The organism is Chitinophaga fulva (assembly GCF_012927205.1).
In the GTDB taxonomy this organism is placed as follows: Bacteria; Bacteroidota; Bacteroidia; order Chitinophagales; family Chitinophagaceae; genus Chitinophaga; species Chitinophaga fulva.
In genome coordinates, this window is sequence record NZ_JABBGC010000003.1 from 346,029 (window position 1) to 403,699 (window position 57,671).

Genomic DNA, 57,671 nt, shown 5'->3' on the forward strand with positions numbered 1-57,671 from the left:
AGAGAGATGGTACAGAAATCGTGACCAATGGGCGCACCTAACCGGGCCGCGGCCGCCTGGAAAGCGCTGATGCCCGGAATAGAGGACAGCGCTATATCCTGTCGGTTTTGCTTCGACGCATATTCATACACTAAGGACGCCATGGCATATACCCCCGCATCACCAGAACTGATCACTGCCACATGCTTTCCGGCTGTACAGCTTTCCACCGCCAGCACCGCACGGGCTTCCTCCTCCGACAACTCCTTGCCAATGCACTGTGCGCCAGGCTTTAAAAGATGCTCCACAAACCGGAAATAGTAATGATAGCCAATTATTATATCTGCATCCGCGAGTGCCTGCCGGGCTATGGGGAGCAAATAACCGGCATCACCCGGGCCAATACCAATCACACTTAGGCGCATATGTTACTTTTTAAAATGATCAATGAGAAATAGGGAAGCACATGACCTTCCAATGCGGAAATGTCCGTAAACAGCTGCTGGTCAGGCGTCCCCAGCTTCTCACTGTACAACATGGTTACCTTGCCTATTGCCACAAATGGCTGTATATATTGCATGGCCGCCCTCACCTTGATGAGTACGACGGTTTCAAATTGCTGTAAATATTGTTGCAGATCGGCTTCACTTTTTAAAAGCGGTATGATGGCGATCTTTTCGCGGAGCAAAGCCAGTGGCGCCTGATGAGCCGCAGTAGCCAACAGGAAGGAAGGTACGCCTGCAATGATTTCCAGCGGCAGCTGGTGTACATGGATTTGTTGTAGGATGTATACAAAGGTGCTGTAAAAGGAAACATCTCCCTCGCTTACAAAACAAACCTGCGCACCTGTTTCCACCAGGGCTTTCATCTCAAAGAAACATTTCGTATAGACCTCGAGATTATAGGCACGGTCTGTTTTCATATCGAGGATGACCGGCACCATTCGTTTATCTCCCAAATCATAATAATCTAAAATGGAGCGCGCATAACTCCGAACGCCCTCTTCCTGAAAAGAGGCCGGGTAGAAGATCACATCACATGCCTTCAATACCTTTAAACCCTTTACAGTAATCAATTCCGGATCGCCCGGACCTAAAGAAACCGCATATATTTTACCAGTAGTGCTCAAATCCCCAATACTTTTTTTACGGTAGAGAAAACTCCTTTTTTATCGCCCGGCTTTTCTTCTTCTTCGAAGAGAATACCTTTTACATTGAGATGATGACCGATTTGTTCTTTGCCCTGATCGGCTTCAAATCCTACGATTTGGGTACGGTATTTACAGAGCTGGCAGTTCATATTCGGATCGCCTTTTTCTGCTTCCGCAATGCGTATCCCGATGGCCTGTAACAGCCATTCATGGCTGCCCAGCGGCTCTGTAGCAATATATTCTTTACCAGGCGACAACACTTGTTGCGCAGCTACCTGCTCATAAATTCTTTTGAGTAATACGCCCGTAAAAAGGAAGATGGGTAGCACGACCACTCTTTTAAACGGTAGTTTTTCCATCAGTGGAAAAGCGTCTTGCAACAAGGGCTTCGTAACGCCTATATAGGCTGTAGTAGCGAATCCGAATCCCATGCCTTCCCAGAGCATGCGGGTTAATTTGGCCACATCGGAGTTGGCATCCGGATCATTGGTACCCCGCCCTACGACCAGCAGGCAGCTTTCCGCACGCGGAAATGCAGGCACTGTTGCTTCTGCTTTCTCTACCAGCCAGCGCGTGAGTTGCAGCAGCGGTCCTGTAATACCCAGATGGCTCGCCATCGTGATGGTGAGATCCGGATATTGTTGTTGCAGGGAATTCATTTCAAAAGGGATATCATTTTTCGCGTGGCCACCTGCAAAAAGGATGGCCGGCAAAGCGATGATATGTCGTACTCCCTGCTGGTACATGCGTTCTACCGCAGCGGCATACACTGGATGTGCAAACTCCAGGAAGCCGTAGTCCACTATCCTGTCGGGATAGCGCTGTTGTAATTTTTCTACCAGGATTTTAAAGTGCGTAACGCCCTCCTTATCCCTGCTGCCATGTCCACAAATCAGAATACCTTGTTTCATACCATTCGTTTTAAAGCAAGTCCGCGTATTTACCAATGATAAACACCACTGGCATCGGCAAGGGACGCGACGTGAGCGCCGCCTCTATCTCACTTAATGTAGCCGTCACTGTTTGTTGTGTTGGGGCGGACACCTGTGATACCGCCGTCACGTAAATGGTTTCGGCGCCGGCGGCCACCTGTAATTTGGCTATTACTTTAGGCAGGTTACTGAGGCCCATGTACATCACCAGCGAGGTGCCGGTACGCAGCATGTTGGCCAGTGCCTCCAGTTGTTCAAAGTCGTAGTTGGCCGTATGGCCTGTGCAAAAAAGTACCGCCTTGCTGCGATTACGTTCGGTGAGCGGTACCTGGCAAAGACTTGCGGCGGCAATACCGGCTGTTAGTCCGGGTACGACCTCAAATGCGATGTTATGTTCCTGCAGGTAGCGCACTTCCTCTGCCGCACGGCCATAAATAAACGGGTCACCGGATTTGAGCCGGACTACCTTTTTGCCGTTGGCCGCATGTTCCGCCATCAGCTCGTGAATATGTTGCTGGCGTTCCACCGGGTCGATGGCATCCCCATATTTTTTACCGGTGTAAATAAGTTCAGCATCTTTACGACAAAGTGCCAGGATATCCGCTGATACCAGGTTATCGTGCAGCACTACGTCGGCTTGCCCGATACAGCGTACTGCCCTTACCGTTAACAGGTCAGCCGCTCCGGGACCTGCGCCCACGATCTGCACGGGGTGTATGTTATGGCTTTGTGTTAGTTTATCATGCATATTAAAACCGTACTGTCATGCTTGCCCTGAGCGCGAAAGGCGTACCTGGGGTGATGTGAAAGTCCATCTCCGGTGCAGCCTCGCCCTTCAGTTGCGATTCGTCATAAAACTGAGCCTCCGCCCATTTCCTGTTAGTCAGGTTTTCTGCAGAGAGTCCCCATTCATAGCGTTTGTAGCTATATCTTACCACTGCGTCGAGGATCAGGTAGTCCCTGGATTTTACGCTGTTATCTTCGATGGCTGGCCTTTCACCCATATAACGATAACGCAGGCTGGCGCTGATACCATTGTGGGATTGGTAAGTCAGGCCACCGGTACTGGTAAAGACGGGTGCAAAAGGAATGTAGTTTTCGTTTTTCACTTCATCCATCAGCCGTGGTCGTGCGAAGTTGAGGTTCACATCGGCCCACAACGGATCAGCCATGTGATAGCGTAAAGCTGCGTCCACACCCGTTCTGGTGGTGCGGCCCAAATTCTCAAAGCTACCATCATCGGCAATAAATTTGTATTCTGCGTCACATTGCAGCCACCATATGGTAGCCGTCACCAATGCTTTGTTGCCCAGCTTGAAGTTGGTACCTACGTCGGCGCCATAAGAGCGGGGCACGGCGGCTGACTGTCCATGTTGCACAGCTACATTGGCGTAGTTGGAGTGGAATCCTGTGGCTGTTTTAGCGAAGAACGTCCATGATGGCGATACATCATAGTAAGCGCTGAACTTGGGACTCAGGCGATTGGCGGTTTTATTCCCACTGGTATTTTTTATCAGATAATCATGGAGATCGAAGGTAAAGAAGTCATCACGGAGGCCCAGGCTGAAACTCAGGCCATTGGTCAATCGCAGCGTTTCACTGATATAGGCGGAGTAGTTACCAACGATGGCGCGGCTGGAATCTTCGTTAGACAAAAACATTCTTTCTCTTACGTGATCGCGGCCTAAGTTAACGAAGTCGATGCGGGCGCCGATGCCTGCTTCCGTCAGCAGTGTGGCGTTGCCCCATTTACCCGTATGACTAAAGGTATTTTTATACCCTGCCATATTTCTTCTCTCCCATTGTTTTATTTCATCACCGTTAACGGGATCATTTTTATAAAACGTAAAATTTGACCATAGGTCAAAGTTATTTCTTACATAGTACACCTGCTGCTTCATGGTAGAACGCCCGCTGATATGGGTTTCCAGCATCAGGTTTGCATTGATGCGGGTGGTTTTACCCCCTTCGCTCGGATCGATGGCACCAAAGCGTGGCAATGACCCATTTGTAATGGCGCGTTGCGGTACTTGTCCGGACGCGTGCCAGCTACTGGTAAAGCCAGAGCCGATAATGGAGAGTGTATTTTTTGTATTAATGGCTACATTGTAACGTGCCAGGAAATTAAAGCGGTTAAAGTACTGCGGGTTATCGAAATAGCTGTCGGTGTAAGTGTAGTCCGCGATGACATAAGCGTTTTGCTTTTCCTGGTTTACCACATTCACCAGGCCCGCTACCCTCGCGCTGTTGAAGCTGCCAGCTTCTACCTTTACAAACTGGCTGGTTGGTTTAAAGAGCGTGGAATACACAGCAGCACCAGCGTTGGTAAAGTCGCCCTGACTGGCTTCATACGGCCCTTTGTAATAGGCCGCGTTGCCGATGGCTTCCGGAATGAGGAAGTGCATGTCTGCATAGCCTTGTCCATGTGCGTGGTTGGGCAGGTTGACAGGGATCCCGTCTACGAAAATACCGAAGTCAGTGCCGTGGTCGTTGTCGATGCCACGCACTAAGATCTGTTCTGCCTTACCTCCGCCTGCGTGTTGCGCGATGAAGAGGCCGGGAACCGTGCGAAGGAGGTCCTGCGCGGATTTTACCGGTAGCAGCTGGAGATCTATTTTAGAAAGCAGATGGCCGCCCTTGTCCGCATTGGCAGAAACATCTACCCCTTTCAGGTTAAATATTTTTTTCCTGGTGGTGTCAGTCGTTTGTTGCGCCCAGGCGGTCAGGGACAGACATGACAATGCCACGGTATAAAAGTGTTTCATTCAAGCTGATGATGGTTGATAAAAGTATTAATCCTGGAAAAACACGGCATTGCCCACGGGTTTGCCGATTACGAAGTGGCAGTCTACCAGGTTGGCAGTAAATTCCGCTTTCATGTCTTTGTACCAGGTACCATCAGGATGAATGAATACAACAGGACCATGCTCGCACTGGCCGGTGCAGCGGGTACGGATGGTGTGTACCTCGTCGTGGAGATTATTGGCGGCGATAGCGGCGCGTAATGAAACGGTGGTATCTTCAGCTCCTTTGTTGAGGCAGGAGTTGCCATTACACATAAACGCGATGCGTTTAACTTTTAAGAGATCTTTGCCCATGAAAATTAATCGAGTTAATAAGCCCGTTAACGATTAAAAAATGCCGGCGGCGAGGATGGAATGCAAAAGGTGAGAAATCACCATCGAAGAGGTGGACTTCTATCCTGTTGCTCCTGGTCCCGGAAGCCGGATATTACGATTATGAGGCAGGTCTTCTGGCTTGTTCTGTATGTCGGCGCCTTCCCGTCGGATAATAGACAGTGGCATTTATGCCGACAACATTTTTGTGAACTTACAGCAGCGGGTACTGCTCCGGAATTTGCGCCTGGCGGGCATCACCGGATTCCCTTTTAAGCATTGTGATGACAACAATGCACCTGATAACGGGGCGAAGATAAGGAATTATCTATTCAAGAGACAGAAGCGTAGGTTTTTATTTTTAGGGCCGGAGTGAGGGCATAAATGACAGAATTAAGGGAACAAAGAAAATAACTTTCACAAAAGAAATACCTTTGTCGTCCATGCAACCACAATTCCTGATAGCGGCGCCACATAGCGGCGCAGGTAAGACAACCGTTACACTGGCGGTGCTGCGGGCCTTGCAGCGCAAAGGTTTGCGGGTGCAGCCCTTCAAATGCGGTCCGGATTATATAGATCCCAAGCTCCATAGTATAGCAGCGGGCCGGCCAAGCATCAACCTGGACAGGTACATGATGTCTGACGATCATGTCCGCAACACTTACGCGCAGTACAGTGCCCAGGCCGATGTAAGTGTGACAGAAGGCGTAATGGGCTTATTTGACGGCGCAGTAAAGATGGAAGGCAGCAGTGCCGAACTGGCCAGGTTCCTGGACATACCCGTGATACTGGTGGTGAATGCCAAGGCCATGGCTTATTCCGCAGCAGCCTTATTGTATGGCTATAAAAACTTCTCCCCCGGCCTGCGTATTGCCGGTGTAATATTCAATTTCGTAAGCACCGCCTCTCATTACCGCTTCCTCCAGGAAGCTGCCGCAGATGTGGGTTTGACAGCATTAGGTTATCTTCCTGAAAATATCTCCATAAAAATTCCTTCCAGACATCTGGGACTACATATCTCTGCAGACCATGATTATGATCAGATCATCAACGACGCCGCCGATCATCTCTCTCAATATATAGACCTGGATAAACTGATGGAGCTGACCTGTGTGCCACGTAAGGTGTATACTACCGAAAACAGACCTGTCGGACGTTTGCGGATAGCGGTGGCACAAGATGAAGCGTTCAACTTTATCTATCCACAAAATATAAAAGCCTTATCGTCATTAGGGGAGATTACTTACTTCAGTCCCTTGCAGGACCGTGAACTTCCTGCTGCCGATGTGTTATATTTACCGGGAGGCTATCCTGAGCTGCATCTGCCGCAACTGGCCGCCAATACCGCATTGCGTGCCGCTATCAAGTCGTTCAAAGGGAAGATACTTGCCGAATGTGGAGGTATGATGTACCTCGGTGCTGCAATACACGATGAAAGCGGGCAGCCCTATGAGATGTGCGACGTGCTGCCCATGTCCACTACCATGCAGCAGAAAAAGCTGGCGTTGGGCTATAGAAAAGTGGAGTTGGATAACATTACCCTGCGGGGACATGAATTTCATTATTCTACTTTTGTGAACACCCCGGCACTAACAGATACGCCCATCCGCGTATCTAATGCGCGCGGCGAAGTGATTGTCACACCTGTATTTTATGATGATCGCATTTTTGCCAGCTACCTGCATTTTTATTTTGGCGACAATCTTCCCGCCCTTAGAAAAATTCTTTCTTTATAGTATTTAATAATACCCCTCTTTAAAAACAACAGCTTCCTTCATTTTCCGTTTCTCCCATTGCAGTATTTCCAGCTCGGGTTGTGTATAAAATCCGTTAGTATACCCCACACATAAATAAGCGACCAGCTTATTGTCAGACGGTGCATGTAATATCCGCTTTACCTTTTCGGCATCCAGGATGCTCACCCAACCTACGCCTATATTCAGGGCGCGGGCCATGAGCCACATATTCTGCACCGCGCATACCACACTATACAAACCTGCTTCCGGCATCGCCGTTTGCCCCAGCACCGGTTTATCGGACGGCTTATAGAACACGGCAATATTCAGCGGCGCCTCCATAATGCCTTCCAGCTTAAGGCGTATATATTCCGGTTGTTTTTCTTCGCTGAACTGTGGCAGGGCTTTGGCATTTTCTTCGTGAAACGAATTTCTGACCTGCTGTTTAACGGCTTGGTCCCGGATCAGCACAAACTCCCATGGTTGCGAGAACCCCACTGAAGGAGCGTTCAGGGCTGCCATCAGCAGCTGGTCTATTACTGCATCCTCCAGTGGTGTAGGCAGAAAACGATTTCCTCTTACATCTCTTCTATGAAGAATGATTTCCTGTAGTACCGAAACTGTTGCTTCATCGAAATATTTGCCTTCCATGAAATAAAGATGTTTGTGGCGCAAATATAGCGTTGTTTATTGCTGCCAGCACAATTTGTATGCGGAGTCCCAATAACTAACCTATATTTGCCGCTTACAAACAGTAGTATATGTCAGTACCAAACGAACTGGAATTCATTGCTCACAAATGGTTCGAAGCCTTCAATGAACATGACCTGGAAAAATTATTATCCCTGTACCACGATAATGCGGTGCATTACAGTCCGAAGTTGAAAATCCGGCAGCCAGCTACGGGCGGCCTTATCAAAGGCAAGCAGGCACTCCGTACCTGGTGGCAGGATTCTTTTGAGCGATATCCTCACCTGCAATATACCTTGCATACGTTAACCGCCAACCAGGACCGGGTATTTATGGAATATCTCCGTCAGGTGCCCGGCGAAGAGGATCTGCTGGTAGGAGAAGTACTGGAGATAAAAGACGGTATCATTACTTCTTCCAGGGTATATCACGGGTAGGTGGTTAAGGAATATTGGGGGCTCCCGGCAGAAAAAATAAACAAAAACACAAAACGCCACGCCATATGAATAGGAGGATAAATAAATTTGGAGAATAGCAGTTGAAAATACCATCAGTATTATCCAACCATCAGTTACCATCACTCATACAATACATTTATTTACAACATAGTACACAAACATCCTTGTCTTATCCTTTTAGTATCCTTCACCTATCCTTTACTCATCCTTCTCCTGACAATGTATCTCCCCAGCTACAAACCAGTACTATCTTCACATTCCTAATAATTCTCCAACGCGGAACATTTTTTCTCCGGCTTCGTATATGGATTGGCGAATGAATTCGTCAACTTTGAACTGTTAACTGCTGAATGTTACGGGAGCGTACGACCCGACGCTGTTCAGCGATCTTTTCAACTTAAAATGTTTTTTATGGCAAAAGCTATCGACAACGTGATCCTTTATGGAGCACACGGCACCATCGCCAAACAGCTGGTAGTCCGTCAACGTTTTGGTCAATCCATTTTAAGCAAACGCCCTACCCGTAGTAAGGGGAAAGCCACAGAAGCACAACAGGCTGTCAGGGACCGTTTCCTCAGCGCCTCCCTGTATGCCAAATCCGTGATGGCCAATCCGGTGCTGCTGGACATGTACCGCGCCGCAGCGAAAAACGGGCTATCGGCTTATAACGTAGCCATGCTGGACGCGCTCAGGCCTCCGGAGATCAAGGATGTGAATACGGCCGCCTATACAGGCAAAACCGGTGAAACGTTCCTGATACGGGCCATCGATGAGTTCAAGGTAAAGGCTGTCACAGTGTCCATATACAGCGCAGACAACCAGCTGGTGGAGACAGGCGCCGCTGTACTGCAGGTTAACGGTCTTGACTGGCTATACACCGCCACCAAAGACCTGAACACACTGACCGGTACCAAAATAAAAGCAGAAGCTTCCGACCTGCCGGGTAATACCGCCGTGAAAGAGATGGTACTGTAGTCGATTTTAGATCATCCCCGGGACATTCCTTATGTTCCCGGGGATTTTTTATTTATTATAGTTGGCAGGTGTGGAACCTGTAAAACTCTTGAACGCGCGGATAAAACCTGATACAGTATCATATCCTACCTCGTAAGCCACATCCCGGATATTGGTCTGCTGCGACAACAAACATTTAGCACGCTCCATCCTGGCCTGTAACAGCCATTCATGCATACTAACGCCAAAATACAAACGAAAACCTTCCGTCAGCTTTCGGGGATGCAGATGGACCTGTTTTGCCACTTCTTCCAGTGGTATCTGCTGATGCAGATTGTTCACCAGTTTGTCGCTAACCTCCTGCAGGGATTGTAAATCATCCGGTGAGAAATGGAACTTGGTGGTGACCAGCTTTTGCGCGTCGCTCAGCGTATCCAGGTACAACAGCAACAAATCATATATCCGGGCACGCAGGAAGATATCTCTTTTTGCGTCGTCCAGTTTACAGGCATGTATGCTCTCCAGGACAGCTTTTACCTTCGGCGTGATAGCCGCTGCGTTTTGTTGCAGCCCTCTCCTGCTGTTTTGCAGTACGTTGTTCAGTACCTGCTGTACCGGTTCATCGTCTGCTCCTTCAATGTGTTCCGTCTGCAGGTTTACCTGGAAGATGACCGTTTCGCCGGCAGGGATATCTGCCAGGTAAGTACCGGCCGGAATGTAATACAGGTGATACAGGCCGCTCTGTATCTGCGTTTTACCGGCACCGTTAAGCACGAAGCTCAGCTCTCCCTGTAAGGCGTAGCTTAATGTGATCATCGGCTCGTGGATGACCACCTGCAAACGTATTGGCTGCGCCATCCTGAAGATGTGCCGGTAAATGGTGTACGTAGTTGCTTCTGCGTGTTGCTGGTGTATTTCTCCGAAAGATCCCTGAATGGTTGTTGTTTCTGCAAATGATAGAAGATCTGGTTTTTCATCTGATGGTGTACATATAGCAACAGTAGTGTACTTTTGCAGGTTTTTCGGTAATATGAATTCCATGAAGTCTGGGTTGTTAACGTGATCGAGAGGGCAATTCATATGACAGCTACAATACTAATCTACGTATTTTTTGCGAAACTCACTGCGGCATATCTGCATCATATTTGAAATTATTTATTTATCTTCAGCTGCATAAAATTTTAATCCATGGGAAAATTTGTTATTACCAAGAGTGACAACGGAGAATTCCGTTTTAAGCTGAATGCCGGTAACGGAGAAACCATCCTCGTCAGCGAAGGCTACAACGCCAAAGCAGGCTGTGAAAACGGTATCGCATCTGTGAAAACCAACTCCCAGCACGATGAACGGTTCGAGAAGAAAACTTCTTCCAACGAGAAACATTATTTTAACCTGAAAGCTACCAATGGCCAGGTAATCGGCACCAGCCAGATGTACGCCAGTGAATCTGGGCGCGACAATGGTATCGCTTCTGTAAAGACTAACGCGCCTACGGCGACGATAGACGATCAGACTGTGTAAGCAGAATTTTTTGCTCATGGCCGGGGAAGTTCCGGCCATGGGTTTTATTCCATAATAGATTGAATTTTCATCTTTGCCGCAAAAGCGTCAATTACCGCCAACACATGATCCCTGTCTTGGGCAGGCAGCTTCTCCAGCTTACTGAGATATGCTGCCAATACAGGCGAAACACTCCTCTCCTTCTCTTCATCGTTTTGGATATCTCTAATCAGATAATCCAACGTACATTCCAACACTTCTGCAATTTTTGCTGCCACTTCGATGGATGGTTTTATGGCGTCCCGTTCATATTTCCCGACCATATCGCCGGTAGTACCAATGGCGACTCCCAACTGTGCCTGGGTCAGTTTTTTTTCCCGTCTTACCAATGTGACTCTTTGTCCGAATGTCATTAGGGTTAGTGTTTTAAGTACTAAAAATAGGACTTTAAAGTAAAACCTTGAACAGCCATAAATCTAATATACGCATGCATTTGGGCTTTTGACTGAAGCAAACAACATGCTTATCTGAATCATATACGCCTTTTTAGACTTATTATTTTGACACAATAATGACCTAAACAAGCATAATACAGCTTATTGAACTTGTTTAAATAAGTCCAATAAGGTATATTTACATCAGATAATCATTTAAAAACTACCTTATGCAATATAAAAACAGAGTAGCCAAAATTCACGCTAAGGGGACCCTCAACACGTACGTCCCCTGGCTAAATCTATCCGGCGCATGGTTGGAGAAAGCCGGTTTTGACGTCGGTGATAACATCGCCATTGCCGTACGTAAGAACGCTATCAAAATCACTGTAGCGCTAAAAGCCCCTAAGCAACAGGAACACGACGAGTACTTTGAACCCCAATGGGATTAATAAAAGTACTGTAACCCCAACCAACCTACGCCTGCATCTAAAGGCGAACAGCATTCATCTTACCCCGCCACGGACAACAACCAGGCCTCCCGGCCAGAAAGCAACTAATTGTTAACCTTTAATTGTTGTTTTATGTTAGTTTATACTGATACCTCAGTAATAGGCGGGTGTTTTGATAAAGAATTCAAAGAACCTAGTCTTGCTCTTTTTGATGAATTTAAAACCGGCACTAAAAAGCTACTCCTGTCAGATCTGGTAAAAATGGAACTTGGTGCAGCCAACGAACAGGTAAATGCAAAAGTGAACGAAGTGCCGGCACGTTTCAAAGTGGAAATCAAACATACGCTCAAAGCAGGAACATTGGCAGCAGCTTATATATCCCAGGGCGCAATAAGCGACAAATGCTACAACGATGCCTTGCATATTGCACTCGCCACCGTTCACCAGGCAGATGTATTGGCCAGCTGGAATTTTAAGCACATTGTAAATTTAGATCGTATTAAATTGTATAATTTCGTTAATTTACAGTTAGGATACCGATCACTAAAAATCAAGACACCAAGTGCAATCTTAAAAACCATACAGCCATGAAAAAAAGTCAATACTACGATGTAGTAGTACAAACCAGAAAAGCCAAGGAATGGCGGGATAATACCTCCCCATCACTGAGAGACCTGAATACATTTAGCCAGCGACTACGCCTATCCCTATAACCCACCTCGCAGTACAGCATATTTCATACCGCTGTACTCCTTCCCATTACTACTTCCACCGTTTTTATTTTGCTATCAGAGATTGTTACATAACAATCCATGCACGGACCATGTCCTTACCTGCTGAATCCAGGTGGTTGTCCCTGTCCTATGATATTAAACGGGTTCTAGCTAAGACTGGCTGGTACCTCAAGTTTGACCTTTAAACGCTGTAATCATGAAAAAAACTAAAAAATACGACGCCGTAGCTGAAGTACGGAAGATCAGAGACAAAATGAGCCGCAAATACAGGAACAATCCTGATTTGTTACTGAAGGACCTGAAAAAGGCTTCAGAGGAATTTGATCGAATGCAGGAAGCGTTGAAGAAACGTTAATACAGGGAAAGCTCTTTCCTTATAATGACGGCGTTGGCAGGCATCTTGTGCCTGTCGACGCCATACCCGTCATAAGGACAAATGGACTTTTCTTTTTGAGATTATCCTCTTATCGAAATCAGAACTCCACGAAAAATCTTAAAACTTGTCGATTATGAAAAAAGCTAAGAAATATGATGCTCTAGCCGAGGTCCGGAAAGTCCGTGATGAATTAAGCGTGAAATACAGGAATAACCCCGAACTACTGTTTCGGGATTTGAAGGCAGCAAGAGAACGTTTTCATGCTGAAGCAGAGGCCTGCGCTGCAGCCAAACAACAGCTCTCAATCAGGGCTAATTAATTAGTTAAAGTCATGCGGCTATGAAAAACTATAATCACATATTAAGTATCAAATATCCGAACACCACTAACCTGAATAGCTATAGCCAGCGACTACGTACCCTAAATTAACCCACCTTTGGTATAGTATATTTTCTTCATCTGTATTATTCCCATAATCATTACTCCGCCGTTTCATTTTTAATTGCGGCGATTGTTGTCACCGTGGGCACGACCGTCGGCACTTCGTCATGTATCGACCTGCTAAATCAGGCAAGGAAGCCCTCCCTTGTGGATATTTGCCTATAGCATGCTGGTCGATTAAAACCTACGCTCCCGTTAAACCTTTAAACTTAATAATCATGAAAAAAACTAAAAAAATATGATGCAGTGGCCGAAGTAAGAAAAATCAGAGATCGGCTGGGGCCTAAATACTGGAATGATCGTGAATTTATGCGAGCAGACTTAAAAATGGCTTGGGAAGAGTTTCATCAGAAGGAGATAGAGCGGAAGAAACAGCAACAGTATGCTTCTCGCTTGACACCACACCTCCAGCGCTGGCCTGCGTTGTTTTCCTGAATGGATTATTGAAGTAGGAAGGCAGCCCGATTGCAATAGTCCACTATCCGAGTCAAACCCTTCCAAGCATTATCAGTTGGTGATCTAATAGCGACAATTCGCCTATAATGCTCTGGATCTTCTATACAGTGGCCGCCTGTTACTACCTGGTCTTCTAGAGTTTTAGAATGAGACCTTTTCTTTTTCCATCATTTTATGGCAAAAGTAGACACAAATCGCTTCCTAATGTTCTGATTTTCAGCAAAAATCGATACCCTTCCGCTTACAACATACTTAGTATGTTTGGAACAAATGTCTATAATAACTCCCTAATCTGTTAACATGCCCACCAATGGGAAATAACATAATTCAATAGTTTTATCATGTGCATCCCAAAACGTGGGTAAAGAAAATCAGGAAGTAAACTATCCTTGATGAAAGTGCAAAAAAATTTTGATTAACAACCTATTTACATTCGACCAACTCCCAACTGCGTATTATCCGTATTGATATCATTTTGATTGAATGAATATCAAAATAATACCGTTTTATTGCTACTATCTGATAATCGCGTCTAAAAATATGGCCGGGTAAATCCATATATATTATTCCCCTAATACAACTTTTGAGGTGGAAATAGATATTGTTATGAAAAACCCGCCAAATCTTATTTTTTAATTCAGAATATACCAAAACCTGCTAAAATGAACTTTTTAAAGAGATTATGTAGTCCCTACCAATTAAACGAAGTCTTTACACCAAACACCGTAGCAAAATTAACTTATGTCAAGAGGCAGATACTAGAAGATGATCTAACTAAATACATAGGCTTACCAGGAAAACAAATTGTGGTTTATGGACATTCTGGAAGTGGCAAAACTACCTTAATTCTGAATATACTAAAGAATGCTAAAATCAATTATATCAAAACGCATTGCGAAAGTGCAACCACTTTTGATGATCTTTTACTTCAAGCATTTGACAAACTAAACAGATTTTACATTACGGAAAAAACGACTAACTATCAATATTCTATTAGTTCCGATTTAAAAGCCGAGTATAAGACTTTGAGTGCAAAGATTTCTGAAAGTAATACCAATTCGAAAGGGGAAAAATCAGTCAGACTTGTTCCACAACAATTAACTCCTGAGAAACTGGCCCAATTCCTTGGCGAAGTAGAAAGTGTTTGGTTGATCGAGGACTTCCATAAAGTAAATGAGGTGGAAAAGAGACGAATAGCCGATGTTATAAAAATATTTATTGATGCGGCTAACGATTCTCCTAAAGTTAAAATTATTTGTATAGGTGCCGTAGGCACTGCCAGAGAATTAATTGAGCTCGATAACAATCTTAGAAATAGAATTGCTGAAATGTCAGTTCCTTTACTTAAAGATGAAGAAATAAAAAACTTAATAAAGAAAGGAGATGGACTACTCCATATAAAAATGCCTGATGGATTAATTGAGAAAATTGTTTATTACAGTAATAACCTCGGCTCACTAGCTCATCAAATTTGTTATGACATCTGCTACCATGATGGAATAATTAAGTCAAGGATTTTTATGAAAGAAATTCACGAGGAATATTTCCGATCCGCGGTAGAATCTTATGTTCGAAAAAATTCAGACACGTTTTCAAAATTGTACGATATGATTCTTTCCCAAGAAGGAGGATGGAATATACTCCAGACTTTTGATTATACGGAAAAAGAACACCTATCTATTATAGAACTAACCAAAGGCGTAAATTATAATAAGAGGTTAAACTGGGAAACTTCTAAAGTTGAAGCTTTACTGCAAAAACTCGCAACCTCAGAGTTCGAAGAAGTAATTCGATACGACAGAATCACTAGAAACTATTCGATATCGTCACCATTTTTCAAAGCGTTCCTAAAAATGAAATTTGCGCTTAAAAGAGCAGAAGATAAAGAAGTTCAAAGAAGGAGGCACAGGAAGCGGAAAAATATGATGAACTTACAGGAAACCGGGCTAGTAATTAATGCTCAATTTTTTGAGACCTATTATCAATATCTAGACTCATATCTGACCAGAAAACTTACGATTATCGAAAAAGATTCAGAATTGTAGACTTCATTAAAATTAATAGCGCATTCCCACAATGTTAAGTCTTGATAACCTTCAGGACGTTAAGACTATTGATGTAATCCTTTATACAACAAAATACACAAATGAAAAAACTGTTCAGCCAAATTGACAAAAAGAAATTCAAACCGAGGTACTTTATTGTTATGGGAAAGTATAAAGATAGCAATGCTTGGGCCCCTATGACATTTGATAATGAAAGCCAATCCTTTTGCTGGGCTAATCCCTCTGATGCATACCATTCAGATGAAAGCGTTGAGTTATACGACCGTCCTACCGCTATTTATCTACTAGGAGAAACTATCCACAAAAAAGACGGTCATTCTGGATTTGACTATCGACTACTTCCAGTGTATACCGGTTTTGAGATAGCACCTAAACTTTACATGATTATGGAGGATCGAAGAGACGACAAGCCCCTTGTCCCATTATGCAAAGGTGAATATGCTCCTCTTACTTGGGCCAATACCGGCAAAAGTGATCTTCCCTTACCGGAACTTTTCGATTTATATTCCGCCCATCGAATGGTGGCCATGCAAAAAAAATGGGAGATTGAAAATAACGTACATCCAGAGGAATACCTGAACATAATTATTGTTCCAATGCAGTATAACCCAACTGATTCAATATCGGAGGATTACTTGAACCAGCTGAGTAAACACTTGTTGATAGCGCAACTCTAACTAGTCCTGAACATGTATTCTGATGATTTTGATTAAGTTGTGTGAGGCTCCTAAAAATCCAGTGATCCCTCTGGGATTACAGAGAGGGTAAATAGCTTTATCCAAGTTTTACTTATCCTTATTTTTATAAGTTTATTTTCAATACTTTATAACACCACTCAATTTTCTAAACTCCTACCTTTATAACGATTAACATCAAGATCACACCAGAGGAAGCAGGGAAGAAAATTAGGGAGACATAGGGAAAAACGCGGTGAAATGGGTAGCACTGCCGTTGTGCGAAAGGCTACCTATATAGCATAAAGGAGCTGCGTTTGCACCTCCTTTACCTCTTCGGATTTGATGCCATTTAAAATTCCTCTTACATCTTACTCCTACTTTATGAAATTTAGATTACCAAGCTACCATAAAAATCAAAGCATCACTGTTGCTTAATAAGCTAATTATCTTAAATTCACAAACACATATAAATAATAAACATATCTATATTTCGTCTTACTATGATTAAAATTAGGCTTCCTCAAAAATTCCAAGACAAACTTTCAGAAGTACAAGAATTAGAAGGTATTGTCATGTCAACAATATCAGAATTCGGAGATATTTTAATCGATAATAAGCTATTCTTTTTTGAAGAATATACAGACCATGGAGTACGACATATAGAAAATGTCCTTGAGTCATCATCAAATCTAATAACTGAAAAAACCTTTTCAACTATCTTATCAGCTTCGGACATTGCTTGTTATGTTCTCTCAGTTGTGTTGCATGACATAGCAATGCACATCTCATTAGATGGTTTTAATCAATTATTAAACGGAGAGTTTGATAAGGTACGTATATCAGAATTCGACAAATTAACATGGAAAGAGCTATGGGATGAATATCTAAATGAAACAAAAAAATTTAGTGGGAAACAATTGAATTTAATTTTCGGAGACCAAAATCTAATTGTAAGAAAACCTCCTTTATTGAATATTGGTGAAATAAACGGCAATGATAAAAAATTAATTGGAGAATTCATTAGAAGGCATCACACAAGACTTGCACACGAGATTGCATTAGTTGGTTTCCCAGGCAGAAAAGGCACATTGCATTTTGCTAATGGCCTAGATGATTTGCTTAAACAATTAGTTGGCGTAATTGCCAGAAGTCACGGCTTAGATTTAAGACGATGTATCGATTATGTTGAAGTGGAATATGGAAAAAATACCAGACGCCACATTAATGGAATCCATTTAGTTTTTTTGATGATTCTACTCCGACTGTCAGACTATTTACAAATTGATAAAAGTAGGGCTTCTACTACCCTATTGAAAGTCAAAACTTTCTCAAGCCCATTTTCTGAATTTGAACATAAAGCCCATCTTTCCATCAACTATATTGATGATAAATATCAAAATGATCCTGAAAGAATTTTTGTCAATGCTTCGCCCACAGAAAGTAGTATGTATTTAAAAATAAAAAAATTAATCCAAGATATTCAATATGAATTTGATATATCTTGGGCTGTTCTAGGTGAGATATACGGGGAAATTGAAAATAAACCAGAAATTAAGTATCGTCGAATCACCTCTAATCTCGAGGATCAAACTTTTTATTCTAAACAGCAATATGTAGCCGATAAATTCTATTTTAAGGCAAATGATGAAGTTGTAAAACTTTTAATCGCTCCACTGTATGGGAATGATTCAAAATATGGAGTTAGAGAATTGCTGCAGAATGCCGTTGACGCGTGTAAAGAAAGAGAAATTATAGAAAATCTAAACCAAGATTCTAAATACCAAGGCGAAATTGAAGTCAATGTATACAAAGATGAAAATGACGATGCTTTTTTTAGCATTACAGATAATGGAACTGGAATGTCAATTGATATTATAAAAGATTATTTTCTAACTGCCGGTGCATCATATAGGAAGAGTTTTGATTGGCAAAAAACATTTATTGATTCAACAGGCAACTCTAACGTAAATAGAAGTGGGCAGTTCGGAGTAGGAGTACTCGCAGCTTTTCTCATCGGCAAATCCATTTATGTCGAAACCAAAAGTATCAAAAGTATAACTGGATATAAATTTTATGCAGATTTAGCTTCAGATCAAATTAATATAATAAAAGATGACAGTATAAAAAGTGGAACAAAAATAATAATAAAAATAGATGATGACAAGCGTTATCAATTTGCTCCGCGTACCATCAAAACTAGTGACAACAAAATATACGATTGGACAGAGTGGTATATGCTACCTAAACCCCAAATCAAATATTTTTTTCTTGGACAAGAAATCTCTCCTACGGCTAAACTGGGTCCAGATGAAGAAAATCCAGCAGAAGAATGGCGAACTTTAAATTCCGTGGGCTACAACAAAATTTTATGGGCTTATGATGAATCGTATGAGGAAAGGAAGTTTATATGTAATGGGATTCTAGTCAACGAAGTTTTTGACATTTTCGATGAGACCAAGTATTTAGACTTATCCCCTTTTAAGGATCCCCTTATCAGTGTGTTTGACAATAACGGAATACTACCCTTAACCTTGGACAGAGAGAATTTATCTGACTATGTATCCTTTCGTGAGGACTTGAAGGAAGACATATGTAAAGATTTTCTTGCGCATGTATTGTTATTTACACCAGGTTGTCAGGCAAAAGAATCCACCATTCAGCTTGGCACACAACTCTTCAATTACCCTGGCGCCGTGTATGATGAAATAGATCATTACTTTATTTCTAAAAAAGGATTTTTGCTCAAAACCGATTATTCTATTCGGAAGTCCGGACTATCAACATTAATAGAGTTAAAATCAACCAATTTACACGAAAAATTCAATGAAGTTGAGCTAGATATAAAAGATGCTTTTTTTGAATATAGCATTATTAAGTCAGAATCCCAGTACAATTTTAACTCTGAATTTTGGCATTTGAAATATTCAGAAGAAAATGGTCGCAAAATTACCAGGCCGTTAGATGTAAGGGTATTCTTAGGAAAAAAGAAATTTAATGATTTATTTAATACCAATAAAAAGAGGATACCAACCTGGGCCAAAAAAGAAAGTCAATTAGAATTTGAAAAGCATAATATCGTTTGTTTAAAATTCCAGAATCCGAACGAAAGCTTAATTACTGAACACTTTCTAAAAAAGTATCAGAATGAAATAAAACTAATTAAGGAATATTCAATGCCTGAAAGGAATTTTCCAGATGACGTCATTGATAACTTAATAGAGAAATATTTAGGGGATAATGTTGTAATACCTTATTCGCTTAAAGAGCGAATAAAGCTGTATCCTTTAGCATTTAAGGAATTAGAATACTATATGAGAAAACACATGAACAATCACACTTTCTAGCGAAAAACCAAGGTAAAATAGCCAATACAACCATTCAAAAGGTTGGATAAAATACACAAAGGAGGTGCAGTTGCACCTCCTTTCCAAAGAAATTTAATGGTCAATAATGGCTAATACCATAGATTTCTATATTAGTAAAATATAAGCGTGCCCATCGGCCTTTTCCATTTCATTTCCGAAGGGAGTGTCCCCTTCAATTTACAAAGTTGCAGGTGCAAGCACCTTTTTTTACAGAAACAAAAAAAGGGAGAGTTGTTAAGTCATCTTCGGCGTATACGCTTCTTTCCCATGACTTCCCAAATGGTGTACACTTCTTCTAAATTTTTGCATCCCTATAATAACAACAGAAGAGTGATTAATTCATATAAAGTGGCAGTTTTCAAACAGGGTGTTTTCAAATTTTTTTTCCTAATAGTATCTAATCTCTCAACAACGTTGAAGTAAGTATGATTATTTGTAACTTGGTATTAGTTGATTGATTAGCCATTAAAAAGGATGGAAAGAATATAATGCTTATAAAATCGGAACTCGACTAAACACCCAACTAAAAAACAAAACCCCGCGCCATGCGCGAGGTTTCTAAAACTCCAGTGATCCCGCTGGGACTCGAACCCAGGGCCCATACATTAAAAGTGTATTGCTCTACCAACTGAGCTACGGAATCATTCCCTTTTCTGAAGGGAGTGCAAAAATAGGAATATTTTATTTTTAAACAAGTTTTTGTCAAAAAAAATCTGAAGAACCGCGTCAAATATACTACCAGACAGCATTTACAGCCAATAACAGCAGCACAATTCTGTATCACACCTATAATAAAATGCTGTTACTATGAACTTCTCTCCTATTTTTGCAGTGCAAAAATATACCCATGAAAACTTTCTTTCAGAACAAGACAGTCGTTATTACCGGCGGATCGTCGGGGATTGGTAAGGCTTTGGTGGCGGAGATGTTGCAGCAGAACGCTAATGTGGCCGTATGCGGCCGCAAGCTGCCGGCGCTGGAAGCATTGCGCAATGAGCTGGGCAATCCGAAGGGACTGTTCATCTTTACTGCTGATGTTAGTAAAGAAGACGACTGTAAAGCGTTCATTGAGGCGGTGAATGCGCAGTTCGGCCGTATCGACGTGTTGATCAACAACGCGGGTATATCTATGCGGGCGCTGTTCCGTGATTTGGATTTGAGTGTGTTGAAATCGCTGATGGACATCAATTTCTGGGGAACGGTTTATTGCACCAAGTATGCGTTCCCGGCTATCCTGGCCTCGAAAGGCACTATCGTGGGGGTATCTTCCATTGCCGGCTACCGCGGCCTTCCGGGACGTACGGGTTATTCTGCCTCTAAGTTCGCCATGCAGGGTTTCCTCGAAGCACTGCGGACAGAGAATCTACATACAGGCGTCAACGTGATGTGGGTATGCCCTGGCTTCACGTCATCGAATATACGGAATACAGCGCTCAATCCGCAGGGACAGGCGCAAAGTGAAACACCGCTCAACGAGGACAAACTGATGAGCGCTGAAGCGGTGGCCACTGCCGTTGCCAAAGCGATCGCCAAACGCAAACGCACGCTGGTACTGACCGGACAGGGCAAGCTCACCGTATTCCTCAGCAGGGTAATACCTGGTATCCTGGACAAACTCGTCTATAACCACTTTAAGAAAGAACCCAATTCCCCGTTACAGTAAAAATCAAATTTTCTGCTTAAAATAGGCGCCATCGGTATTTTTACCTTTATTTGCAATGAGATTGCATTTAAAACCCCATGGCATCTTTTTTGGAAGGAAAGCGGACATTTAAATATGCCATTCAGATGTGATACCGGTAACTGTTAGCAAGGAAGGGCGTTGAAATGTGAATTTAGAGCGGATTTAGAATTTCTGGCATGTCCATTATAACATTAACATCAGACATAGGGATGCAGGATTACCTGGTAGGTGCCATCAAAGGGCAGCTCTGGCATTACTGCCCGGAATGTCATGTTACGGACATCACTCACCATATCAGCCCGTTCAATCTCCCACAGGCCACTTACATCTGTAAAAGCGCTTTTGCCTGGTTTCCGCTCGGCACGTTTCACTTTGTACTGATCAATTTATTCGACCGCCGCCCGGACCATGTCCTGGTAGCAGAACATAACGGCCAATATATCGGTTGCGCTGATAACGGCCTGCTGACCATGATCGCCGGAGGCATGCCGGAAAAGGTGGTGAAAATCCCCCTCCCTTCCAATGCGCCTAAAACCACGTTCACCATGATCCAGCTGCTGGCCATGGCTGCGCGTGAACTAAGCAGAGGTAAAGCGCTCGGTGAAATTGCCCCCCTCACGCAAAGCATCCAGGTGAAACATAACCTGCAGCCCCTGGTGGGAGACGACTTCATCGAAGGCCAGATTATCCATATCGACAGCTTCGAAAACGTAGTGGTCAATATTACCTACGAGCAGTTCAATGCGCAACGCAGGAACCGCCGATTCCAGATATTCTTCCGCCGCAATGAAGTGATCAACCAGATCAGCGAATCCTACGCTGATGTGCCTGAAGGCCAGAAACTGGCCCTCTTTAACGCTGCCGGCTACCTCGAAATAGCCATCAACAAAGGAAATGCCGCCGGCCTCTTCGGCCTGCAGGGCTTCCGCAGGGACCAACTTACCCAGCCCACCGGCTTCCAGCAACTTTCATTTTACCAAACTGTCAGAATAATTTTTCAATGATCAACAGACTCGTTAAGATGGAGTTTGCACCCGACAAGGTAGACTCCTTCCGGGAACTGTTTTCCCGTCAACAAAATCTTATCCGGCACTTCCCCGGATGCCTCCACCTCGAATTATGGGAACATCCGGCCTCCGGAAACACCTTCTTTACCTTCAGCAAATGGGAGTCCGAAGCCGCACTGGAAACCTACCGGCAGTCAGATCTCTTCCGGGAAACATGGGCGGCCACCAAAGTGCTTTTCAACGCAAAACCAGCAGCATGGACCGTTACAGAGGCTTTCAAAGCCTGAACGCCCGCCCAGCGGACCGGGAATTCTAATGGTATTTTAATTCCCCCCAAACCAGCTACTATTCAAGCGGATAGCTAACAATTAAAAAGATATTTACAAAAAGTTAAAACTGTTCGGCAGATTAGCATAATTTGCTACTTTTTATATTTTTGTCGGACCTTAAAACAACCTTATGAATTTTAAAAGGACCAACAACATAGTTGGCTGGGTGATTTGCATCATAGCCTGCTCTGTTTACATTATGACTATGGAGGCCACGGGCAGCTTATGGGACTGCGGCGAGTTTATTTCCAGTGCGTACAAAGTACAAGTCCCCCACCCTCCCGGAGCACCCCTGTTCGTGTTGCTCGGAAGACTCTTCAGCATGTTCCTGAAACCCTCACAGGCGGCCCTGGGCGTAAATACCATGACTGCCCTCGCCAGTGGTTTCACCATCCTGTTCCTCTTCTGGACCATCACGCACTTCGCCCGTCGTCTAATGGTCAAAGCCGGTGAAGAAATCTCCCGTGAGAAAATGATCGCTATCATGGGCGCCGGTATCGTAGGGTCCCTCGCATATACCTTTTCTGATTCATTCTGGTTCTCCGCTGTGGAAGGTGAAGTATATGGTATGTCCTCCTTCTTCACCGCCATCGTGTTCTGGGCCATCCTCAAATGGGAACATGAGGCCGACGAACCTTATGCCGACAGATGGATCGTGTTGATCGCTTACCTCCTGGGCCTCTCCATCGGGGTGCACCTGCTCAACCTCCTCACCATCCCGGCCATCGTAATGGTGTACTACTTCAGAAGATTCAAACCTACTGCATGGGGCACTTTCTGGGCTTTCCTTATCGGCTGCGCTGTCACCGGTATGATCCAGAAATACCTGATCCAGGATACGGTAAAAGCCTCCGGTTATATGGACGTTATCTTCGTCAATAACCTCGGCATGGGCTACTTCTCCGGGTTTATCTTCTATTTCCTCGCTATCACCGTGGTACTCGCACTGGGTTACAGAAAAGCAAAACTCGGCCTGTATGCGCCGCTGATCGTTATTGCTTCTGTTATCCTGATACCGGCCTACAACGACACCAGCGGCGGCGTGGTATTCTTTAAAGTATTACTGGCTGCGTTCTTCCTGCTCATCCCTACGCTGATAAAAGCTTTCGGCATTAAACTGGACGCTGGAAAAACACTGCACTTCAGCCGGTTGACCATCCTCTTCATCCTCTTTACACTCCTCGGATACTCTACGTATATCACCACCATGGTACGTTCTACTTCCAATCCTTCTGTAGATATGTACAACGTGGACAACCCGATCTCCCTCGTAGGTTACCTCGGCCGCGAACAATATGGCGATTTCCCCCTGATCTATGGTCAGGTGTTCACCGCCCGCCCCGAACGGTATGAGGAAGGCGGCAACATCTACGCCCGCGGCACTAAAAAATACGTGGTGGCCGGCAAAAAAATGGAGCCTAAATACGCTTCCGATGATATGATGCTGTTCCCTCGCGTATGGGACGCCAGCAACGATCAGGGCCACGCGGACTTCTACCGCTCCTGGCTCGGACTGGAAGCCAACGAAAAACCTGGCTTCGGTGATAACATCAAGTTCTTCGTACAATACCAGATGAACTTCATGTATTTCCGCTACTTCATGTGGAACTTCGTTGGTAAACAAAACGATACCCAGGGCTATGGCAACGTTCGTGATGGTAACTGGATCTCCGGTATCCCCTTCATCGATAACCTGATCTACGGCGACCAAAGCATGATGCCGGACAGCCTGAAAGACAACAAAGCACACAACACGCTGTTCTTCCTGCCGTTCATCCTCGGTATCATCGGTTTCTTCTTCCAATACAACAATCATCGTAAAGATACCCTGGTAGTCGCCCTCCTGTTCTTCTTTACAGGTATCGCGATCGTACTGTACCTCAACCAGGCCGGTAACCAACCACGTGAACGTGACTACGCTTATGTAGGCTCTTTCTACGCTTTCGCTATCTGGATCGGTCTCGGGGTGCTCTCCGTATACAACTTCCTGAAAAAGAAAACCAAGAGCGCATTGGCTCCCACCCTCGCTACCGCCCTGTGCCTCCTGGCAGTACCGGTACTGATGGCCGCTCAGGAATGGGATGACCACGACCGCTCTACCAAATACATCGCCCGCGATATCGCGAAAGATTACCTCGAATCCTGCCAGCCTAACGCCATCCTCTTTACCGTAGGTGATAACGATACCTACCCGCTGTGGTATGCACAGGAAGTGGAAGGCATCCGTCCTGATATCAGGGTGATCAACCTCAGCCTCCTGGGTGTGGACTGGTACATCGATCAACAACGCAGAATGGTAAACCAAAGCCCGGCCGTACCTATGAGCTGGACACCAGACAAATACCAGGGCGAAAACCGCAACTACATCCGTTTCTTCGATCCGGGAAATATTCCGGCTGATAAATACTTCAACCTGAAAGACATCATGGACTTCATGGGAAGCGATGATGAACACAACAAGATAAACACACAGGACGGTGGCGCTGAAAACTTCCTGCCTACCCGCCAGCTGTTTATCCCGGTTAACAAGGAAGAAGTGCTCAAATACGGTGTTGTTGGCGCTAAAGAAGCAGATAAAATCCTGCCACAGGTGCCTATCAAAATCACCAAAAGCTACCTGCTGAAAAATGACCTGGCTGTTTACGATATCATCGCTACCAATAACTGGAAACGCCCGATCTATTTCACAAGCCCTACTGACCTCGGTCTGAATGATTACCTGCAAACTGATGGTCTGGCTTACCACCTGGTTCCGATGCCTAAACCAACAGCTACCGACCCGTTAGGTATGGACATCAACGCCAACGTAGGGGTAATGTATGAAAACCTGATGCACAAATTCGCTTTCGGTGGCGCTCAAACAGTAGGTACCTACTTCGATGAACCGAACCGCAAAATGCTGACTTACCTGCGTCAGTCCTACACCCGCCTCAGCGTGGCCATGACACAGGGCGGTGCTTCCAAAGACAGCGCCATCTCCGTGCTCACCTATATGGACAAAAACCTGAAGGAAGTAAACTTCCCGTATGCGATGACCACACCAGGTAACATGCACAACTATACGTCCCTGCAAACAGTGTACGCACACTACATTGCCGGTGATGTAAAACGCGCAGAAGAACTGAGCAGCCAGATCATCAAAGACTGCCAGCAGCAAATCCGCTACTACCAGTCCCTGCCTGCCAGCAGACTGACTTCCGACCTGCAACGTGACGGACAGACCGCTGAACAGTTCGTTCAATGGCTGGAACGTATGAAGGTGGATTTCGGCCCCGGTGGCCAACACGCCCGTGAAGGCATGCAAAACATCAATACCGGAGATTCCAACGCTGTTCCACAAGCAGCTCCCGATTCTTCCAAATAATCAAATAACGAAATACCAAAATTTCCAATAAACTTAAAGCCCCTCTGGCAACCGGATGATACCGGACCAGAGGGGCTTTAAGTTTATTGGAAAAACTAAATAATTACAGGTTGCTCACCATTGTTCTCCAGAAAGTAGCGCTTTCTTTTACTTCCGGTACGTTGGTGTCCCAGTTGTACTCATATTCTGCAGAGAAAAGACCTTTAAACTTCTGTGCTTTCAGTGTCTCCAGTACTTTGGGTATCTGGCAAACACCGTTGCCCCAGATCACGTCATGCCCTTTTTCAGATTTTTCATTCAGGTCCTTGAAGTGCAGGCTTACAATGTGGCCGTTCAGTTTCTTCAGGCATTCTACCGGATCGAGGCCGGAACGTACCCAGTGACCGATGTCCGCACAGGCGCCCATTAATTTGCTTCTGCCTTCGATGGCTTTCAGCACGGCTTCAGGGTTCCAGTAAGGACTTGGTTTCGGGTGGTCATGGATCGCCAGTTTGATGTTGTAGCGATCGCACAGGGAAGAGATCAGGTCCAGGTACTCCGGTTGCGGCTCACTGGTGATGCTCTGGATGCCCATCCTGTTGGCGAAGTCGAACAGCATGCGCCATTCCGCTTCAGAATTTGGCACTACCACGCCAAAAGCCATCAGCACCTTGTGTTTCTTTTTAAACAGCTCTTTTACCTTTTCCTGTTTGTCGGGAGACATATGGTAGTCCAGTTTGCCTTCAATTCCTCCGCCGATGGTCTGGCCCGGAAAGGCTTCCACGTACTGGATACCGCAGCTGTCCATTTTGTCCAGCGCTTCCGCCAGCGTAAAATGGTTGAATGTCCATGCCTGGGCACCCAGTTTCCAGCCCAATGCATCTGCCCTGGCCTGGCCTTTAGCAGACTGTGCAAACATTGCCACCGCTAAACCTCCCGCCAGCAGCCATGCATTTCTCAGTTTTTTCATATTGTTATTTTTTTGATGATTGAAAGTAATAGCTTTCAACGGAAAATACAAGAGTTCCGGTCATTTCTCCTCAAAAACCCCTACCACCGCCCTTTTCCGGGAGGCTTAACGGAATCATAAAACCCCGCACGGAAATGGAGTACCCATGGGAAATATTTTTTCGCTAATTTTAGTAACGAACTTTGATTTGACTTTTGTGCTATGAGAGGAATAACTTTTTCCCGGTTCACACCGGACGATGATACCCGATCTCCTTTCCAGAAGCTGCTGGACCTCTTCACCCAACTACTCACCTATACCAGCGGAGACGTTACAGAAGCCATGCAGTGGCTCACGGAACTGGATAAGGAATTTGGGTTGACCAACGATGAGTATGGCCTGGGCGACTTCATTCAGGAGCTGAAAGAAAAAGGATACCTGAAGGAAAACGAGGAAACCAGCAAAATAGAACTCACCTCCAAAACGGAACAAACTATCCGTAAAAATGCCCTGGAAGAGATCTTCGGAAAACTCAAAAAATCCACTGTCGGAAATCACAATATCCGGAAATCAGGCATGGGCGACGAGCTCAACGCGGAAACAAGGCCCTTCGAATTCGGCGACAGCATCGATCAGCTCGATGTGACCGCCTCTATCCGCAACGCCCAGATCAATCACGGTATCGACAGCTTCTCCATTCATCAGGATGACCTGGAAATCAAGGAAACTGATTACAAAACCCAGACTTCCACCGCCCTGATGATCGATATCTCCCACTCTATGATATTGTACGGAGAAGACAGGATCACGCCAGCCAAAAAAGTGGCCATGGCCCTTAGTGAACTCATCACTACCCGCTATCCGAAAGATACGCTGGACATCATTGTTTTTGGTAACGATGCCTGGCAGGTGGAGATCAAAGACCTTCCCTATCTGACAGTAGGCCCCTACCACACCAATACGGTGGCTGGCCTGGAACTGGCCATGGACCTGCTGCGGCGGCGCCGTAATCCCAACAAACAGATCTTCATGATCACCGACGGGAAACCTACCTGTCTGAAAATCGGGAAAGAATATTACAAAAACAGCTTCGGCCTGGACCGTAAAATCCTCAACCGGACACTCAACCTGGCCGCTCAATGCAAAAAACTGAAAATACCCATCACTACCTTCATGGTGGCCACAGATCCATGGCTGCAGAAATTCGTACAGGAGTTTACAGAAACCAACAACGGTAAAGCCTTTTTCTCCGGTACTGACAACCTGGGCCAGTTCCTGTTCTACGACTTCGAAAACGGGAAACGAAAATTATTCTAAAAACCGGCAAGGAATTGCGTAACTTTTAAACATGGACACGAGCATTAAGACGTTAGGTGAACTGAAAAAGAGTGGCTATCAACCCGTTTCAGTCAAAGAGGAAATCAGACGCAACCTGATCAAAAAACTGCAGAAAAAAGAAACTTCCTTCCCCGGCATTATTGGCTACGAAGATACGGTCATACCAGACACCGAAAGAGCCCTGCTCTCCCGGCACAATATCCTGTTCCTCGGTCTCCGCGGTCAGGCTAAAACCCGCATGGCGCGGCAGATGATAGACCTCCTCGATGAATACATTCCCATCGTGGAAGGCTCTGAAGTCAATGATGATCCGTTCCAGCCGCTGTCACGCTACGCGCGTGACCTCATCGCGGAAAAAGGCGATAAAACGCCTATCACCTGGCTGTCACGCGCAGACCGCTACGCCGAAAAGCTCGCCACGCCGGACGTGTCCGTGGCCGATCTGATCGGTGATATTGACCCGATCAAGGCAGCCAATCAAAAACTCAGCTATGCGGACGAACGCGCCATTCACTTTGGTATCATTCCCCGCTCCAACCGCGGCATCTTCGTCATCAACGAACTGCCCGACCTCCAGGCACGTATACAGGTAGCCCTGTTCAATATCCTCCAGGAAGGCGATATACAGATCCGTGGCTTCAAAGTAAGGATGCCACTGGATATCCTGTTTGTCTTCACCGCTAACCCGGAAGACTATACGAACCGCGGCTCTATCGTGACACCGCTGAAAGACAGGATCGAAAGCCAGATCATCACCCACTACCCGAAAAGCGTGGAAAACTCCCTGCTCATCACCGAACAGGAAGCCGATATCCATACCGACCAGGAAGCCCGTGTAGCCATCTCCGATATGGTGAAACGCCTTATAGAACAGGTAGCCTTTGAAGCGCGCAACAGCGAGTATGTAGACAAAAAAAGCGGCGTCTCCGCCCGTCTCACTATCGCTGCCTTTGAAAATGCTGTCAGCTCCGGAGAAAGACGCGCCATCATCAACAAGGAAAAAGAAACACACGTACGCATCGCCGACCTGATGTCCATTATTCCGGCCATCACCGGTAAAATAGAACTGGTGTACGAAGGTGAACAAGAAGGACCGTTACAGGTAGCGCACAACCTGCTCGACAAGTCCATCCGCACGCTCTTCGCCACCTACTTCCCCAATCCCGATTCCTTCAAGAAAAGGAAACAGGCCGTGCCCGTGGAAAACCCGTACCGCAGCGTTATCCAGTGGTTCGACAAAGGCAACTCCCTGCAACTGATGCAGGATATCAGCGACAAACAGTACGAAAACACCCTCAATAAAGTAGAAGGGCTGAGAGATATGGTGAAGGCCCGTTTCCCGCAGGCCAATAACCGCGAGGCCCTGTTGCTGATGGAATTCGTGCTGCATGGACTGGCATCCTATTCCCTCATCAGCAAAAAAGTGGGAGAAAATGATACCCGTTTCAGTGATCTGCTGGGCACCATGATGAACTTCAGCCTGAGCAACGACGATGATGAGGATAACAGCGACGAACCAGAATTCTGATCTTTATAAATAAGTCTGACGACAAAGGCTGGTCTTTCCTGACCAGCCTTTGTTATTTTTTATTATTTTGTTGAGATAAAATTCCACTTATGAAACACTCCAGAAGGGACTTCCTCCGTTCCGCGTCCGCCCTGGCGGGCGGCGCCGGCCTGGTGTCCATGCTGCCAGCCGGTTTACGGGCAGTAGCCCCGTCAGACCGTGTCCGCATCGCCGCCATCGGCATCAACGGGATGGGATGGTCCGACCTCACCGCCATGCTCAAACACCTCGCCGCACGGTGTGTGGCGCTATGCGATGCAGACCGCAACGTATTGGACAAACGCGTAGCCGAGCTTTCTCAACAAGGCATCAAGGTAAAAGCGTATAGTGATTACCGTAAGCTGCTCGAAGACAAGTCCATCGATGCCGTGATCATCGGCACACCGGACCACTGGCATTGCCTCCAGATGACAGACGCCTGCTCCGCCGGTAAAGACGTATACGTGGAAAAGCCGTTAGGCAATTCCATCATGGAATGCCGCGCCATGGTAGCCGCACAACAACGGCACCACCGCGCCGTACAGGTAGGCCAGTGGCAACGCAGCCAGCAGCATTTTAAAGATGCCATTGCCTTTGTGCATTCCGGCAAACTGGGACAGGTGCGCCTCGTAAAAGCATGGGCTTATATGGGCTGGATGAAGTCCATCCCGGTAGTTCCTGACAGCGCCCCTCCTGCCGGCGTAGACTATAAAGCCTGGCTCGGTCCCACCAAAGAGCGCCCTTTTAATGCCAACCGTTTCCATTTCAATTTCCGCTGGTACTGGGATTATGCCGGTGGCCTGATGACCGACTGGGGCGTGCATCTGCTCGACTATGCCCTGCTGGGCATGAAAGCAGAAACGCCCAAATCCGTGATGGCCGCCGGGGGCAAGTTTGCTTATCCCGACGATGCCGCAGAAACACCGGACACCCTCACCACCGTGTATGAATTCGATGGCTTCAATATTCAATGGGAGCAGGCACAGGGCATCAATGGCGGCCCGTACGGGCGTGACCATGGTATTGCCTTTATCGGCAATAACGGCACGCTGGTACTGGACCGCGGCGGATGGGAAGTGATCCCTGAAAAAGACAAAATGGAAGCCGTTCCCCGCCAGAAAGCGGTAGACAATGGTCTCACGCTGCATACGCAGAACTTCATCGATGTAGTCCGTTCACGCCGCCTCGATGATCTGCGCACGCCGGTGCAGGCAGGCGCGCATATCGCTACCGTGGCACAAATGGGGAACATCGCCTTCAGGACCGGGAAAAAATTATATTGGGACAAACACACAAAGCAGTTTACCGACAGCGACGCCAATCAAATGCTGGCTGCCGGATATCATAATGGGTACAAACTGCCGCCTATCGGCTGATATATGCGAAGGGGCCGGCGACGGCTCCTTCGCCCGCCACTGATCAGGAAGCTTTCTCCAGGCTCAGTGACAGGTATACCGCGCTGCTGATAGGGTTGTCGTAATAGGCAGCAATAGGCTGGAATCCCAGCGACGTATACAATTCAATCGCCGGACGCATATGCGCCAGCGTATCAAGCAGAATACGTTTATAGCCCAGGTTACGGCTCTCTTCAATCGCCTCAGCTGCCAATGCTTTGCCTACACCATGGCCTTTGAAAGCGTCTTTTACAAAAAGGCGTTTCATTTCGGCGGTCGTGTTGTCAAAAGGACGGATAGCCACGCATCCTGCCACCTGGCCATCTACTTTGGCCAGTAAAAGGGCGCCGCTGGGGGCGGAATACGCACCTGGCAACTCGGCCATCTCGTCTTCAAACCGTTGAAAGCTAAGGTCAACATTTAACCAGTTGGCATATTCTCTGAAAAGTAGCTTTACCTGTTCGAGGCTTCCGGTATCTGCTGCGGTTACTTTAGTGATCTCTGTCATCGCCACACTTTTAGAATTATCGGGAAAGTGCAAAAGCCTTCCGGAATAGGGCGTTCCTATCTCTCTGACTGGTTTCCGGGAACACCCCCAAACTTTTGCGGGATAAGCAATTTACGACATTTTCATACGTAAACGATCAAACAAAAAATTAATTTTCAGAGAAAAAATAATGACTGGATAAGAAACAAAACATGGTAAAACAATGGTATAACAAACGGCCACCAATACCCGCCTTTCAATACTTTTCCAACAGCACAAAATGCCCTAAAAGCAGCCATGGGCAATAAAAAAAGCCGCTACAAGAGCGGCTTCTTACTATCCCATCTGAGGTTCCGAGCGGATTCGAACCGCTGTACGAGGTTTTGCAGACCTCTGCCTAGCCACTCGGCCACGGAACCGTACAATCCGACTTAAACACTTGCTGATGCTTGCCTTCAGCGGGCGTCCCCGTCGTTTTGTGGGATTGCAAAAGTAGCAAATTTCTGATAACCACCAAATATTATTTAAAAAATATCTAAAAAAATATTTTGATAATTATACAGAACGTGGGAATATTGAGGTGCCAACAAGGAATGTTGAATTAAAAATTAATAACATGGAGAATAAACGTATTGCTGAATCTGAGCTTATTATCAACAGCCGTGGAGCGGTATATCACCTGGATGTAAGACCGGAAGAACTGGCCCACACCATCATCACCGTAGGCGACCCGGACCGTGTTCCAACTGTGACCAAACATTTCGACAAAATAGAACACAAATCGCAACACCGCGAATTTGTTACCCATACCGGTTATATCGGAAATAAAAGATTGTCTGTCGTATCTACCGGCATCGGTACAGATAACATCGATATCGTGCTCAATGAACTGGATGCTCTCGTCAATATCGACTTTCAGACACGCCTCGTGAAAGACCAGCTGACTTCCCTGCAAGTCATCCGCCTCGGCACTTCCGGCGCATTGCAGGACAGCATTCCGGTAGACAGCTTCGTGGTTTCTTCCCATGGCCTTGGCCTCGATAACCTCATGGCCTACTATGCTTTTGAAAATACAACCGCAGAAAAACAACTGCTGGAAGCTTTCCGCGGCCAGGTAGCACTGCAACCCGGCGGCGCCAATCCCTGCCTCTTCGCCGCCGGCGAAGACCTGCGCCAACGCTTCACCGACGGATTTCATACAGGCATCACCGTTACCTGCCCGGGCTTCTATGCCCCACAGGGACGCATGCTGAGAGGACCGCTATCAAACCCGAACCTGATCGACAACCTCACGGGCTTCTCTTATGAAGGGCACCGCATCACCAACTTCGAGATGGAAACATCTGCCATCTATGGTATGGGCTGCGTACTGGGCCACCAATGCCTGTCCATCAGCGCTATTGTGGCCAACCGTATCCGCCAGGAATTCACGAAAGACGGCGCCGCCGCTGTGGAAGCATTGATACAGAAAGGTCTCGGTATCATTGCGGGGTTATAAAAATCCATTCCGCATCGCATATATTCGTCCCTTTCCGGCATCCCAGGGCTGAAGCCCTGGGCTAAGATGTTATTCAAGCTTTTGGTGGATGCAGGTTCCATCATTTGTGGCATTCATCTACAATGTAGTATGAAAAGGCTTAAAGCCGCCGGCTATGGACACCGGCCCGTAAAACAAGCCTGAAGAACATCTTAGCCCAGGGCTTCAGCCCTGGGACAACATGAATGACGCCGGAATGCCATGATTAATACAGGGATTAACGCCATAATTGACACCCCGATTGATAGCCGGGATTGATGCCGGGATTATCAATTTCCCGTTAATATTTTTTCCCCCGGGCCGCAGCCCGGGGAAACCAAATACATTCTTTTCTATCTTTGCCTTATGCAACAGATCCATTTCTATAAATACCAGGGTACCGGCAACGATTTCGTTATCATGGACAACCGGCAAGGGCAGTATGACTGGCTCACCAACGAACAGGTGAACGAACTGTGCGACCGCCGTTTCGGCATCGGTGCCGACGGCCTGATGCTCCTCAACAAAAGTGAAGACTACGACTTCGCCATGAAATATTATAACTCCGATGGCCGCGAAAGTTCTATGTGTGGCAACGGAGGCCGCTGCCTCGCTGCTTTTGCCAATAAAATGGGCGTGGGTGACGGCAACCTGTATTTTATCGCGGTAGATGGCGAACATGAAGCCACCATGGACGGCGAGAACTGGGTCAACCTGAAAATGCAGGACGTGGACTTTGTGGAACAAGGCCCGCTGCATTATTATCTCAACACCGGCTCCCCGCATTTTGTAAAATATGTGGATGATGTACAAGCTGTAGATGTATTTGATGAAGGCCGCCAGATACGCTACAATGAACGTTTTGCGTCAGAAGGCACCAATGTCAACTTCGTGCAGCCTTTCGAAAACGGTATCTTCGTACGTACCTACGAAAGAGGAGTGGAAGATGAAACCTACTCCTGCGGAACCGGCGTCACTGCCGCCGCTATTACCTTCGCCGGAAAAGAAGAGAAAGAATATGTAGTCCCCGTTCAAACACTCGGCGGACAACTGGAAGTACGCTTTACCCGTACCGGAGAACGCGCCTTTTCCAACATCTGGCTCTGTGGCCCCGCCACCCTGGTGTTTGAAGGACAAATAACCATTGGTTGATAACGCTTTTTTACCCCTGCAGATGATCCAATACTTCAAAAACATAGATTCCAAGACAGTGGCTATCCAGGCGCCTGAAAACGACGCCTGGGTAAACATCACCCCTCCGCTGAAACAAGCTGAGTTTGAACAGCTCTCCGAAGCACTGGACATACCGCTGGACTTCCTGACCGACTCGCTCGATATCGACGAAAAATCACGCTACGAGCTGGAAAACAATGTAAAACTCATCGTTATCAAAACACCCACGGAGAACAACTCCATCAATGAAAGCGATGCCTATTACATCACCATCCCGATCGTGATCATCCTCACGCATAATCAGATCCTGACGGTCAACTCCTTTGATAACGCGGCCATCAAAAGGTTCCTGGACACTTTCCATAACCGCTCTCCTGAAAAAAGGAACATGATGGTGCTGAAAATCTTTGAGAAAGTGGTGGTCAACTTCCTCGATTACCTCAAAGAAATCAACCAACGCAGAAACATGCTGGAAGCTAAACTCTACGACTCCAACAGGAATGAAGAGCTGCTCGCCATCATGCGTATCCAGAAAAGTCTCGTTTACTTCGTCACCGCCCTCCGCAGCAACGAACTGCTGCTGATGAAACTGGAAAGGACCAACTTCCTCGGCCTCAATGAAGATGAAAAGGAATTCCTGCATGACCTGATCGTAGACACCTCCCAGGCGCTTGAAATGGCCAATATCTACACCAACATCCTCAGCAGCACCATGGACGCTTTCGCCAGTATCATCTCCAACAACCTGAACGTGGTGATGAAAAGGCTGACCTCCATTACGATCATCCTTACTTTTCCCATGCTGGTGGCCAGTATCTACGGTATGAACGTAGAACTTCCCTATCAGCACAGCATACACGCTTTTTACATACCTATTATCCTCTCTATCGTGATTTCCGTGATCATTAGCATGTATTTCATGAAAAGGAAGTGGTTTTAGGCCTGTAATCTGCGTCAGATTAGTCTTTATTCCCCTATACGCACCTATGCCTGTACGCATCATCTATTGCTTCACCCTGATTATATGGGTGATCTGTCAACCACTCACCAGCGCTGCCCAGAAAGAGGGCAACATCTGGTATTTCGGCGACTACGCCGGACTGGATTTTAATACCCTTCCTCCCAAACTGCTGCTGGACGGTAAGCTGAAGACCCGTGAGGGAGTAGCCACCGTGTCCGATGCCAACGGTAAACTGCTTTTCTATACGGAAGGAACAATGATATGGGATGCATCCCACAACGTGATGCCCAATGGCTATGGCCTTATGGGCAACTACACCGCCAGCCAGTCGGCCATCGCGGTCCCCTACCCCGGCCACCCCGGACAATACTATGTTTTCACATCTGCTGAAGGTACTGGCATGCGCAGTTCGCTGGTAGATATGTCGTTGCATAATGGCCTGGGAGACATTGTCCCCACTGCCAAAAATATCTCCCTTATCCCCGACTACCTCAGCACGGAAAAGGTCATGGCCACCAAACACTGTAACAACACGGATTTCTGGGTCATCTCCCACTCCAAAGGCGATAATAAATTCTATGTATGGCCACTCACTGCTGCGGGCCTTGGCACACCGCAGTTTTACAACATTGGACAAATCATCAAGGATGACACTGGCTGGGAAACCATCGGCTGCCTGAAAGTATCGCCGGACGGGCAATGGCTCACCCATGTAAAAGGCAACACCGCCACATCCACCACCTCCACCACGGAAATTTTCAAGTTCGACAACCAGACCGGCGCCATTACAGGCCCCGTGGCGGCACTGACCGGACTAAATCAGGGCTACGGCATGGAGTACGCCCCCGGCGGTAAACTGATTTATGTGACCGCCACCAATGGCCGCGATCTCTACCAGTACGATCTTACCGCTACGGACATCAACGCGTCGAGGGTCCTGATCAGCCACTCTCCCACCATCAACTACGGATCACTCCAACTGGCGCCCGACGGGCAGATATATGTGGCCGGAGAAGCAGGTTACGACAGACCAGCCGATGGCATCAGTATCATTCACAATCCCGACGTACCCGGACTGGCCTGCAACTTCCAGGAAAATGCCCTGAGCGTACGTCCCTCCGGCGCCAAACTGGGCCTGCCCACCCTGATGAGCAGCTATGTGTACGACGCCAACAGTTTTACGGTGAAAGATACCTGCCTGAATGCTGTTACACAGTTTACGCCCAATAGCACCGCCAATATCATTACTATCAGCTGGGATTTCGGAGACGGTCAGACTTCCACCGCCACACAGCCCACGCATACTTATGCCCTGGCTGGCACTTATACCGTGACCCTGAAAACAACAGGCCCCTGTCATAACAATACCGTCAGCCGTGTGATTCATATCCTACAGCCCGATCTTCGCAGCGAAACGGTCAGCCTGTGCAACAACAATTCCTATAAGTTGCCCGACGGACGTGTAGTGCAGACTGCCGGCGTTTACACCAGCAACCTGAAAAACAAAGCCGGCTGCGATAGTATCATCACCACCACCATTACACTGAATCAGCCTTATTCCATCGATGTAGATACCAGCGTCTGCTCCAACATCGTTTTCAAATTACCCGATGGCCGGCAAGTCAACACCAGCGGCGACTATACGAGTAAATTCACTACTCGTTTTGGTTGTGACAGTACGATCCATACACATCTTACTGTACTAAAAGCCTACGCTATAGCTGAAACCCAGCAGCTGTGCAATGGCGCCTACTATACGCTCCCCGATGGCCGCCCTGTAAATACTACTGGCGTCTACACCTCATCGCTCCGGACGACCGCCGGTTGCGACAGTATTATCACCACTACCATACTGGCCAATCAGTCATACAACGTAAGTGTAGATACCGGTATCTGCAAAAACGCATCTATCCTGCTTCCGGACGGGAAACTGGTAACAGCCGCCGGAGACTATACAACAGTGTTGACATCGCAGTATGGTTGTGATAGCATCATCCTTACACATGTCGTGGACTATCCTGATTATCATATTAATAAAACAGCCAGCATCTGCAACGGAGATAGTTATCTGCTGCCCGATGGCCGCCGTGTAGCAGTGTCTGGTATATATACCTCCAACTTACAGACCCAACGGCATTGCGACAGTATTATCATTACTACCCTTACCGTATGGGACACCTATGCTGTGACGGAAGATAAAATACACTGTCCCGGTACGCCTTACCGCTTGCCCGACAACAAGGTGGTTACCCAGGCGGGTACCTATATCTCCCGGTTGCAGTCCGTTCATGGCTGCGACAGCATTATCACGACTGTCCTGACTGATGCTCCTGCTTATCAGTTCAACGATACGCAGGAAATCTGCAATGGTGCTTCTGTTCGTTTGCAGGATGGCACCATGGTCACGCAGGCCGGCGATTACACCGTTCGCTATACCACCTGGCTGGGCTGCGACAGCGTTTTTCATACCAAAGTGAATGTGAAATACGCACCGGTGATTAACCTGGGGCCGGACACTTGTCTGTTTGATAACAAACCTATTGTCTTCTCACCCGGGACAGGGTTTGACAGCTACCTGTGGCAGGATGGCTCTACGCGCGCTGTTTTCACCGCTTATCAGGCCGGCCGTTATGAGGTAACCGTTAAAAACAAGTGCGGCTCCTCAACGTCCTGGGTCACTGTAACAGAATGTTCCCCGGAATTATTCCTGCCGAATGCCTTCTCTCCCAATGGAGACGGGAAAAACGATATTTTCAGAATTCTTAATTATCACGGTCAGCAGCTGATGGAATTCAGCATTTATAATCGCTGGGGAGAATGTATATTTCAGACAACAGATCCTAAAAGAGGCTGGAATGGTACGTTCCACGGGCAATTACAGCCGGTGGGATCCTATGTCTATCAAGTCCGTTATCGTAACATGCTGGGCCAGGAAATGCAGCTGAAGGGTACTGTGGCCCTGTTATTGTAGCGTATTCTTACTTTATTCTGTTATATTTACACCCGGATTAAAATTATAACCTGATCTCCGCCCATGGCAGCTCTGTTAAAAAATATCATACGAAAAGCCAAAGCGCTGAGTGGCTACAACGCCATGAAAGCCGCCTCTGCTGAAAAGAAACTGATAAAATCGCTTCAAGATACGACTGACTGGAAACTGGTCATCGGTGCCAGTTCTGTGTTTGAACAGGGATGGATTCCTACGGAAGTAGACCAGTTCAACCTGCTGGACCCTGACTCCTGGAACAAATACATTCCCAACGCTTCGGTGTCCGTTTTCCTGGCTGAGCACGTGTGGGAACACCTCACCTACGAACAGGGCCTCACCGGTGCACGTACCTGCTACCGTTATCTTAAACCAGGCGGCTACCTGCGTATAGCCGTTCCCGATGGTTTCCATCCGGATGCCGATTATATCAACAACGTAAAACCTGGCGGCGCTGGCTGGGGCGCAGACGACCATAAAGTCCTCTACACCTACAAACTCATGAGCCAACTGCTGACGGAAGCCGGCTTTAAAGTGAAGCTGCTGGAGTATTACGACGAAAACGGTGAATTCCATTTTAATGAATGGAACAAATCTGAAGGCATGATACACCGCTCTATCCGTTACGACGAAAGAAATATCGACGGCAAGCCTGTCTACACTTCTATCATCATCGACGCTGTTAAGTAAGCATATGCAAACAGGATTCAACGTACGTGTTTACGGCATTATGATCAATGACCGTAAACAGGTACTGGTAACAGACGAATATATCCGTGGTGGTTACTATACCAAATTCCCAGGTGGCGGGCTCGAATTCGGGGAAGGCACACTGGAATGTATGGTACGGGAATGGCAAGAGGAACTGGCACAGGATGTTCGCGTGGTAGAACATATCTATACCACCGATTTTTTTCAGATCTCCGCATTCGACAACGAAACACAGATCATCTCCATCTATTATCTGGTGGAACCATTATCTCCCTTTACCGCACAAACACTCAACAAACCATTTGATTTCAAGGTGCCGGAAGGGGTATCTGAAGTAGAATATGCACGCTGGATCAACTGGGAGGACTTTTCAGCCGAAGCCGTTACCCTCCCAATCGATAAAGTAGTGGCAGACATGGTGAAAGCACGCTATTAGTCGTGCGGCACCACGTCCATTACCGGCATTTCCTCCTTGCCCATAGCGGCCGCCTTCATACGGGCAGCCGTATCATGGCCCAGGTAACGCACAATACGGTGTTCCAGTAAATAAATCAGCGGAGTTAACGCTACCGCCACTACGAATTTATAACTGTAGTTAACCATACAGATCGCCAGCACACGCTGCCAGCTCCAGTCCTTACCCACTTTAAACGCAATAAACAATACGATAAAACTGTCTACCAGCTGTGATACAATGGTAGACCCGGTAGCGCGTAACCATACATGTTTTTCACCGGTACGTTTTTTTATCCGGTGAAACACGGTCACATCCACGATCTGGCTTATCAGGAAAGCCGACAGGCTGCCCAGGATGATCCACATACCCTGTCCGAAAATCCCGACAAACGCTTTCTGCATGTCCGGTACACCTTCAGCACTGCTGCTGCCTATCCACCAGCTGTCAGCCGGTACCCGCATCGCCACAAAAAACATCAGGAACGCATAGGAAATCAGCGCTACCGCCGTATAAGAGATACGACGCACCGCTGTTGGCCCATAAAACTCATTCACAATGTCTGTCATCACAAACTCCAGTGGCCATAGTAACACACCCGCAGTCAGGGTATAGGACAAACCACTCTCCCCAAACAGGGAGAACGTATGTACGGGCAGTCCGAATAAGCGTTCCAGTGAAAACAATTTGCCACCGATACATTCCGCTATCAGCGCATTGGCTACAAAAAAGCTGGCAAATATGACAAAAAGCCGTGTAGGCTTATCATTTAATAGTTGCTTGACCATTTAATAAGAGACTATAAGTTGAAATATTAAAATACCTACATTACACAGGAATAACCACGGCGGTAACTGTTTCCACTGTATTTTTTTCAACATCAGCAATACCGCGGTGATCAGGCACACGACCAGGTTCAGGGGAAACGCCACACCCACGCCCAATACCAGCACATGTTCCACCACTACGTCCAGTCTGTGGTCATATGCGGTGATCCGGAGCAACTGCCCCAAAATAAAGCACAGGTTGCAGATAAATGCAAATTTTAACACAAATCGAATCCAACGCATATTGAAATTTCGGATAAATTACAGTTATTTTTGTTCCTTTAAAACTAAATACAAGATATCCGATGAAGCAAAACTGGCTAAAAGCCATTCTTCCGCATCTGGCAGCAATTGGCATCTTTATATTGCTGGCAACGGTTTACTGCTCTCCTGTATTGGAAGGCAAGATAGTAAACCAGAGCGACATGATGAACGTAAACGGAATGGCCAAAGAGGCGAGGGACTTTTATGAAGCGACAGGTGAAGCCCCCTTGTGGACTAACAGCATGTTCTCCGGGATGCCGTCCTATGTGATCTACACCGGCCCCGGCAAAAACGCGCTCACCCTCGTGAACAAAATCGTTCCCCTCGGCCTGCCCTCCCCTGTTAACATGCTGTTTCTCGCTATGATCAGCATGTACCTCCTCGCCTGTATCCTGGACTTTAAATACTGGATACGGATCATGGGCGCCATCGCTTTTGCCTTCTGTTCCTATAACGTGATCCTGATCGATGTAGGACACATCACCAAGATGTACGACATCGCGCTGATGCCCGCTGTACTGGCCGGTATCATCCTCACCTACCGCGGACGCCTGATCGGCGGCTTTGGCCTCACCGCCCTTGCCACCGGCCTGCTTATCTACAACAACCACCTCCAGATGATCTACTATACACTGATCATGATACTCATACTGGTAGTGGGCGCATTCATCCATGCGTATAAAACACAGACCATACCGCAGTTCTTCAAAGCCTCCGTACTACTGGCCATCGCCGGCGTATTGGGTGTACTGCCTGCCGCAGACAACCTGCTGCCTGTAAAAGAATACACCGACTATACCATGCGCGGCAGCAAGTCTGAACTGACATTGGGTAAAGAAGATGCGAAAGAAAATAAATCCACCGGTCTCGATAAAGACTATGCTTTCGAATGGAGCTACGGCATCCCGGAATCCTTTACCTTCATGATTCCTGGCTATGTGGGCAACTCCTCCGGCCAGAAACTGGGCACCGGCTCCCACGTGTATGAACAAATGGTAAGCCTCGGCGCTCCGGCTGCCCAGGTGGAACAATACATGGAACAGATGAAATTCCCGCTGTACTACGGTGCACAGGAAAGAGGTACTTCCGGCCCTGTATACGTAGGCGCCATCATCTGCTTCCTCTTCATCCTCTCCCTGCTGGTAGTGGACAGCTGGCAAAAATGGTGGCTGCTGGCCGTTACCCTCGTAGGCTTTATCCTCGCATGGGGTAAAAACCTCGGCTTTATCAACGACTTCCTCTTCTATCACCTGCCGTTATACAATAAATTCAGAGCCCCGGCCCAGGCGCTGGTACTGCCTTCGCTCACATTTGTGATACTGGCCTGCTGGGCATTGCAGGAAGTAGCCAACGGCAAACACAGCAAAGACGTACTGCTGAAAAAACTGAAACAGGCCATCTACATCACCGGTGGTATCATCGTCGTGATCGGTATCCTCGGCAGCATGTTCATGAACTTCAGCGGCCATAGCGACGAAACCATGCTGGGCTACTTTGCTCAAATGCTGGGTGGCAAAGAAAATGCGCAACTGATGGTCCGCGCACTGGAAAAAGACCGTAGCTCCCTGCTGCTGAAAGACAGCATCCGCTCACTGGTGTTTATCCTGATTGCCGCCGGCGCTATCTGGGCCTACCTGAAAGATAAACTGAAATGGCAACCTGCTGCACTGATCATCGTTGCAGCGGTAGCGATAGACCTGGTACAGGTAGACCGTAACTACCTCGGTAAAGACAGCTACGTGGATGAATCAGCGATGAATGCACCATTCCAGCCATCTGCCGCTGATCTGCAAATCAAACAGGACCCGGACCCATACTATCGTGTGTTCAATCTCACCTCCGATCCGTTTAATGACGCCATCCCGTCTTACTTCCACAAAAATATCGGTGGCTACAGCCCTGCCAAACTGTGGATCTACCAGGACCTGATCACCCATCAGATCTCCAAGAACAACATAGGCGTACTCAACATGCTCAACACGAAATACTTTATTGTCCCGGACCAGAAAAGCGGTCAACCTGTAGCGCAACGCAACCCGGACGCTAACGGTAACGCATGGTTTGTAAAAGGTATCGTATGGGCGCCTGATGCTAATACGGAAATGAAAACGCTGGATTACCTGCATACAAAAGATTCCGCTGTAGTGGATAAACGTTTTGCGAAAGAACTCGGCGCTAACTATCAGCCTGCCGCTACAGACAGCAACGCTGCCATCAAACTCACCAAATACAGTCTCAACAGCCTGGAATACACATCCAGCAACTCACAGGAAGGCCTCGGCGTATTCTCCGAGATCTACTACCCCGCTGGCTGGAACGCTTATATCGATGGTAAAAAGACAGATATTGTACGGGTGGACTACGCGCTGCGTGGCCTGAAAATACCGGCTGGCCAACATAAAATCGACCTGAAATTCGAGCCGGCTACTTTCTACACAGCCCAGAAAATTTCATCCGTTACCTCCATCATATTGGTGCTGGTGGTAATTGGTTCATTTATATGGGAGATCATCGGTGCAGGTAAAAAGGAAGAAAAAACCGCCGTATAAAATTCGGCATAACATAACAAAAAAGGGCAGGTCCAAACGGCCTGCCCTTTTTTGTTTATTCCCAGGGCTGAAGCCCTGGGCCAAGATGTTTTTTTAGGCTTTTAAGGATGCTGTATCCATAAATTGTGGTATTCCTCTACAATGTAACACAGGAAGGTTTAATGTGGTCAGCTATAGGCACTGGCCATTGAAACACGCCTGAATGACATCTTAGCCCAGGGCTTCAGCCCTGGGAACACGGAATATCAATTAATATTTTTTCGAGAAGATATACCTTATCCCTATAAACAAGTGATGCGTGAAATTAGGTATATGACCGTAATACCGGCTCAATATCTTGTAACGCTCCTTCCACGCCAGCTGCTGCCGTTGTTTGGAAGTGCCGCCCACCCTGAATTTTGACACGATGATGTGCGTATTGCAAATATTACGGGAGGCTTTTAATGTTCTGATCATCCAGTCAATGTCCGCACATACTTTGTACTGAAGGTCATAAGGAGGGCTCAACTTCCTGCGTATGATATACGCCTGATGAGACACCACCATGCCATGTTTCAGGCTTTTCCAGTTGAGCTGCGCCGGCACCTGGTGCGGCGTTTGTTCAGACCGCAGGCCCAGTTCATTCCCCTGTTCATCGATGAACATCGCTTCTCCGTAATACACATCCGCATCCGGACAGGTGTGCATCATTTTTTCTATCACCGTATTATCTGCGAGGACATCGTCTGCATTGAGGAACAACAGATATTCGCCGGTAGCCAGCTGCATACCCTTGTTCATGGCATCATACAGACCGTTGTCTTTCTCTGACACCACCCGCGCGATCTGAGAGCGGTACGGCGCTATCACCTCCAGCGTATTGTCTTTCGAGGCACCATCTACAATGATATACTCGATATGCGGGTACGTTTGCGCCAGCACACTTTTGATGGTGCTTTCAATAAATCTGCCCGCATTGTAACATACGGTAATAATACTGACAACCGCCGATGATCGTTTATCCGTCACAGTTATAGACTTTAGAATTTATTGATCACTTCCACTACTTTTTCAATATCTGCTGTAGTATGGCAGTAGGAACATGGCAGGCTCAGGGTGGTACGGTGTATCTCTTCTGAGATCGGGTACGAATCACCATCAATAATGCCTTTCATGGCTTTCTGCTGATGCGGCGGTAACGGATAATGGATATCTGTCTTTACGCCGTTGTCCAGCAGGAACTGTTTCAGTTCGTCCCGGCGTTCATGGCGGATATTATAGATATGGTACACATCAAAATAATCAGGATGCACCACCGGTTTGATAAAATCATTTTTCAGTCCCTGATGATAGATATCGGCCAGTTTCCGTTTATGTTCGGTGATCTGTGCCAAGTATTTGAACTTCACGCTCAGGAAAGCAGCCTGCACTTCATCCAGGCGGGAATTGTAGCCTACTACCTCATTGTAATATTTTACATCAGAGCCATAGTTGCGCAGCCGGCGGATGGCAGTGGCCAGCTCATCATCATTACAGAGAACAGCGCCGGCATCGCCCAGGGCGCCGAGATTTTTGGTCGGATAAAAGCTGAATGCGCCAAACTCCCCGAAAGTACCAGTCAGCTGCCCTTTGAAAGTGGCGGCATGTGATTGCGCACAGTCTTCTATCAGCACCAGGTTGTGTTTTTCCTTGATGGCCATGATCTTGTCCATCTCGCAGCTTTTGCCGTACAGGTGTACCACCATTATGGCACGGGTACGGGGCGTGATCGCTGCGGGAATCTTCTCCGGATCAATATTGTACGTGTTGATATCCGGCTCCACCAGCACGGGTTTCAGTCCGCACTGTGCGATAGACAGGATAGTAGCGAAATACGTATTGGAAGGCACGATCACTTCATCGCCAGGGGCAAAATTGAACGCCCGCAGGCTCAGGATCAGCGCATCGAGGCCGTTGGCCAGCCCGAGGCAATGTTTTACACCGTGATATTGTGCGTAGGCGGATTCAAAATCCTTTACTTTATTGCCCAGTATATACCAGCCGCTTTCCAGCGTATCGTTGAAAGCTGCCTTGAATTCGTCAAAGAAAGGCTTGTTCAGTAAGCCCAGGTTCTCATAATCGATCATAACCTATCAGTTGTCATAAGGTTCGTAAATATAATCCGCCGCGTCGAAAGGAGTGGACGCCATGACCAGCAATACTGCATCGGGCGTAAAGTGGTGCATGGTATGCCAGTCTTCCGGTTCCAGTATCAGGCATTTGTTGGGATGGTCAAGCACGAAGTCGGTCTGCTCTCCTTTGCCACTGTTGTTAGACACGATACAGCTGCCATGCACGCAGATGGCCGCCTGAATAGTATTATGATGGCGGTGGCCTCCCCTTACGGAATCATCCACGCCATAGATATAAAAGATCCTTTTGATAGAGAAAGGGATCTGTTTTTCGATGACGGTAAGGTTCCCCCGTTTATCACTGTGTGTTGTCAGATTGATGATATGTGCCATACGTTGTATTTAAATCCCGGATTCCTTCAGTGGATATATATGATAAACATTTCTGAGTTTACGCCAGATGGTGACCAACGTGGCTTTCAGGCCTGACGGCCGTGGTCTGGAGCCATGCGGGTCGAAAGACGGATCTACCGCCTGTATTCTTCGCTTGCATGCTTCCAGTTCCAGGATATATGGTTCATAGAACAGCTTTTTTACGGCCGGCGTGATAATACGCCTGCCCAGTTCTATGGTATTATCGGTAAAATACTTCAGGTAATGGAAATGATAAAATATCGGATCAAATTCCTTTCCGGTACTGATTTCGCGGCAACGCAGCCGGTCCCCGTTTTTAAATACGTCGTACTGCTGGATATTCCAGAGGGCAAGGCCTCCGCCCAGGTTTTCCATCACCCATACGTTCAGGAAGCGGGAAGGCCAGTCGTCCAGGTATTTCTGGTCACCGAACTTACCATCTTCATGCCGGTCGTAGCACCAGTCGAGACAGGCATTAACCCACCACTGCAAAGCTTCCATGCCCCAGCGGTTGTTGCGGAAAGTGATGTACTGTACGCAATACTTGCCGCTTAACTTACTTTTATCGTACCGGGGCGTATAACGATGCTCGGTGATCATCACGGAATGGTTACCCATCTCCTCCATCAGCACATGGGGATCGTTATAAAAAAGCAGGTCCGCATCGATGTAAGTACAATGCGGCAACTGAAATTGTTGAATACAATACAAAATGGTGGAAGAGCTACAGGTCCAGCAGTATTCCGCCCGGTTGCGGGTAGGTTTTATCTTCAGCAGCTCCGGGTCCTCAAATTCTGCCAGTGAAATCACCGTCAGGTGTGGCAGCGCCATCTTCCGTAATACAGACAGACATTTGTCGTCAAAAGCAAAAACGTACAGGTGGAAATCGGAACATACAGCCGCCAGCGAAGTGTACATGGCCAGCCCACGGGACAAATAATTGCTGTCGAACAGTGTACAGTAATATAATGTAGTATCTCTTTCGTTCATAATCAGGTTTTATTCCTTCTCCGTTTCCAGGATAATGGTTTTGCGGAACCATCCGGGAAACAGGCCTCCAAGCGCATCAATCAGCCCAAAGCCCGCCGACACATATAGCTTCCTTTTCATGTGCAGCCCGCCTACGGCCTGCAGCAGTTCATTAAAATCGCGTACAGACAGCTGGTGAATATGGCCGGTATTGTACCACCGGTAGCCAAACAGCATCCGGGTGGGCATTCTGCCATTAACGAGCATGTCCAGGCGGTTCATAAAGTAGGCAAAGTTAGGAAATGAGATGATCTGACGGCGGGAAACCCGCTTCATTTCTGCCAATAACTTCTCCGGGTACATCACCATCTGGATAGTTACATTGCATACCGCCACATCAAATTCATTATCTCCATAGGGCAACGTTTCATCGATACGCCCCACCATCACCTCCAGTCCTTTCTGCCGGCATATCTCTACACCGGATTCAGAAAGCTCCATGCCTTTACAGCGACATTGCGCCTCCTGTTGCATAGCCTCGATCAGCAAACCATTGCCGCAGCCCAGGTCCAATACCTTGTTTCCTTTGTCCAGTAAACTGATGATCTTACTGTATTCTGGTCTTCTGTTGACTGGAATTCCCGAATAGTCATAATTCCGGTTGTCATTGCGCATGAATGTGATATTTTGATCGTTGGAAGCCGAAAATCAGTGCTACAGCCAAATCGCCACCACTTAATGTTGCCCGGGACTTTAGTCCTGGGACCGTTATCTGTTTTTGATAAATCGTTTGATCTTTTGAACAAGGCCCAATTTGGTGGACCTAAAGTAGTCCTCAAAGGCTGCTGTACCCTGCACACTGGCCTCCAGGGGCAATTTCTGCAGTTGTATCGGCGTAGGTGACAATACCACTTCATACTTCTCGGTATCAGCCTCATCCATGTGCGTGGCCGATTCGTCGCCCCCAATATTCTGCACCAGGGAACGGGACGGGTACAAAGTCAGCATATTTTTCAAAAATGCGGAAGCATTCCAGCGGATAGCCCAGGAGTCATTCTGGCCGCTGATCTGCTTGCGCAGCATTTTCATATAATTATAGGTGTTATTAAAATCAAACGCCCTGCTCTCCCCTTTCAACCGGATGGCGTCGTACAGCTTCTGCCCATCGGGCTCAAACTGCTTCCAGGCACGGGCCCAGGTGGCCCATCCCCAGCAGTCGGCCCCACGGATAAAAAACGTTTCCGGCATCTTCTCCAACAGCGGATAAAGATATCCGTGGATAGAGGCTACCTGCGGGTCATCTTTATACAGGTCCAGCCCTTCGTTCATATACCGGAGGAAATAAGGGGACAATACCAGGTCATCTTCCACGATGATCGCTTTACCGTGTTTTTCAATGACTTCTGTCACTCCGGTGATCACAGATTTGGCCAGTCCATAGTTCTGTACCCGCTCGGCAATATGTACCGTGCCGCACCATTTACGGCTGCGGATCACCTCCCGGGTGGCGGCAATCTGCTGCAATGTTTCTGCAGTAGCTCCTTCTTTTGGCCCATCCGCAAAAACATACAACTCACTCTCCGCCGCTTCCGGATTGAGCGCCAGGCTCTCCAGGGCCTTCCTGGTGATCTCCGGCCGCTTAAATGCGAAAAAAATAATCGGTGCTAATGTAGACATACGCTATTGATTATAATACTGCCGACAGCGCCGGCACTATTAGTACCTTACAAAATAAATTCATTATTGGGAGAACTGCAAAAACCATGAAAAAAATTACTTAACTGTTGTTCTTTCATACACAATTCCTAATACAACCCACCCCCGCTGGAAGATTCTTTCTATATTTGCGCTTCATAAAACAGGTAATGGGGATCATCCGAAAACAGAGCTTTTATTCATCCATATTCATCTACATAGGGTTTGCCTTCGGCGCCGTCAATCTGATCATGCTGATGCCGAAGATCTTCTCCAAAGAAGAAATCGGCCTTACCCGCGTACTGATCGATGTCAGCACTCTTCTGGCCACTGTGGCCTCCCTCGGCGCAGTACCGGTGATCAATAAGTTCTTCCCCTTTTATCACGACTATCTCAAACCGGAGAAAAATGACCTGCCCAAACTCACCCTGATCGTATCATTGATAGGCTTTGTGCTGTTTGTGGCGTTCTCTGTTATCTTCAAAGGACTGATCATCCGCAAGTTCAGCGGCAATTCTCCGCTGTTCATCACTTATTTTTCCGCCATTTACCCCCTCACCTTCTTTATACTGGCCTTTAACATGCTGGAAGGCTTTGCCTGGGGCCTTCATAAAACCGTGGCGTCCAATTTCCTGAAGGAAGGCGGTATCCGTATTATCTCTACGGTGATGCTGCTGGTTTTTGCTTTTGCCCATATCAGCTTTACACAATATATCAATGTGTTCAGCCTCCCGTATGCTGTTGCTGCTATCGCGCTGATGGTGGTATTATGGCGTACTGGTCAGCTGAAATTCAGCAGTGGCGGTATCAGCAACGTTACCCGCCGGCTGGGAAAACGCATGTTTGTCTTCAGCAGTTATGTATTTTCTTCCAATGTGTTTACCCTGCTGCGGAAAACCAACGACATCCTCATTATCTCCAGTATCAGCGGACTGGAAAATGCGGGGCTATTTTCCTACGCCACATTTGTGATCAGCTTTATGGAAGTGCCGCAGCGCAGCATGTACGCTATTACCACCCCCATTCTGGCCACGGCCTGGAAAAACAGGGACATGGCCAAAATACAGGAACTGTATACCAAAAGCTCCATCACCCTGTCCATCGCCGGTGTCGGGATATTCGGGGCGATATGGCTTTCTGTCAGTAACCTGGTGTTATACCTCGGTCCGGGATGGCACCTGATCGTTCAGATCATCTTCATCCTTGGCCTCGCCAAAATGATAGACCTCATCACAGGCATCAACAACCAGATCATTCAAACCTCCAACTACTGGCGCTTTGATTTTGTCAGCTCCATTGTGGTTGTGTTCATCTCTTTCTTTTGCAATTTATACCTGCAAAGGCGCATCGGCACTGTTGGTGCGGCTTATGCGGACCTCATCACTGTCGCGATCTTTAACCTCGCCCGTTATCTCTTTATCTGGATACGGTTCGGTATGCAACCGTTAAGCCTCAAAACCCTGTGGGCATTGCTGCTGGGCATCGGAGGCGTGTTGCTGGTGCAACAGCTCCCGTTCATGTTTAACATGTATATAGACACCATCGTCCGCTCAGTCCTTTTCATGGGCCTGTTCGGTGTTGCTGTGATCAACACACGCTTGTCAGAAGATGTCAACAATGCCTGGGTAATAGTAAAAGGAAAGATAGGGCTGCGCTACTAGAGCCTGCCACCACCGGCGAAATACCGTTTCCAGTACGGTTCATTCAGATCACTGATCATAACGCCGTTACTGGTGGATGCATGCACAAATTTATCATTATCGAGGTAGATGCCCACATGGGAAATACGTTTGTGGTGGATCTTGAAGAACACCAGGTCTCCTTCCCGCAGGTCACGCTCTTTTAAGTGTTGTCTTACTTTGCTGTACAGTTCTACGGAATTACCGGTCAGCGCAAACTGGAACACAGCGTTCACTAATGTATTCACAAAACCCGAACAATCAATACCGTCGCGGGTTTTTCCACCCATTCGATAAGGTGTGCCCAACCATTGTTCAATAAAATTGTACAGGTTGTAGTTTAATACACTTTCCACCGGAACATCCAGCACCTGCGCATATTTGAACTGCCAGCTCTGGGCGTTTTCCAGGTTGGCGCTTGCATAGGTAATGTTTTTACCGATGTTCACATTTTTATTGGCACTATAGGAGGAATTGTTGTGGGAGCGGCCCGGCGCATCGATATGGTCTAAAAAGGTGATGCGGCGCGCCTCAGACACCGTAGGCGCAGTACTACGCTTAGCAGTACTTTTTTTGATGGTAGAACAGGAACCTAATGCCATTGCACAAACCGATAATTTCATCCATAAATGTCCCTTAATTCTCATCATAGTGTCTGGTTAAAAAAATTTTGCGCTAAAATATTGATTTATGACTAATTATGAACGCAAATAATGGATTTTTATTGAACCAAATTCTATCGTACTTTTGACGCCTGACGAAACAGCTTAGCAGATGATCTTTTCCCACTTACACGTACACACGCAATTTTCATTACTGGATGGTGCAGCCGATATCAAATCACTGTACAAAAAAGCCATGGCCTCCAATCAGCCGGCACTGGCCATCACCGACCATGGAAATATGTTTGGTGCCTTCCAGTTTGTGGCAGAAGCGTATAACAACAAACTCAATCCCGGTGATCCAAAGGATAAAAGACTCAAAGTAAAACCTATCGTTGGTTGTGAGTTCTACCTCGTGGAAAACCGCCACAAACGTGCCTTTACACGCGAAGAGAAAGATATCCGTTACCATCAGGTGTTACTGGCCAAAGACGACGAAGGATACCGCAACCTGATCAAACTCTGCTCTCTTGGCTATATGGAAGGCCTCTATGGTAAATATCCGCGTATCGACAAAGAGCTGATATTACAATATCACAAAGGCCTGATCGCCACCACCTGCTGCCTCGGCGCCTCTGTGCCCAAAACCATCCTGCGCAAAGGAGAAGAAGAAGGTGAGAAGGAATTTAAATGGTGGCTCGATATTTTCGGTGACGATTTCTACGTGGAAATGCAGCGCCATGGCATCCCAGAACAAGACCAGGTCAACCAGGTATTGCTGAAATACGCCGCCAAATACAACGTAAAAATTATCGCCTCCAACGATTCCCACTATGTGGACCAGGCAGATGCCAACGCACACGACATCCTGCTCTGTATCAACACCGGCGAGAAAAAAAGCACGCCTACCAATAAAGAATTCTCTGACGAGGAAGGGGCGCCTAAAAATACACGCTTCGCTTTCTATAACGATCAGTTCTATTTTAAGACAACGGAAGAAATGTCCGCGCTGTTCCATGATCTTCCGCAGGCGATAGACAATACCAACGAGATTGTGGACAAAGTGCAGCTGCTGGACCTGAAGCGCGATATCCTGCTGCCCAACTTCCCCATCCCGAAAGAGTTCTTCACGCAGGACCAATACCTGCGGCACCTCACCTACGAAGGCGCCCGCACCCGGTACACGGAAATGACCGCCGATATTGAAGAACGTATCAACTTTGAGTTGCAGGTAATCGAAAACATGGGTTTTGCCGGTTACTTCCTCATCGTATCCGACTTCATCAAAGCCGGCCGTGACCTCGGCGTATTCATCGGCCCGGGCCGTGGTTCCGCCGCCGGTTCAGCCGTAGCGTATTGTATCGGCATCACCAATATCGACCCGATCAAATACAACCTCCTGTTCGAACGTTTCCTGAACCCGGACCGTAAGAGCATGCCCGATATTGATACGGACTTCGATGATGAAGGCCGTCAGAAAGTAATTGATTACGTAGTACAGAAATATGGCCGCAACCAGGTAGCACAGATCATTACCTACGGTACCATGGCCGCCAAAATGAGTATTAAGGACGTTGCCCGTGTGATGGACCTGCCACTGCAGGACTCCAACGGACTGGCCAAACTGGTACCGGACAAACCCGGCATACAGCTGGACCGTATCTTCAACGCCCCACTGGACGGCGACAAGAGCCTGGCCGATAAAGAAGGTCTCGCTGGTGAAGATATCGAAAACGTAAAACGCCTCCGTGAACTGATCAAAGGTGAAGACCTGCAAGGCGAAGTACTCCGCGAAGCCTGCGTACTGGAAGGATCTGTCCGTAACACCGGTATCCATGCGGCGGGTATCATCATTGCCCCGCAGGACCTGTACGACCTCATCCCTGTATCTACCGCTAAAGACTCTGACCTCCTCGTTACCCAGTTTGAGGGCAGCATCATCGAATCTGCCGGCGTCATCAAGATGGACTTTTTGGGGCTGAAAACCCTCACCATCATCAAAGGTGCACTGGAACTGATCCGCATGAACCACGGCGTGGAAATCGAAATCGACAATATCCCGCTGGACGACGCCAAAACATATGAACTGTACCAGAAAGGCGAAACAAACGCCACGTTCCAGTTCGAGTCGCCCGGTATGCAGAAATACCTCCGCGAACTGAAACCGGACCGTTTCGATGACCTCATCGCGATGAACGCCTTGTACCGCCCGGGACCACTTGAGTACATCCCGTCCTTCATCCGCCGTAAACACGGACTGGAGCCGGTGACCTTCGACCTGCCGGACATGGAGGAACACCTGAAAGAAACCTACGGTATCTGCGTATACCAGGAACAGGTAATGTTGCTCAGCCAGAAACTGGCCAACTTCTCCCGTGGTGATGCGGACATCCTCCGTAAAGCGATGGGTAAAAAACAAATCGCCGTACTGAACAAGATGAAGGCCCAGTTCATGGAAGGTTGCTCCTCCCATGGCTACGACCTGAAAGTCTGCGAAAAAGTATGGACTGACTGGGAAGCCTTCGCATCTTATGCGTTCAACAAATCGCATGCTACCTGCTATGCGTTTGTGGCCTACCAGACTGCCTATCTCAAAGCCCACTACCCTTCCGAATATATGGCGTCTGTACTGAACTGCGCCAGCAACATTGAGAAGATCACCTTCTTCATGGAAGAATGTAAACGCATGGGCATCGACGTATTGCCGCCGGATGTGAACGAATCCCTGAAAGGTTTCGCGGTGAACAAAAAAGGTCAGATCCGTTTCGGCCTCGGTGGCCTGAAAGGCGTAGGTGAAGCTGCCGTGGAAAACCTCCTCGAGGAAAGGAAAAAAGAAGGCGCTTTCAAAACAGTATTCGACTTTATCAAACGCGTCAACCAACGCGCAGTAAATAAAAAATCACTTGAGGCCCTGATTATGTCCGGCGCTTTCGACTGCTTCCCCGAATTCCATCGGGCACAGTATTTCCATAAACCGGAAACCGAGCCGTTGACCGGTCTCGATAAAATCGTGAAGTTCGGCCAGCAGGTTTCCGCAGGCTCTTCCAACCTTGGCAGCCTCTTCGGCGCCGAAGACATGCCGGACGTGGAACCGCCTAAAATACCCAACTGCGACCCCTGGCCGCTGATCATGAAACTCAACAACGAACGGGACATTACCGGTATCTATATCTCCGGCCATCCGCTGGATGACTACCGTTTTGAACTGAAGCACTATCACATGAACACCGTGCAGGAACTCGTTGATTACCAGGCCGAAATCAGCACACCCGGTGGCTCCGGAGGCCGTTCCCGTGAACGCAATTTCCGGCTGGCGGTATATGTGACCAACGCCCAGGAAAGGATTTCCCGCAACAACCGGCAGTTTGGTATTATGACGATCGAAGACTACAGCGGCAAATTTGAATTTGCCCTGTGGAGTGAAGACTTCATCCGGTTTGCGCCTTACCTGAAACCCGGCCTCTGCCTGTTTATCAACGGCGGGTTTAAATCCAAGCGCTTTAATGACAACGAATACGAGTTTAAGGTAAATAGCATCCAGCTGCTGCAGGAAGTAAAGAAAACACATACCAAACAGGTGTTCCTCGCTACTTCCCCTAAACTGCTGAACCACGAAACGGTAGACTTCCTCGTGGAAAACATCAACCGCTATCCCGGCAGCAGTCAGCTGCATATGCAGCTCGTGGATATAGATGATAACCTGCAGGTAAAACTGCATACTTTCAACAGGAACATTGAGATGAATGACGAGTTGGCGCAATTCCTGCGAAAACAGCCGGACCTCGATGTCTATATCGATATAATCAATAAGTAGGATGTCAAAAAAGCAGTAATTTGCACTCGGTTCAAGTTTTGATCATATACACCAGTAAACAATCAAAAACAATCATTAATAAACACCTTTAAATTATAATATCTTATGGCTTTAGAATTCACAGACGCGAACTTCCAGACGGAAGTGCTGGATTCCGATAAATTAACTGTAGTTGATTTTTGGGCAGAATGGTGCGGTCCCTGCCGGGCTATCGGACCAGTTATTGAAGAACTGTCTAAAGATTATGCTGGTAAAGTAAACATCGGTAAAGTAAATGTTGACGTGAACCCGCAGATCTCTATCGACTACGGTATCACCAGCATCCCTGCTATCCTGTTCATCAAAGGTGGCCAGGTGGTAGACAAACAGGTAGGTGCAGTGCCTAAATCTGTTCTGGAGAAAAAAATACAGGCCAACCTGTAATGATATAAACGAAACTGAGTGATGAAAAGGCCCTTCCGTTCTTCGGAAGGGCTTTTTTATGCCCTTCCCTTTCCACTGTGACGAAATTCCGGTTCCGCTACGTATATTACACCATCATCAAAGCCAGAAAAACCATCTGATTCATCTCAAATAACAACGATCTTTGCGCCACACATTTATTATCCTGTTTACCTTACTTTACAGCCTGACCGCTATTGGTCAGCGCCAATGCGGCACCGCCGTTGCCCTCCAGCAGCGGGTGATCGAACATCCTTCCCTTCAACAAGTGATCGACAACAATGAAAAGAAAATGCAGCTTTTGCAGCAACGCCGCATGATGCGCGTACAAACCGAAGCGGTGCCGCAAAACGTCACTATTCCCGTAGTGGTGCATATCGTACTGGACGATCCAACCCTGGTCACCGATGCCCAGGTCATGTCACAAATAGCCGTGCTCAATCAGGACTATAACGCCACCAATCCGGATGTAAGCCAGGTACCACCTGTATGGCAACCTATCATTGGTAATACCCGCATCAGTTTCTGCCTGGCCCAGCGTACGCCCGGTGATGAGCCCACCACAGGCATTGTCCGCGTTAAAACAGCCGCAGGTCAAAGCTTTAGTATCAGCGGTGGCGCCCCTGACGCGAAATACGATCAAACCGGTGGCTCCGATGCCTGGGACACCCAAAAATATCTCAACATCTGGGTAACACGCCTCTCCGGTAACTACCTGGGCGTAGCAGCCCCTCCCGGTAATGGCTACCCCGCTGAACAGCTGGGCGTAGTGGTGCTCTACACCGCTTTGGGCACCACCGGCAGCGTAGGCCGCATCTACAATCTCGGTCGTACCACCACCCATGAAATAGGCCACTTCTTTGGTTTGAAACATATCTGGGGTGATGACGGCGGTACCTGCTCCGTAGATGACGGTATCTCCGATACCCCGTTACAGGGCGACAATACCTACGGATGTCCCTCTTTTCCCAAAACTGATAATTGCAGCCCCAATTTCCCGGGGATCATGTTCATGAACTACATGGACTATAGCGACGACGCCTGTATGCACCTTTTCACCGCCGGCCAGACAGGCCGGATGCGGGATGTGCTAGAAAATATCGTCAGCAGCCTGATGACCTCCAACGGCTGCACGCCCGTGGTGCTGCCGCAAAACGATGCCGCGCTGACAGCCGTCAGCGGCGTCAGTGGCAAACTTTGCGACAACCGCATATTGCCGCAGGTGACCCTGCGCAACAAAGGCACCAATGCCCTCACGGCCGTACGTATACTGTACCGGCTCAACAACGGCGCCCTGGTCAACTACAACTGGCAAGGCAACCTGCCCAGCCTGCAAAGCGTCAACGTTCCCCTGCCCGCCTCGCAGGTAGCGGTAGGCGCCTATAACCTGCAAGCCTATACGCAATCACCCAATGGCCAGCCAGACGCTAATGTGGCCAACGATACCGTCGCCAGCCGCTTCCACTTCGATGCGGAAGCACAACTGCCTTTTGAAGAAGGCTTTGAACAGGACAGCTTCCCGCCACCGGGATGGGACCTGTATAATCCCGACCGCAGCTTCACCTGGGAGCGGGACCGCAACGTGGGGCACAACAGTAAAGCCTCGGCACTGGTACGTAACAAGGGATATAATGTAAATGACCAGACAGACGACCTGATCACTCCCGTGATGGACCCGCAGGCACATGACTCCGTTTTCCTTTTCTTCGATGTGGCCGCAGCCGTTTACTCCGATCCCAATATGACCGGCAACGTGTGGGACACCCTACAGGTGCTGGTAACCAAAGATTGCCACCAGACAGGCGCCATCGCCTACAGCAAATGGGGCAAATACCTCATCACCCGTCCTGGTGCCGTGCAGGATGAGTTCATCCCCGGCAACAACGAATGGCGCCGCGACTCTGTGGACCTGACAGCATTGGTGGGCAAAGACAAGTTCCAGGTGGCCTTCAGAAATATTTCAAATGCAGAGAATAACATATATATAGACAACATCAGGATTGTTACCAAAGATATCAATCCCGAGTTGCGCGAAGCCGGCGTACTGATACATCCCAATCCTACCGATGGGCTGGTATGGATCAGCTTCTACGAACGGCCGGCCGATCTGCTGCAGGTGAACCTTTATAACACTGCCGGACAACTCATCGCTTCCAAACCCGGTAATGCTATTGGTGCCAACAACCGGATGACCTTTAATTTGGTAAATGAGCCAAATGGTGTTTATTTTGTAAAATTAATTTACAGGAACAGGGCCAACACCATTAAATTAATGAAAGTAAGATGACGATGAGACAAGATTACCCGGCAGTTCAGACACTTCTTCAGCAACCTTCTCTGGATACTGACCTGAAGAACATTGCAGAAAAAATCCTGCGTCAGGAAAGAATTACGCCCGCTGAAGGGCTGACCTTATTTGAGAAAGGCGACGTGGGCTTTTTAGGCGCACTGGCCAACCACGTACGGGAACGTATGCACGGCGATAAGACTTACTTCAACCGTAATTTTCATATTGAGCCTACCAACGTATGCGTTTTCACCTGTCACTTCTGCTCCTACTCCCGGCTGTATAAAAACCGCGAGGATGGATGGGAACTGAGCGTTGACCAGATGCTGGACATCGTGAAAAGCTATGACGGGCAGCCTGTTACGGAAGTTCACATTGTAGGCGGCGTACATCCCAAGATGCAGCTGGACTTCTTCGTGGAACTGATCAAAAAAATCAAGGCGCACCGCCCTGATCTTCATATCAAAGGTTTTACGGCTGTGGAACTGGACTATATGTTCCGCAAAGCCAAAGTAAGCGTAGACGAAGGGATGCGCATCCTCAACGAAGCAGGCCTGCAATCCATGCCTGGCGGCGGCGCCGAAATTTTCCATCCTGACGTGCGCGCTAAAATCTGCCATGACAAGGTAGACGCTGATGGCTGGCT

51 protein-coding genes, 2 tRNA genes and 1 riboswitch (2 of these 54 cut by a window edge) are annotated in these 57,671 nt (G+C 47.3%); of the genes, 31 read left to right on the forward strand and 22 right to left on the reverse strand.

Going from position 1 to position 57,671, the window contains the following annotated elements:
• The 6 genes in view from cobJ to HHL17_RS24690 are tightly spaced (at most 27 nt apart) and all read right to left on the reverse strand, a layout consistent with a single transcriptional unit that may run on beyond the window.
• Positions 1-404: the start of a precorrin-3B C(17)-methyltransferase gene (gene cobJ, locus HHL17_RS24665; RefSeq protein WP_169227514.1), read on the reverse strand. The gene continues 958 nt to the left of window position 1, outside the view; only the first 404 of its 1,362 coding nucleotides appear in the window; its start codon is at positions 402-404; the stop codon falls past the left edge of the window.
• On the reverse strand, positions 395-1,108 hold the full coding sequence (gene cobI / locus HHL17_RS24670; RefSeq protein ID WP_169227515.1) for a precorrin-2 C(20)-methyltransferase: 714 nt from the start codon (positions 1,106-1,108) through the stop codon (positions 395-397). The genes cobJ and cobI overlap by 10 nt, the downstream gene beginning before the upstream one ends.
• Entirely contained in the window at positions 1,105-2,040 is a 936-nt protein-coding gene (locus HHL17_RS24675) for a sirohydrochlorin chelatase (protein ID WP_169227516.1), read from the reverse strand. The genes cobI and HHL17_RS24675 overlap by 4 nt, the downstream gene beginning before the upstream one ends.
• Positions 2,041-2,050: 10 nt before the next feature.
• Positions 2,051-2,809: a uroporphyrinogen-III C-methyltransferase gene (gene cobA / locus HHL17_RS24680; protein ID WP_169227517.1), complete on the reverse strand. Its 759-nt coding sequence runs from the start codon at positions 2,807-2,809 to the stop codon at positions 2,051-2,053.
• 1 nt (position 2,810) lies between these two features.
• A complete protein-coding gene (locus HHL17_RS24685) occupies positions 2,811-4,826 on the reverse strand; it encodes a TonB-dependent receptor (protein WP_169227518.1) in 2,016 nt (671 codons plus the stop codon).
• Positions 4,827-4,853: 27 nt separating this feature from the next.
• Positions 4,854-5,159: a (2Fe-2S) ferredoxin domain-containing protein gene (locus HHL17_RS24690; protein ID WP_169227519.1), complete on the reverse strand. Its 306-nt coding sequence runs from the start codon at positions 5,157-5,159 to the stop codon at positions 4,854-4,856.
• Positions 5,160-5,287: 128 nt separating this feature from the next.
• A riboswitch (cobalamin riboswitch) is annotated at positions 5,288-5,495 on the reverse strand.
• A 125-nt stretch (positions 5,496-5,620) separates the two neighbouring features.
• On the opposite strand from HHL17_RS24690, the gene HHL17_RS24695 reads away from it, so the two are divergent.
• The gene (locus tag HHL17_RS24695) at positions 5,621-6,913 is read left to right on the forward strand and encodes a cobyrinate a,c-diamide synthase (protein WP_169227520.1); all 1,293 of its coding nucleotides are present in this window, start codon (positions 5,621-5,623) and stop codon (positions 6,911-6,913) included.
• Positions 6,914-6,916: 3 nt separating this feature from the next.
• Here HHL17_RS24695 and bluB read toward each other — a convergent pair whose 3' ends face one another.
• Positions 6,917-7,564 carry a 5,6-dimethylbenzimidazole synthase gene (bluB, locus tag HHL17_RS24700; protein WP_169227521.1) on the reverse strand — a complete coding sequence of 216 codons (648 nt, stop codon included), beginning with the start codon at positions 7,562-7,564 and terminating at the stop codon, positions 6,917-6,919.
• 110 nt (positions 7,565-7,674) lie between these two features.
• Here bluB and HHL17_RS24705 point away from each other — a divergent pair, with 110 nt between their 5' ends.
• Positions 7,675-8,040 carry a nuclear transport factor 2 family protein gene (locus HHL17_RS24705; RefSeq protein WP_169227522.1) on the forward strand — a complete coding sequence of 122 codons (366 nt, stop codon included), beginning with the start codon at positions 7,675-7,677 and terminating at the stop codon, positions 8,038-8,040.
• 432 nt (positions 8,041-8,472) lie between these two features.
• Positions 8,473-9,036, forward strand: a complete 564-nt coding sequence (locus HHL17_RS24710; protein ID WP_169227523.1) for a hypothetical protein — start codon at positions 8,473-8,475, stop codon at positions 9,034-9,036.
• Positions 9,037-9,084: 48 nt separating this feature from the next.
• On the opposite strand, the gene HHL17_RS24715 is transcribed toward HHL17_RS24710, so the two are convergent.
• Entirely contained in the window at positions 9,085-10,056 is a 972-nt protein-coding gene (locus HHL17_RS24715) for a helix-turn-helix transcriptional regulator (RefSeq protein ID WP_169227524.1), read from the reverse strand.
• Positions 10,057-10,203: 147 nt separating this feature from the next.
• On the opposite strand from HHL17_RS24715, the gene HHL17_RS24720 reads away from it, so the two are divergent.
• A complete protein-coding gene (locus tag HHL17_RS24720) occupies positions 10,204-10,536 on the forward strand; it encodes a YegP family protein (protein WP_169227525.1) in 333 nt (110 codons plus the stop codon).
• A gap of 44 nt (positions 10,537-10,580) precedes the next feature.
• Here HHL17_RS24720 and HHL17_RS24725 read toward each other — a convergent pair whose 3' ends face one another.
• A complete protein-coding gene (locus HHL17_RS24725; RefSeq protein WP_169227526.1) occupies positions 10,581-10,928 on the reverse strand; it encodes a helix-turn-helix domain-containing protein in 348 nt (115 codons plus the stop codon).
• A 251-nt stretch (positions 10,929-11,179) separates the two neighbouring features.
• Here HHL17_RS24725 and HHL17_RS24730 point away from each other — a divergent pair, with 251 nt between their 5' ends.
• The 8 genes from HHL17_RS24730 (at position 11,180) to HHL17_RS24760 (ending at position 19,495) form a co-directional block, all read left to right on the forward strand.
• Complete coding sequence (locus HHL17_RS24730; protein ID WP_169227527.1) at positions 11,180-11,401, forward strand: SymE family type I addiction module toxin; 222 nt, start codon at positions 11,180-11,182, stop codon at positions 11,399-11,401.
• A gap of 132 nt (positions 11,402-11,533) precedes the next feature.
• Positions 11,534-11,992, forward strand: coding sequence for a PIN domain-containing protein (locus HHL17_RS24735; protein ID WP_169227528.1), 459 nt, complete (start codon positions 11,534-11,536; stop codon positions 11,990-11,992).
• Entirely contained in the window at positions 11,989-12,114 is a 126-nt protein-coding gene (locus HHL17_RS33760) for a hypothetical protein (protein ID WP_262889102.1), read from the forward strand. Before HHL17_RS24735 ends, HHL17_RS33760 begins: the two co-directional genes overlap by 4 nt.
• Before the next feature lie 217 nt (positions 12,115-12,331).
• Complete coding sequence (locus HHL17_RS24740; protein WP_169227529.1) at positions 12,332-12,490, forward strand: hypothetical protein; 159 nt, start codon at positions 12,332-12,334, stop codon at positions 12,488-12,490.
• Positions 12,491-12,644: 154 nt separating this feature from the next.
• Positions 12,645-12,830, forward strand: coding sequence for a hypothetical protein (locus HHL17_RS24745; RefSeq protein ID WP_169227530.1), 186 nt, complete (start codon positions 12,645-12,647; stop codon positions 12,828-12,830).
• A gap of 1,240 nt (positions 12,831-14,070) precedes the next feature.
• A complete protein-coding gene (locus tag HHL17_RS24750) occupies positions 14,071-15,453 on the forward strand; it encodes an AAA family ATPase (RefSeq protein WP_169227531.1) in 1,383 nt (460 codons plus the stop codon).
• Between the two features lie 101 nt (positions 15,454-15,554).
• Positions 15,555-16,151, forward strand: coding sequence for a hypothetical protein (locus HHL17_RS24755; RefSeq protein WP_169227532.1), 597 nt, complete (start codon positions 15,555-15,557; stop codon positions 16,149-16,151).
• Positions 16,152-16,651: 500 nt separating this feature from the next.
• Positions 16,652-19,495: an HD domain-containing protein gene (locus HHL17_RS24760; RefSeq protein WP_169227533.1), complete on the forward strand. Its 2,844-nt coding sequence runs from the start codon at positions 16,652-16,654 to the stop codon at positions 19,493-19,495.
• Positions 19,496-20,086: 591 nt separating this feature from the next.
• Here the strand turns inward: HHL17_RS24760 and HHL17_RS24765 are convergent.
• Positions 20,087-20,159, reverse strand: a tRNA-Lys gene (locus HHL17_RS24765).
• A gap of 204 nt (positions 20,160-20,363) precedes the next feature.
• Here HHL17_RS24765 and HHL17_RS24770 point away from each other — a divergent pair.
• From HHL17_RS24770 to HHL17_RS24785, 4 genes are all read left to right on the forward strand, one after another.
• Positions 20,364-21,179 (forward strand): SDR family oxidoreductase, encoded by an 816-nt coding sequence (locus HHL17_RS24770; protein WP_169227534.1) that lies wholly within the window; start codon positions 20,364-20,366, stop codon positions 21,177-21,179.
• Between the two features lie 197 nt (positions 21,180-21,376).
• Positions 21,377-22,204 (forward strand): SAM hydrolase/SAM-dependent halogenase family protein, encoded by an 828-nt coding sequence (locus HHL17_RS24775; protein WP_169227535.1) that lies wholly within the window; start codon positions 21,377-21,379, stop codon positions 22,202-22,204.
• Positions 22,201-22,494, forward strand: coding sequence for a putative quinol monooxygenase (locus HHL17_RS24780; protein WP_169227536.1), 294 nt, complete (start codon positions 22,201-22,203; stop codon positions 22,492-22,494). The genes HHL17_RS24775 and HHL17_RS24780 overlap by 4 nt, the downstream gene beginning before the upstream one ends.
• A 172-nt stretch (positions 22,495-22,666) precedes the next feature.
• Positions 22,667-25,900, forward strand: a complete 3,234-nt coding sequence (locus HHL17_RS24785; RefSeq protein ID WP_169227537.1) for a glycosyltransferase family 117 protein — start codon at positions 22,667-22,669, stop codon at positions 25,898-25,900.
• A gap of 103 nt (positions 25,901-26,003) precedes the next feature.
• Here HHL17_RS24785 and HHL17_RS24790 read toward each other — a convergent pair whose 3' ends face one another.
• The gene (locus HHL17_RS24790; RefSeq protein WP_169227538.1) at positions 26,004-26,849 is read right to left on the reverse strand and encodes a sugar phosphate isomerase/epimerase family protein; all 846 of its coding nucleotides are present in this window, start codon (positions 26,847-26,849) and stop codon (positions 26,004-26,006) included.
• 201 nt (positions 26,850-27,050) lie between these two features.
• On the opposite strand from HHL17_RS24790, the gene HHL17_RS24795 reads away from it, so the two are divergent.
• From HHL17_RS24795 to HHL17_RS24805, 3 genes are all read left to right on the forward strand, one after another.
• Entirely contained in the window at positions 27,051-28,145 is a 1,095-nt protein-coding gene (locus HHL17_RS24795; protein WP_169227539.1) for a vWA domain-containing protein, read from the forward strand.
• A 31-nt stretch (positions 28,146-28,176) separates the two neighbouring features.
• Positions 28,177-29,694 (forward strand): sigma 54-interacting transcriptional regulator, encoded by a 1,518-nt coding sequence (locus HHL17_RS24800; RefSeq protein WP_169227540.1) that lies wholly within the window; start codon positions 28,177-28,179, stop codon positions 29,692-29,694.
• Positions 29,695-29,783: 89 nt separating this feature from the next.
• Positions 29,784-31,088 carry a Gfo/Idh/MocA family protein gene (locus tag HHL17_RS24805; RefSeq protein ID WP_169227541.1) on the forward strand — a complete coding sequence of 435 codons (1,305 nt, stop codon included), beginning with the start codon at positions 29,784-29,786 and terminating at the stop codon, positions 31,086-31,088.
• Between the two features lie 43 nt (positions 31,089-31,131).
• Here the strand turns inward: HHL17_RS24805 and HHL17_RS24810 are convergent, their stop codons facing one another.
• Together HHL17_RS24810 and HHL17_RS24815 are read right to left on the reverse strand one after the other, a co-directional pair.
• Positions 31,132-31,614, reverse strand: a complete 483-nt coding sequence (locus HHL17_RS24810; protein WP_169227542.1) for a GNAT family N-acetyltransferase — start codon at positions 31,612-31,614, stop codon at positions 31,132-31,134.
• Between the two features lie 327 nt (positions 31,615-31,941).
• Positions 31,942-32,012: transfer RNA gene (locus HHL17_RS24815), tRNA-Cys, on the reverse strand.
• Between the two features lie 197 nt (positions 32,013-32,209).
• Here HHL17_RS24815 and HHL17_RS24820 point away from each other — a divergent pair.
• From HHL17_RS24820 to HHL17_RS24845, 6 genes are all read left to right on the forward strand, one after another.
• Positions 32,210-33,091 carry a nucleoside phosphorylase gene (locus HHL17_RS24820; RefSeq protein ID WP_169227543.1) on the forward strand — a complete coding sequence of 294 codons (882 nt, stop codon included), beginning with the start codon at positions 32,210-32,212 and terminating at the stop codon, positions 33,089-33,091.
• A 384-nt stretch (positions 33,092-33,475) separates the two neighbouring features.
• Positions 33,476-34,261, forward strand: a complete 786-nt coding sequence (gene dapF, locus HHL17_RS24825) for a diaminopimelate epimerase (RefSeq protein WP_169227544.1) — start codon at positions 33,476-33,478, stop codon at positions 34,259-34,261.
• A 22-nt stretch (positions 34,262-34,283) separates the two neighbouring features.
• A complete protein-coding gene (locus HHL17_RS24830) occupies positions 34,284-35,222 on the forward strand; it encodes a magnesium transporter CorA family protein (RefSeq protein WP_169227545.1) in 939 nt (312 codons plus the stop codon).
• A 46-nt stretch (positions 35,223-35,268) separates the two neighbouring features.
• A complete protein-coding gene (locus tag HHL17_RS24835) occupies positions 35,269-38,214 on the forward strand; it encodes a T9SS type B sorting domain-containing protein (RefSeq protein ID WP_169227546.1) in 2,946 nt (981 codons plus the stop codon).
• A gap of 63 nt (positions 38,215-38,277) precedes the next feature.
• Entirely contained in the window at positions 38,278-38,919 is a 642-nt protein-coding gene (locus HHL17_RS24840; RefSeq protein WP_206156167.1) for a class I SAM-dependent methyltransferase, read from the forward strand.
• A 4-nt stretch (positions 38,920-38,923) separates the two neighbouring features.
• The gene (locus tag HHL17_RS24845; RefSeq protein WP_169227547.1) at positions 38,924-39,376 is read left to right on the forward strand and encodes an NUDIX domain-containing protein; all 453 of its coding nucleotides are present in this window, start codon (positions 38,924-38,926) and stop codon (positions 39,374-39,376) included.
• On the opposite strand, the gene HHL17_RS24850 is transcribed toward HHL17_RS24845, so the two are convergent.
• Both HHL17_RS24850 and HHL17_RS24855 read right to left on the reverse strand, forming a co-directional pair.
• Positions 39,373-40,182 carry a queuosine precursor transporter gene (locus HHL17_RS24850; protein ID WP_169227548.1) on the reverse strand — a complete coding sequence of 270 codons (810 nt, stop codon included), beginning with the start codon at positions 40,180-40,182 and terminating at the stop codon, positions 39,373-39,375. The genes HHL17_RS24845 and HHL17_RS24850 overlap by 4 nt on opposite strands.
• A complete protein-coding gene (locus tag HHL17_RS24855) occupies positions 40,183-40,464 on the reverse strand; it encodes a hypothetical protein (RefSeq protein ID WP_169227549.1) in 282 nt (93 codons plus the stop codon).
• 62 nt (positions 40,465-40,526) lie between these two features.
• Between HHL17_RS24855 and HHL17_RS24860 the strand changes: the two genes are divergently transcribed.
• Positions 40,527-43,034: a YfhO family protein gene (locus HHL17_RS24860; RefSeq protein ID WP_169227550.1), complete on the forward strand. Its 2,508-nt coding sequence runs from the start codon at positions 40,527-40,529 to the stop codon at positions 43,032-43,034.
• Between the two features lie 249 nt (positions 43,035-43,283).
• Here the strand turns inward: HHL17_RS24860 and HHL17_RS24865 are convergent, their stop codons facing one another.
• From HHL17_RS24865 to HHL17_RS24890, 6 genes are all read right to left on the reverse strand, one after another.
• Positions 43,284-44,042 carry a glycosyltransferase family 2 protein gene (locus HHL17_RS24865; protein ID WP_169227551.1) on the reverse strand — a complete coding sequence of 253 codons (759 nt, stop codon included), beginning with the start codon at positions 44,040-44,042 and terminating at the stop codon, positions 43,284-43,286.
• Positions 44,043-44,053: 11 nt separating this feature from the next.
• On the reverse strand, positions 44,054-45,139 hold the full coding sequence (locus tag HHL17_RS24870; protein ID WP_169227552.1) for a DegT/DnrJ/EryC1/StrS family aminotransferase: 1,086 nt from the start codon (positions 45,137-45,139) through the stop codon (positions 44,054-44,056).
• Positions 45,140-45,145: 6 nt separating this feature from the next.
• On the reverse strand, positions 45,146-45,517 hold the full coding sequence (locus HHL17_RS24875; RefSeq protein WP_169227553.1) for a sugar 3,4-ketoisomerase: 372 nt from the start codon (positions 45,515-45,517) through the stop codon (positions 45,146-45,148).
• A 9-nt stretch (positions 45,518-45,526) separates the two neighbouring features.
• Positions 45,527-46,528: a glycosyl transferase gene (locus HHL17_RS24880; protein ID WP_169227554.1), complete on the reverse strand. Its 1,002-nt coding sequence runs from the start codon at positions 46,526-46,528 to the stop codon at positions 45,527-45,529.
• 9 nt (positions 46,529-46,537) lie between these two features.
• The gene (locus HHL17_RS24885; RefSeq protein WP_169227555.1) at positions 46,538-47,182 is read right to left on the reverse strand and encodes a methionine biosynthesis protein MetW; all 645 of its coding nucleotides are present in this window, start codon (positions 47,180-47,182) and stop codon (positions 46,538-46,540) included.
• Positions 47,183-47,275: 93 nt separating this feature from the next.
• Positions 47,276-48,184: a glycosyltransferase family protein gene (locus tag HHL17_RS24890; RefSeq protein ID WP_169227556.1), complete on the reverse strand. Its 909-nt coding sequence runs from the start codon at positions 48,182-48,184 to the stop codon at positions 47,276-47,278.
• Between the two features lie 188 nt (positions 48,185-48,372).
• Between HHL17_RS24890 and HHL17_RS24895 the strand changes: the two genes are divergently transcribed.
• Positions 48,373-49,863 (forward strand): lipopolysaccharide biosynthesis protein, encoded by a 1,491-nt coding sequence (locus HHL17_RS24895; protein ID WP_169227557.1) that lies wholly within the window; start codon positions 48,373-48,375, stop codon positions 49,861-49,863.
• Here the strand turns inward: HHL17_RS24895 and HHL17_RS24900 are convergent.
• Positions 49,860-50,531, reverse strand: coding sequence for a C40 family peptidase (locus HHL17_RS24900; protein ID WP_169227558.1), 672 nt, complete (start codon positions 50,529-50,531; stop codon positions 49,860-49,862). The two genes, HHL17_RS24895 and HHL17_RS24900, sit on opposite strands and share 4 nt — an antisense overlap.
• Before the next feature lie 124 nt (positions 50,532-50,655).
• Here HHL17_RS24900 and dnaE point away from each other — a divergent pair, with 124 nt between their 5' ends.
• The 4 genes from dnaE to mqnE form a co-directional block, all read left to right on the forward strand.
• A complete protein-coding gene (gene dnaE / locus HHL17_RS24905) occupies positions 50,656-54,297 on the forward strand; it encodes a DNA polymerase III subunit alpha (RefSeq protein WP_169227559.1) in 3,642 nt (1,213 codons plus the stop codon).
• 105 nt (positions 54,298-54,402) lie between these two features.
• Entirely contained in the window at positions 54,403-54,720 is a 318-nt protein-coding gene (gene trxA / locus HHL17_RS24910) for a thioredoxin (RefSeq protein WP_169227560.1), read from the forward strand.
• 163 nt (positions 54,721-54,883) lie between these two features.
• Entirely contained in the window at positions 54,884-57,025 is a 2,142-nt protein-coding gene (locus tag HHL17_RS24915) for a M43 family zinc metalloprotease (protein WP_169227561.1), read from the forward strand.
• On the forward strand, positions 57,022-57,671 hold the 5' portion of the coding sequence (gene mqnE, locus HHL17_RS24920) for an aminofutalosine synthase MqnE (protein WP_169227562.1). The gene runs 535 nt beyond the window's last position; 650 of the gene's 1,185 nt are visible here — the first part of the coding sequence; the start codon lies at positions 57,022-57,024; its stop codon lies off the right edge, out of view. Before HHL17_RS24915 ends, mqnE begins: the two co-directional genes overlap by 4 nt.

Excerpts from the sequence above, each read along its gene's own strand:
- HHL17_RS24675 (WP_169227516.1), bottom strand. The coding sequence starts at position 2,040 with ATGAAACAAGGTATTCTGATTTGTGGACATGGCAGCAGGGATAAGGAG.
- cobA (WP_169227517.1), bottom strand. The coding sequence starts at position 2,809 with ATGCATGATAAACTAACACAAAGCCATAACATACACCCCGTGCAGATC.
- HHL17_RS24685 (WP_169227518.1), bottom strand. The coding sequence starts at position 4,826 with ATGAAACACTTTTATACCGTGGCATTGTCATGTCTGTCCCTGACCGCC.
- HHL17_RS24690 (WP_169227519.1), bottom strand. The coding sequence starts at position 5,159 with ATGGGCAAAGATCTCTTAAAAGTTAAACGCATCGCGTTTATGTGTAAT.
- HHL17_RS24695 (WP_169227520.1), top strand. The coding sequence starts at position 5,621 with ATGCAACCACAATTCCTGATAGCGGCGCCACATAGCGGCGCAGGTAAG.
- bluB (WP_169227521.1), bottom strand. The coding sequence starts at position 7,564 with ATGGAAGGCAAATATTTCGATGAAGCAACAGTTTCGGTACTACAGGAA.
- HHL17_RS24705 (WP_169227522.1), top strand. The coding sequence starts at position 7,675 with ATGTCAGTACCAAACGAACTGGAATTCATTGCTCACAAATGGTTCGAA.
- HHL17_RS24710 (WP_169227523.1), top strand. The coding sequence starts at position 8,473 with ATGGCAAAAGCTATCGACAACGTGATCCTTTATGGAGCACACGGCACC.
- HHL17_RS24715 (WP_169227524.1), bottom strand. The coding sequence starts at position 10,056 with ATGGAATTCATATTACCGAAAAACCTGCAAAAGTACACTACTGTTGCT.
- HHL17_RS24720 (WP_169227525.1), top strand. The coding sequence starts at position 10,204 with ATGGGAAAATTTGTTATTACCAAGAGTGACAACGGAGAATTCCGTTTT.
- HHL17_RS24725 (WP_169227526.1), bottom strand. The coding sequence starts at position 10,928 with ATGACATTCGGACAAAGAGTCACATTGGTAAGACGGGAAAAAAAACTG.
- HHL17_RS24730 (WP_169227527.1), top strand. The coding sequence starts at position 11,180 with ATGCAATATAAAAACAGAGTAGCCAAAATTCACGCTAAGGGGACCCTC.
- HHL17_RS24735 (WP_169227528.1), top strand. The coding sequence starts at position 11,534 with ATGTTAGTTTATACTGATACCTCAGTAATAGGCGGGTGTTTTGATAAA.
- HHL17_RS33760 (WP_262889102.1), top strand. The coding sequence starts at position 11,989 with ATGAAAAAAAGTCAATACTACGATGTAGTAGTACAAACCAGAAAAGCC.
- HHL17_RS24740 (WP_169227529.1), top strand. The coding sequence starts at position 12,332 with ATGAAAAAAACTAAAAAATACGACGCCGTAGCTGAAGTACGGAAGATC.
- HHL17_RS24745 (WP_169227530.1), top strand. The coding sequence starts at position 12,645 with ATGAAAAAAGCTAAGAAATATGATGCTCTAGCCGAGGTCCGGAAAGTC.
- HHL17_RS24750 (WP_169227531.1), top strand. The coding sequence starts at position 14,071 with ATGAACTTTTTAAAGAGATTATGTAGTCCCTACCAATTAAACGAAGTC.
- HHL17_RS24755 (WP_169227532.1), top strand. The coding sequence starts at position 15,555 with ATGAAAAAACTGTTCAGCCAAATTGACAAAAAGAAATTCAAACCGAGG.
- HHL17_RS24760 (WP_169227533.1), top strand. The coding sequence starts at position 16,652 with ATGATTAAAATTAGGCTTCCTCAAAAATTCCAAGACAAACTTTCAGAA.
- HHL17_RS24770 (WP_169227534.1), top strand. The coding sequence starts at position 20,364 with ATGAAAACTTTCTTTCAGAACAAGACAGTCGTTATTACCGGCGGATCG.
- HHL17_RS24775 (WP_169227535.1), top strand. The coding sequence starts at position 21,377 with ATGTCCATTATAACATTAACATCAGACATAGGGATGCAGGATTACCTG.
- HHL17_RS24780 (WP_169227536.1), top strand. The coding sequence starts at position 22,201 with ATGATCAACAGACTCGTTAAGATGGAGTTTGCACCCGACAAGGTAGAC.
- HHL17_RS24785 (WP_169227537.1), top strand. The coding sequence starts at position 22,667 with ATGAATTTTAAAAGGACCAACAACATAGTTGGCTGGGTGATTTGCATC.
- HHL17_RS24790 (WP_169227538.1), bottom strand. The coding sequence starts at position 26,849 with ATGAAAAAACTGAGAAATGCATGGCTGCTGGCGGGAGGTTTAGCGGTG.
- HHL17_RS24795 (WP_169227539.1), top strand. The coding sequence starts at position 27,051 with ATGAGAGGAATAACTTTTTCCCGGTTCACACCGGACGATGATACCCGA.
- HHL17_RS24800 (WP_169227540.1), top strand. The coding sequence starts at position 28,177 with ATGGACACGAGCATTAAGACGTTAGGTGAACTGAAAAAGAGTGGCTAT.
- HHL17_RS24805 (WP_169227541.1), top strand. The coding sequence starts at position 29,784 with ATGAAACACTCCAGAAGGGACTTCCTCCGTTCCGCGTCCGCCCTGGCG.
- HHL17_RS24810 (WP_169227542.1), bottom strand. The coding sequence starts at position 31,614 with ATGACAGAGATCACTAAAGTAACCGCAGCAGATACCGGAAGCCTCGAA.
- HHL17_RS24820 (WP_169227543.1), top strand. The coding sequence starts at position 32,210 with ATGGAGAATAAACGTATTGCTGAATCTGAGCTTATTATCAACAGCCGT.
- dapF (WP_169227544.1), top strand. The coding sequence starts at position 33,476 with ATGCAACAGATCCATTTCTATAAATACCAGGGTACCGGCAACGATTTC.
- HHL17_RS24830 (WP_169227545.1), top strand. The coding sequence starts at position 34,284 with ATGATCCAATACTTCAAAAACATAGATTCCAAGACAGTGGCTATCCAG.
- HHL17_RS24835 (WP_169227546.1), top strand. The coding sequence starts at position 35,269 with ATGCCTGTACGCATCATCTATTGCTTCACCCTGATTATATGGGTGATC.
- HHL17_RS24840 (WP_206156167.1), top strand. The coding sequence starts at position 38,278 with ATGGCAGCTCTGTTAAAAAATATCATACGAAAAGCCAAAGCGCTGAGT.
- HHL17_RS24845 (WP_169227547.1), top strand. The coding sequence starts at position 38,924 with ATGCAAACAGGATTCAACGTACGTGTTTACGGCATTATGATCAATGAC.
- HHL17_RS24850 (WP_169227548.1), bottom strand. The coding sequence starts at position 40,182 with ATGGTCAAGCAACTATTAAATGATAAGCCTACACGGCTTTTTGTCATA.
- HHL17_RS24855 (WP_169227549.1), bottom strand. The coding sequence starts at position 40,464 with ATGCGTTGGATTCGATTTGTGTTAAAATTTGCATTTATCTGCAACCTG.
- HHL17_RS24860 (WP_169227550.1), top strand. The coding sequence starts at position 40,527 with ATGAAGCAAAACTGGCTAAAAGCCATTCTTCCGCATCTGGCAGCAATT.
- HHL17_RS24870 (WP_169227552.1), bottom strand. The coding sequence starts at position 45,139 with ATGATCGATTATGAGAACCTGGGCTTACTGAACAAGCCTTTCTTTGAC.
- HHL17_RS24875 (WP_169227553.1), bottom strand. The coding sequence starts at position 45,517 with ATGGCACATATCATCAATCTGACAACACACAGTGATAAACGGGGGAAC.
- HHL17_RS24880 (WP_169227554.1), bottom strand. The coding sequence starts at position 46,528 with ATGAACGAAAGAGATACTACATTATATTACTGTACACTGTTCGACAGC.
- HHL17_RS24885 (WP_169227555.1), bottom strand. The coding sequence starts at position 47,182 with ATGCGCAATGACAACCGGAATTATGACTATTCGGGAATTCCAGTCAAC.
- HHL17_RS24890 (WP_169227556.1), bottom strand. The coding sequence starts at position 48,184 with ATGTCTACATTAGCACCGATTATTTTTTTCGCATTTAAGCGGCCGGAG.
- HHL17_RS24895 (WP_169227557.1), top strand. The coding sequence starts at position 48,373 with ATGGGGATCATCCGAAAACAGAGCTTTTATTCATCCATATTCATCTAC.
- HHL17_RS24900 (WP_169227558.1), bottom strand. The coding sequence starts at position 50,531 with ATGATGAGAATTAAGGGACATTTATGGATGAAATTATCGGTTTGTGCA.
- dnaE (WP_169227559.1), top strand. The coding sequence starts at position 50,656 with ATGATCTTTTCCCACTTACACGTACACACGCAATTTTCATTACTGGAT.
- trxA (WP_169227560.1), top strand. The coding sequence starts at position 54,403 with ATGGCTTTAGAATTCACAGACGCGAACTTCCAGACGGAAGTGCTGGAT.